The sequence below is a fragment of the Phyllobacterium sp. genome (assembly GCF_037994425.1).
Classification (GTDB): Bacteria; Pseudomonadota; Alphaproteobacteria; order Rhizobiales; family Rhizobiaceae; genus Phyllobacterium.
Genome location: NZ_JBBNAM010000040.1, coordinates 1 through 50,867 on the forward strand (window position 1 = coordinate 1; position 50,867 = coordinate 50,867).

The 50,867-nt window shown below is 57.2% G+C and carries 42 protein-coding genes and 1 pseudogene; 26 read left to right on the forward strand and 17 right to left on the reverse strand.

Annotation, left to right across the window (positions count from 1 at the left end):
* Positions 1-832 (reverse strand): DUF2950 family protein (locus AAAB35_RS02350; protein WP_340666631.1); only part of this gene is annotated, 832 nt, incomplete at its 3' end.
* 45 nt (positions 833-877) lie between these two features.
* Positions 878-2,308 carry a DUF3300 domain-containing protein gene (locus AAAB35_RS02355; protein WP_340666632.1) on the reverse strand — a complete coding sequence of 477 codons (1,431 nt, stop codon included), beginning with the start codon at positions 2,306-2,308 and terminating at the stop codon, positions 878-880.
* A 1,037-nt stretch (positions 2,309-3,345) separates the two neighbouring features.
* Between AAAB35_RS02355 and AAAB35_RS02360 the strand changes: the two genes are divergently transcribed.
* Both AAAB35_RS02360 and AAAB35_RS02365 read left to right on the forward strand, forming a co-directional pair.
* On the forward strand, positions 3,346-5,796 hold the full coding sequence (locus AAAB35_RS02360) for a phosphoketolase family protein (RefSeq protein ID WP_340666633.1): 2,451 nt from the start codon (positions 3,346-3,348) through the stop codon (positions 5,794-5,796).
* Positions 5,797-5,925: 129 nt separating this feature from the next.
* On the forward strand, positions 5,926-7,245 hold the full coding sequence (locus AAAB35_RS02365) for a glucoamylase family protein (protein ID WP_340666634.1): 1,320 nt from the start codon (positions 5,926-5,928) through the stop codon (positions 7,243-7,245).
* Between the two features lie 140 nt (positions 7,246-7,385).
* On the opposite strand, the gene AAAB35_RS02370 is transcribed toward AAAB35_RS02365, so the two are convergent.
* The 10 genes from AAAB35_RS02370 to AAAB35_RS02415 form a co-directional block, all read right to left on the reverse strand.
* A complete protein-coding gene (locus AAAB35_RS02370) occupies positions 7,386-8,339 on the reverse strand; it encodes an NAD(P)-dependent oxidoreductase (protein WP_340666635.1) in 954 nt (317 codons plus the stop codon).
* Positions 8,311-10,977 (reverse strand): molybdopterin-dependent oxidoreductase, encoded by a 2,667-nt coding sequence (locus AAAB35_RS02375; RefSeq protein ID WP_340666636.1) that lies wholly within the window; start codon positions 10,975-10,977, stop codon positions 8,311-8,313. The genes AAAB35_RS02370 and AAAB35_RS02375 overlap by 29 nt, the downstream gene beginning before the upstream one ends.
* A gap of 1 nt (position 10,978) precedes the next feature.
* The gene (nirD, locus tag AAAB35_RS02380; protein ID WP_340666637.1) at positions 10,979-11,311 is read right to left on the reverse strand and encodes a nitrite reductase small subunit NirD; all 333 of its coding nucleotides are present in this window, start codon (positions 11,309-11,311) and stop codon (positions 10,979-10,981) included.
* 4 nt (positions 11,312-11,315) lie between these two features.
* A complete protein-coding gene (nirB, locus tag AAAB35_RS02385) occupies positions 11,316-13,781 on the reverse strand; it encodes a nitrite reductase large subunit NirB (protein ID WP_340666638.1) in 2,466 nt (821 codons plus the stop codon).
* Position 13,782: 1 nt separating this feature from the next.
* Positions 13,783-14,580: an ABC transporter ATP-binding protein gene (locus AAAB35_RS02390; protein ID WP_340666639.1), complete on the reverse strand. Its 798-nt coding sequence runs from the start codon at positions 14,578-14,580 to the stop codon at positions 13,783-13,785.
* 10 nt (positions 14,581-14,590) lie between these two features.
* Entirely contained in the window at positions 14,591-15,484 is an 894-nt protein-coding gene (gene ntrB / locus AAAB35_RS02395) for a nitrate ABC transporter permease (protein WP_340666640.1), read from the reverse strand.
* Between the two features lie 10 nt (positions 15,485-15,494).
* Positions 15,495-16,793, reverse strand: coding sequence for a CmpA/NrtA family ABC transporter substrate-binding protein (locus AAAB35_RS02400; RefSeq protein ID WP_340666641.1), 1,299 nt, complete (start codon positions 16,791-16,793; stop codon positions 15,495-15,497).
* Positions 16,794-17,130: 337 nt separating this feature from the next.
* Positions 17,131-18,411, reverse strand: coding sequence for a CmpA/NrtA family ABC transporter substrate-binding protein (locus AAAB35_RS02405; RefSeq protein ID WP_340666642.1), 1,281 nt, complete (start codon positions 18,409-18,411; stop codon positions 17,131-17,133).
* Positions 18,412-18,421: 10 nt separating this feature from the next.
* A complete protein-coding gene (locus AAAB35_RS02410; protein WP_340666643.1) occupies positions 18,422-19,009 on the reverse strand; it encodes an ANTAR domain-containing response regulator in 588 nt (195 codons plus the stop codon).
* A gap of 509 nt (positions 19,010-19,518) precedes the next feature.
* On the reverse strand, positions 19,519-20,025 hold the full coding sequence (locus AAAB35_RS02415) for a MarR family transcriptional regulator (RefSeq protein WP_340666644.1): 507 nt from the start codon (positions 20,023-20,025) through the stop codon (positions 19,519-19,521).
* A gap of 150 nt (positions 20,026-20,175) precedes the next feature.
* On the opposite strand from AAAB35_RS02415, the gene AAAB35_RS02420 reads away from it, so the two are divergent.
* The 7 genes from AAAB35_RS02420 to AAAB35_RS02450 all read left to right on the forward strand — a co-directional run bounded on the left by AAAB35_RS02420 (position 20,176) and on the right by AAAB35_RS02450 (position 25,376).
* Positions 20,176-20,571, forward strand: coding sequence for an Ohr family peroxiredoxin (locus AAAB35_RS02420; protein WP_340666645.1), 396 nt, complete (start codon positions 20,176-20,178; stop codon positions 20,569-20,571).
* 133 nt (positions 20,572-20,704) lie between these two features.
* Entirely contained in the window at positions 20,705-21,787 is a 1,083-nt protein-coding gene (locus tag AAAB35_RS02425; RefSeq protein WP_340666646.1) for a DUF3095 family protein, read from the forward strand.
* A 368-nt stretch (positions 21,788-22,155) separates the two neighbouring features.
* Positions 22,156-22,641, forward strand: a complete 486-nt coding sequence (gene msrB / locus AAAB35_RS02430) for a peptide-methionine (R)-S-oxide reductase MsrB (protein WP_340666647.1) — start codon at positions 22,156-22,158, stop codon at positions 22,639-22,641.
* 460 nt (positions 22,642-23,101) lie between these two features.
* Complete coding sequence (mntR, locus tag AAAB35_RS02435) at positions 23,102-23,563, forward strand: manganese-binding transcriptional regulator MntR (protein WP_340666648.1); 462 nt, start codon at positions 23,102-23,104, stop codon at positions 23,561-23,563.
* 181 nt (positions 23,564-23,744) lie between these two features.
* On the forward strand, positions 23,745-24,431 hold the full coding sequence (locus AAAB35_RS02440; RefSeq protein WP_340666649.1) for an RNA polymerase sigma factor: 687 nt from the start codon (positions 23,745-23,747) through the stop codon (positions 24,429-24,431).
* 89 nt (positions 24,432-24,520) lie between these two features.
* Positions 24,521-25,045, forward strand: coding sequence for a DUF4142 domain-containing protein (locus AAAB35_RS02445; protein WP_340666650.1), 525 nt, complete (start codon positions 24,521-24,523; stop codon positions 25,043-25,045).
* 10 nt (positions 25,046-25,055) lie between these two features.
* The gene (locus AAAB35_RS02450) at positions 25,056-25,376 is read left to right on the forward strand and encodes a cupredoxin domain-containing protein (protein WP_340666651.1); all 321 of its coding nucleotides are present in this window, start codon (positions 25,056-25,058) and stop codon (positions 25,374-25,376) included.
* A 49-nt stretch (positions 25,377-25,425) separates the two neighbouring features.
* Here the strand turns inward: AAAB35_RS02450 and AAAB35_RS02455 are convergent, their stop codons facing one another.
* Positions 25,426-26,382 carry an AraC family transcriptional regulator gene (locus AAAB35_RS02455; RefSeq protein ID WP_340666652.1) on the reverse strand — a complete coding sequence of 319 codons (957 nt, stop codon included), beginning with the start codon at positions 26,380-26,382 and terminating at the stop codon, positions 25,426-25,428.
* A 94-nt stretch (positions 26,383-26,476) separates the two neighbouring features.
* Between AAAB35_RS02455 and AAAB35_RS02460 the strand changes: the two genes are divergently transcribed.
* Positions 26,477-27,307, forward strand: coding sequence for an SDR family oxidoreductase (locus AAAB35_RS02460; RefSeq protein ID WP_340666653.1), 831 nt, complete (start codon positions 26,477-26,479; stop codon positions 27,305-27,307).
* Between the two features lie 107 nt (positions 27,308-27,414).
* Here the strand turns inward: AAAB35_RS02460 and AAAB35_RS02465 are convergent, their stop codons facing one another.
* Together AAAB35_RS02465 and AAAB35_RS02470 are read right to left on the reverse strand one after the other, a co-directional pair.
* Positions 27,415-28,713, reverse strand: coding sequence for an adenylate/guanylate cyclase domain-containing protein (locus AAAB35_RS02465; RefSeq protein ID WP_340666654.1), 1,299 nt, complete (start codon positions 28,711-28,713; stop codon positions 27,415-27,417).
* Between the two features lie 477 nt (positions 28,714-29,190).
* Positions 29,191-29,664 carry a VOC family protein gene (locus tag AAAB35_RS02470; RefSeq protein ID WP_340666671.1) on the reverse strand — a complete coding sequence of 158 codons (474 nt, stop codon included), beginning with the start codon at positions 29,662-29,664 and terminating at the stop codon, positions 29,191-29,193.
* A gap of 474 nt (positions 29,665-30,138) precedes the next feature.
* On the opposite strand from AAAB35_RS02470, the gene AAAB35_RS02475 reads away from it, so the two are divergent.
* From AAAB35_RS02475 to AAAB35_RS02530, 12 genes and pseudogenes are all read left to right on the forward strand, one after another.
* Positions 30,139-30,489, forward strand: coding sequence for an SDR family oxidoreductase (locus AAAB35_RS02475; protein ID WP_340666655.1), 351 nt, complete (start codon positions 30,139-30,141; stop codon positions 30,487-30,489).
* Positions 30,490-30,692: 203 nt separating this feature from the next.
* Positions 30,693-32,609, forward strand: a complete 1,917-nt coding sequence (locus AAAB35_RS02480; RefSeq protein WP_340666656.1) for a sigma-54-dependent Fis family transcriptional regulator — start codon at positions 30,693-30,695, stop codon at positions 32,607-32,609.
* 313 nt (positions 32,610-32,922) lie between these two features.
* A pseudogene (locus tag AAAB35_RS02485) lies at positions 32,923-33,203 on the forward strand (transposase); the annotation flags it as partial.
* Positions 33,200-33,811 (forward strand): copper homeostasis periplasmic binding protein CopC, encoded by a 612-nt coding sequence (gene copC / locus AAAB35_RS02490; RefSeq protein WP_340666657.1) that lies wholly within the window; start codon positions 33,200-33,202, stop codon positions 33,809-33,811. The pseudogene AAAB35_RS02485 and the gene copC, both read left to right, overlap by 4 nt.
* Positions 33,808-34,092, forward strand: a complete 285-nt coding sequence (locus AAAB35_RS02495) for a hypothetical protein (protein ID WP_340666658.1) — start codon at positions 33,808-33,810, stop codon at positions 34,090-34,092. Before copC ends, AAAB35_RS02495 begins: the two co-directional genes overlap by 4 nt.
* Positions 34,074-34,586, forward strand: a complete 513-nt coding sequence (locus AAAB35_RS02500) for a CopD family protein (RefSeq protein WP_340666659.1) — start codon at positions 34,074-34,076, stop codon at positions 34,584-34,586. Before AAAB35_RS02495 ends, AAAB35_RS02500 begins: the two co-directional genes overlap by 19 nt.
* A gap of 154 nt (positions 34,587-34,740) precedes the next feature.
* Complete coding sequence (locus tag AAAB35_RS02505; protein WP_340666660.1) at positions 34,741-35,241, forward strand: DUF305 domain-containing protein; 501 nt, start codon at positions 34,741-34,743, stop codon at positions 35,239-35,241.
* A 56-nt stretch (positions 35,242-35,297) separates the two neighbouring features.
* Positions 35,298-36,713, forward strand: coding sequence for a YncE family protein (locus AAAB35_RS02510; RefSeq protein WP_340666672.1), 1,416 nt, complete (start codon positions 35,298-35,300; stop codon positions 36,711-36,713).
* A 54-nt stretch (positions 36,714-36,767) separates the two neighbouring features.
* Positions 36,768-37,295, forward strand: a complete 528-nt coding sequence (locus AAAB35_RS02515) for a sigma-70 family RNA polymerase sigma factor (protein ID WP_340666661.1) — start codon at positions 36,768-36,770, stop codon at positions 37,293-37,295.
* Positions 37,292-38,068, forward strand: a complete 777-nt coding sequence (locus tag AAAB35_RS02520) for an anti-sigma factor (RefSeq protein WP_340666662.1) — start codon at positions 37,292-37,294, stop codon at positions 38,066-38,068. Before AAAB35_RS02515 ends, AAAB35_RS02520 begins: the two co-directional genes overlap by 4 nt.
* Before the next feature lie 705 nt (positions 38,069-38,773).
* Positions 38,774-41,578 carry an AAA family ATPase gene (locus AAAB35_RS02525; RefSeq protein ID WP_340666663.1) on the forward strand — a complete coding sequence of 935 codons (2,805 nt, stop codon included), beginning with the start codon at positions 38,774-38,776 and terminating at the stop codon, positions 41,576-41,578.
* A 146-nt stretch (positions 41,579-41,724) separates the two neighbouring features.
* Positions 41,725-42,720 (forward strand): alpha/beta hydrolase, encoded by a 996-nt coding sequence (locus tag AAAB35_RS02530; protein WP_340666664.1) that lies wholly within the window; start codon positions 41,725-41,727, stop codon positions 42,718-42,720.
* Positions 42,721-43,015: 295 nt separating this feature from the next.
* On the opposite strand, the gene AAAB35_RS02535 is transcribed toward AAAB35_RS02530, so the two are convergent.
* A complete protein-coding gene (locus AAAB35_RS02535; protein WP_340666665.1) occupies positions 43,016-43,822 on the reverse strand; it encodes a GSU2403 family nucleotidyltransferase fold protein in 807 nt (268 codons plus the stop codon).
* Between the two features lie 867 nt (positions 43,823-44,689).
* Here AAAB35_RS02535 and AAAB35_RS02540 point away from each other — a divergent pair.
* Positions 44,690-45,766 carry a 2,3-butanediol dehydrogenase gene (locus AAAB35_RS02540; protein WP_340666666.1) on the forward strand — a complete coding sequence of 359 codons (1,077 nt, stop codon included), beginning with the start codon at positions 44,690-44,692 and terminating at the stop codon, positions 45,764-45,766.
* A gap of 74 nt (positions 45,767-45,840) precedes the next feature.
* The gene (locus AAAB35_RS02545; protein WP_340666667.1) at positions 45,841-47,643 is read left to right on the forward strand and encodes an NAD(P)/FAD-dependent oxidoreductase; all 1,803 of its coding nucleotides are present in this window, start codon (positions 45,841-45,843) and stop codon (positions 47,641-47,643) included.
* Positions 47,644-47,793: 150 nt separating this feature from the next.
* Here AAAB35_RS02545 and AAAB35_RS02550 read toward each other — a convergent pair whose 3' ends face one another.
* The gene (locus AAAB35_RS02550) at positions 47,794-48,852 is read right to left on the reverse strand and encodes a LacI family DNA-binding transcriptional regulator (RefSeq protein WP_340666668.1); all 1,059 of its coding nucleotides are present in this window, start codon (positions 48,850-48,852) and stop codon (positions 47,794-47,796) included.
* Between the two features lie 236 nt (positions 48,853-49,088).
* Between AAAB35_RS02550 and AAAB35_RS02555 the strand changes: the two genes are divergently transcribed.
* Together AAAB35_RS02555 and AAAB35_RS02560 are read left to right on the forward strand one after the other, a co-directional pair.
* On the forward strand, positions 49,089-50,078 hold the full coding sequence (locus AAAB35_RS02555) for an autoinducer 2 ABC transporter substrate-binding protein (protein ID WP_340666669.1): 990 nt from the start codon (positions 49,089-49,091) through the stop codon (positions 50,076-50,078).
* 71 nt (positions 50,079-50,149) lie between these two features.
* On the forward strand, positions 50,150-50,867 hold a 718-nt coding region (locus tag AAAB35_RS02560), incomplete at its 3' end, for an ATP-binding cassette domain-containing protein (protein WP_340666670.1).

The following is a 50,867-nucleotide window of genomic DNA, read 5'->3' on the forward strand; positions in this document are numbered from 1 at the left end:
CGTCATTGATGATGAACGTCTGTACACCCGTTACCCCATATTTCACCGGCCAGGCGATGAGAGCGAAGCCACCGGTCATGTTGCCGTTGACGATATAGCTCTGCTTTCCGCCGACGACATTTGCCCCCTGTCCGGTAAGGATCCGATAGCGATAGCCATAATAGCCGCTGCCTTTCTTGGCCTTTCCGAAAGCGGCGCTCTCGATCAATGCGGCAGCTGGGCTCGCCTCGCCGTCTGCTCCTGGCGCCCAGTAAAGGCCGTCCCTCTTGCCTTCACTGCTAATCAATTTTTGAGCAAACTCATAGACACCATCACCATCCCTGTCCTCCTGCGCAGATTCGTGCTGGGCGTTGGCGTAGTCATGCATGGTCTGGATCGTTGCAAGTTCGTTCTCGCCTACCCTGCGATTGATAATTTCCTGAAGACCAACCTCTGTATTGAAAGCCCATTTGCCGTCTTTGCCCTGCGTGATTGGGAACGGAAGGGGCCAGAGCCTATCGCCGATCTCGACAATCTGCATCCCTTTGAGCTCCTGGAGCGTGACCCGGCGCCCCGCGCCGTCGCGAATGAGACCATAGGCGACCATCGCTTCGTTACTGGCCTTGAGCTTGCTGGCGTTGAGACCGAGCAGGTTGGCAAGGCCATCGACATCATTGGCGGCAAGCACATCTTTCAAGCGTTGGACCGCCAGAGGCGGACTGTCGAAGGACGGTGGAACTCCCGCTGCAAACGCCGCCAGACCGTCGGCATCCTGCGCAATACAAGGAGACGCCACTGAGAGCGAGAGCGCCATTGCAAGGAATAGAGATGACAATTTCAGTTTCGAGTTCATCGGATCTCCCCTTCAATCTCATTCGTGCACATGACTGCCTGGTTCTTAACGACGACCGCCACCGCGACCGCCGCCACCGCCGCTACGGCCGCCACGGCCGCCGCCGGGCGATACCCGCGGGCCGCCGCCGTGACTGACCCTCGGTCCGCCGCGCTGGCCTCCGCCCATGCTTTGCCCGCCTCTATGGGAAGCAACGGCTTCACGGCGGCCCGATTGAACATTTCCAAGGGCGCTCGGCTGACGCCCCCTGTTATCAGGCCGCGCAGCCATCTGGGGCTTATTGGGCCTGTTACCGGCTTTTGCCGCTGGCCTGCTGGGGCGGTCCGCCGCTCTCGCAGGGCGGTCCGCCGCTCTCGCGGGGCGGTCAGCTGCTCTCGCGGGGCGGTCCACGTTCGCCCTGTTGCCGGCGTTGGCCGCCCTAGTTCTCGCATCGCCTTTCAGGCCTTCAGCGGTGCCCTTGCGTATATCAGCAGCACGCGTGGCCGCCGCGCTCCGCGCTCCCTGTCCGCGATTGCCTTGAGCGTCACCCAGCTTGTTCTTCAACTGGTTGCGGTTGTCAGACTGCAGATTTGACTTGATCGCCGATCGATCCAACTTCCCGAGCTGGTCCTTTCCAATACTCAGCTTGCTTCGATCGACATTCTTCCAGTCGACATCATTCAAATTTACCTTTCCGTTGAAGTTTCGGTTGTTCAGGCAGTTGTTGCAGTCGATATCAACGTCGCCACCCCAGTTGCCGCCCCATACGCCCCAATCGTCCCAGTTCACAACAGCTGCCCAGGCGGCGCCCGTAACCGCCGCGGCAAAGAACGTAGCTCCCGGGTAGTAGTAGCTGTCATAGGCGGTAGGATAGTAAGAAATCGGAGCGGCCTGATAGCTGGGTTCGTAAAGCATTTCGGGCGGATATTGCGGGATATAGACCTTCTGCGGATCCGTCGGGCGAATGATGATGTTATCGTTTTCGGTGACGACCGTGATCTTGTCGTCGGTTTTTACAATATCCTTCGCAACGGCTTCGTCACGAAGCTGCTGTATGGCGATAAGAACGTCCTTTTGCTGGTTGCCGATCGCGTCTGCAAGTGACTGGGTCCAGTCAAGATCTTCGCTCATCATCTTGACGATGTCCGGATAGTTCAGGAGCGAGATGACGCTTCCATCCCAGTCACTCTTAGGCTGGAGATCTGCATTCTTCTTCTTGGCTTCCAGGAAGCGCGCTGCCTCGACAATTTGCAGCGGGAACAGTGAGGCCGCCGAAATGGCGGCAACGAGCTCATCAGGATAAAGCGCGATACGCGCCACAAGGATTGCAAGCTCATCGTCCGATAACAGCGCCGGCGCAGGAGCGGCTTCCTGTGGAGTCGCGGCGGGTTTATCCGTTGGTAACGCTGTTTGGGAGTACGCCGATAGGCTCGCCTGCATCGAAATGATGGCCATGGCGGACAATCCGACCAACAATTTGAAAGATAATGCTTTCATCACGCTTCGACCTCCCTTGAGCGCCCTTGTGGATCGAGGATATCGTCCCAGCCAAAACTTATGAGACTGGGCGGGCAAACCGCCCGAACCTTAAAATCTTCGATTGGTATCGTATCACTTTTCTCCCTGCAAAGCGCTTCGATCAAAATCCGTCTATTCCGAGCATCGCGCCTTTTGCCATACGGTAACCGGTCACCCCTCCTGTGCCCACGTCAAGCAGATCACGCTACTATATTGCAGGAAATTGCAATAGGTGGATGTAACATACAAGAACATACGGGTTTGAACCCCGAGCCTTCGCGCCAGTAATATCATCAGATGAATAGCTGCGATTAACAAACTGCATGCCCTTTGCATGGCTGAAGGTAATGTTGGGGGCGGTGCCGATACCCCACCATTTGGCCCTCGACCGGCCCTCAGCGGCCCGATCATGACGCTCCTCTTGCGATAATCGCAAACATAAGCGCGCCATTCCCGATACGACGGTGACGACCCAGATTGCCGTTGTAGTCATGAGCGAGCAACGGCTTTTGGCGTTGATCTCGCGGGTCCCGGTTCGTCTTCCTTGATCGGCTCGATAGGGCACTCGGAGCCGAAGAATTTCACAAGGCCCTTCGCAAGCTTTCCAACTCGTCAATCATCTATATCAGCAACGGCATAACCTGCCTGGCTGAGAATCTGTACGATGCTAAATTGACATGTGAGCGGGATTGAAAATGGGCTTGGACAGGTCTCCCCGTCCCGACGCGACCCTCTGTCATGAGCTAAGCAAGTACTGCAGAGTTGCATTGTTTTGTTGAAGGGTACTTTGGCAATTGGCCGCGACGAGTTGGTTCAAATCGTGTATCGTACCTTCAGTTCGAGAACGCATGACAGGTTTGCGTGCATAGGCGAGACGGTGAAGAGGCCACGAACTCGCTGTAGGAATTTGGTTGCCAGACGAGATTCCGGAACGGTCAAACAAAAACACAAGCGCCGCCTAAAGAATGCGCATTTGATCCCCGCAGATTGCCTGGGCCTCGACAGGAGCCGTACCAATGGCAAGGAATGCTCAACGATCGCGCGACGCGAGTTCGGCAGGTGAGACCCCCCTTTCTGCCCAGGAATTGCAGTCGATGGATGCGTATTGGCGCGCCTCTAACTACCTGTCCGTGGGCCAGATCTATCTTCTCGACAATCCGCTGCTCAAAGAGCCATTAAAGCGCGAGCATATTAAACCGCGACTGCTCGGCCACTGGGGCACCTCGCCGGGTTTGAACATGCTCTATGTCCATCTCAATCGCGTTATCAAACGCGATGATCTCAATATGATCTACGTTATTGGACCCGGACATGGCGGCCCCTCCCTCGTTGCACACGCCTATCTCGAAGGGACCTACAGCGAGTTCTACCCCAACATCAGCCAGGATGTTGAAGGTATGAGTCGGCTGTTCAAGCAGTTCAGCTTTCCGGGCGGCATCCCCAGCCACGTTGCCCCGGAAACGCCTGGGAGCATGCACGAGGGCGGCGAATTGGGCTATGCACTCAGCCACGCTTACGGGGCAGCGTTCGATAACCCGGATCTGATTGTCGCATGCGTTGTGGGCGATGGTGAAGCCGAGACAGGTCCACTTGCGACCGGCTGGCATGGCAATAAATTCCTGAACCCGGCCCGCGACGGCTGCGTGTTGCCGATTCTGCACCTGAATGGTTACAAGATCGCCAATCCATGCTTCCTTGCACGCATTCCCGAGGACGAGTTGCAGAAGTTCTTCGAAGGAATGGGTTACACGCCCTATTTCGTTGAAGGCAACGATCCCGCGCTTGTGCACCAGCAACTGGCCGGCGTCCTGGACACGGCCGTTTCGGACATCAAGAGAATCTGGACAGATGCCCGCACCAAGGGCAATCTGAAACGTCCCGCCTGGCCGATGATTGTTTTGCGCACGCCAAAGGGATGGACCTGCCCCGCCGAGATAGATGGCAAAAAGTGCGAAGACTACTGGCGTGCGCACCAGGTCCCGATGGGCGACATGGACAAGCCCGAACACATCAGCATACTTCAGCAATGGATGAAGAGTTACCGGCCCGAGGAGCTCTTCGACAATGGCGGTCGATTCAAACCCGAATTGGCGGCGCTCGCCCCGTCCGGGCATCGCCGAATGAGCGACAACCCGCATGCAAACGGCGGTTTGCTGCTGCGCGATCTGAAAATGCCCGACTTTAGAGACTATGCCGTATCGGTGCCCAGCCCTGGAGCAACTGTGACCGAGTCGCCGCGGGTGATGGGCAAGTTTCTGCGGGATGTCATGAAGATGAACCTCGAGAGCAAGAACTTCCGCCTGTTCAGTCCCGATGAAAACAATTCAAATCGATGGCAGGATGTCCTGGAGGTCACCAATCGTTGCTACATGGCAGAGATTTATCCCGAGGATGATCACCTGTCACCAGATGGCCGGGTGATGGAAGTGCTCAGCGAGCATCAATGCCAAGGGTGGCTGGAAGGTTATCTGCTTACCGGCCGGCATGGCTTTTTCTCCTGCTACGAAGCATTCATCCACATCATCGATTCGATGTTCAACCAGCATGCCAAGTGGCTGAAGGTATGTAATCACATTCCCTGGCGGCGACCGATCGCCTCACTCAACTACTTTCTGAGCTCGCACGTCTGGCGGCAGGACCACAATGGTTTCAGCCACCAGGACCCGGGCTTCCTTGATCATGTGGCCAACAAGAAGGCTGACGTTATCCGGATCTACTTGCCGCCCGATGCCAATACACTTCTATCGGTAACAGATCACTGCTTGCGCAGCCGCAACTACGTCAACGTCGTCGTCGCCGGCAAACAACCTGCACCACAGTGGCTTACGATGGATCAAGCCATCAAGCACTGCAACGAGGGCGTCAGCATCTGGGAGTGGGCAAGCAACGACAAGGGTTCCGAACCAGACGTGGTGATGGCCTGTTGTGGCGACGTTCCCACGCTCGAGACCCTGGCAGCGGTAGAACTCATACGCGAGCACCTGCCCGAGTTGAAAGTCCGCGTCATCAATGTGGTCAATCTCATGAAGCTGCAGCCGCCGAAGGAACATCCGCATGGGCTGTCGGATCCCGACTTTGATGCCCTGTTTACCAAGGACAAGCCAATCATCTTTGCCTTCCACGGCTATCCATGGCTCATTCACCGCCTCACCTATCGCCGGACGAACCACGGTAACCTGCACGTGCGCGGCTACAAGGAAGAAGGGACGACGACAACGCCATTTGATATGGCAGTGCTCAACGAGATTGACCGCTTCCATCTGGTCGAGGACGTGATTGATCGTCTGCCGCAACTGGGCGCTCGCGCCGCCTATTTCAAACAGGCAATTCACGAGATGCTAGTCGAGCACCGACACTATATCGAGCGACACGGCGACGACATGCCCGAAATAAGCGGCTGGAAATGGGGTGCGAAGGGCGGCACGAAAATTTCGCCGCGAACCTCGACAGAAGGAGACAACACCTGAGCAGGGCGCAACCTGGCATGGATGTCCAAACTAGCGGATTCGACTGGCGATATCGACCCCGAGAGTGGGGTGGCCCTTCATCGACAATGAGCACATGCACAAAGTCCTTGTTATCATTGGTTAGCAACCATGATCGAAATGCCCTCTACTGACGACGATCTCGATCGCTTGCCGACGGACGATGATCTCGCCCGGCTGCAGTTTACGACCTTGCTCTACTACCTCCATTGTACGAATCCCGACAATGGCCTTGTTCGCGACAAGACGGAACCGAACGCACCGGCAAGCATCGCGGCCATCGGCATGGCGCTGGCGACCTTTCCCGTGGTAGTCGAGCGCGGGATCATAATCCGGGATTTTGCGGCAAAGATCACCAGCAAGCGACTGCGTTACCTCATGTCCTGCCCGCAAGGCCCGGAACCGGACGCATCCGGTTACAAAGGCTTCTTCTATCATTTTCTGGATATCGAGACAGGGCGCCGCGTGTGGCAGTGCGAATTGTCAACAATCGACTCGGCCTTCCTGTTTGCGGGAGCGCTGACTGTCGCGGCCTATTTTGATCGCGACAATCCAGAGGAAGCAGAAATCCGCCAGCTTGCGATGGCCCTTTACGAACGCGCGGACTGGAACTGGGCCAGGAATGGCGGTGCCACGCTGACGCATGGCTGGCGTCCGGAAAGCGGCTTTATCCCTTACCGCTGGCGTGGCTATGACGAAGGGCTTCTCCTCTATATCATCGGGCTTGGTTCTCCCACCCATCCGTTGCCCCCTGAGAGTTTTGCCGCCTACACTCAGTCATACGAATGGCGAAATATCTACGGCCGCGAACTGCTTTATTCGGGACCCCTGTTTACACATCAGCTGTCGCATATGTGGATTGATTTTCGCGCAATCCAGGACGAATTCATGCGTCGGCACGATAGCGACTATTTTGAAAACAGCCGTCACGCGACCTATGTGCAGCAACAATACGCGATCGACAATCCGCTGCAGTTTGCCGGCTATGGAGAGCATTGTTGGGGATTTACGGCGTGTGACGGGCCCGGTTGGGGTACGCGCACGATCGAGGGTATTGACCGCGCGTTCTTCGATTACAACGCCCGCGGCGCTCCCTTCGGACCGGATGATGGCACCGTCGCGCCGTGGGTTGTCGTGGCATCGCTGCCGTTTGCACCGGAGATCGTCGTTCCGACCGTGCGCAATTTTGGCCGCATGAATCTTGGTATGAAGCACCTTTACGGTTTTAAACCGTCATTCAATCCGACTTATGCCGTCAACGACAATGCGACGGGCTGGTGGGTAAGTCCCTACCACTTTGGCATCGACCAGGGGCCCGTGGTCCTGATGATCGAAAATTACCGCAGCGGCCTGCTCTGGGACATCATGCGGCGCTCGAAGCCGATCGTGACCGGGTTGCGACGCGCCGGGTTTTCAGGCGGATGGCTTTAGGCCGACCTCGAGGCGGAGCAAGGGGCTTGTTGTTGCGCGTCTTCACGCCAGGATCTGCTTCGCAGCCAATATGACCGGAGCGTAAACTGTGCTGGCTTTGCCCATTACCGGCACCAGCGCGTTTTGTACTTGCTTCATCGTCAAGGTTGTGCGGCGCCAGCGACGCGTCGCAAGACCACGATCTGACGACATTCAGGTTCCAGGCGGCTCATCACGTCAACTATGTGCCCGCCATCTTCGTCCAGACATCGTTTCAAAGCCTCGCGCCGGCCGAGTTCGATGATGGCAGGGGCGGTCCCGGCATCGAAGAAAATCGCATCGGCCGTTTGCATTGTCCGCACGGTTTTCAAGGTGAGGAGCTCGGGATCGTCGGATAGTAGCGTCATCTCGGTGACTGTGCGACCGGTCGCATGATCGCCTTCCGCGATTGTTCGCGCAAACGTCAGCAGGGTTTCGGTATCGGGAACGTCGTTCGATGAGAAAACCTGATCGGCAAACCCTTCCCAAAAGCGACGGCGTTCGGCGCCTGGCGCCAGCACCTTGCCAATTGCGCTCCGCACGGTCTTGGCGAGACTTGCCCAGCGCGCAAGAGATAATGGCAACAGCGTCTCAATCCGCCGCCGGATCACCTGGCCAAGGATCGGTGCCGCCCCATCGGTTGAAATGGCAACCACAACAGGCGAGCGATTAACGATGGCCCCGAACTGAAACTGGCAGAAATCGGGCCGGTCAATCACGTTGCATGGCACCCCGACACTCGCCGCAGCCACAAAAAACGCCCTTGCCTCTTCGTCAGTCTCCACATCGGCGACGGCAATGGCTGCGGCGTCGAAACCTGCCTCGCGCCAATCACGTGGATGATGGACAAGGGGCAGGGCAGCCAGGAGCGCAGACATTTCTTCGCTGATCTTTTGTGCGTATACATGCACCTCCGCACCTGCTGCGGCCAAAAGCTCGGCTTTCCATGTCGCGGCAGCGCTGCCGCCGGCAACCAGGGCGCGCTTTCCCTCAAGGTTGAAGAATACCGGCAATACGGCAAGGCTCCCGACACTCGGCGTGAATGGCCTACTCTGCTGCCTCGACAATATTTGCATCGATGATCCCTCTTAATTCGGCACGGCAGGACCCACAATTGGTACCAGCTTTCAGTGCCTGGCCAATCGCTTCGACGGTGCCGCATCCGCTACGTGCCGCCGCGGCGATTTCATTTTTTCCAACCGTGAAACAGGCACAAACGATCGCGCCCTTGTCAGGCATGTCCTTGCCGGGCCTGCCGGCCAACAACTGGAACCGTTGATGATCGTTGTCGAACGTTTCTTTTAGCTGTTCACTTGCCCAGCTGCGTGACACTGTCACCGGCTCGCGCGCGACAAAAAGAGCGCCAATCAGTGTGTTGTTTAAAAAGGCGGCAATGCGATGCTGCCCGCCCTGATGGTCGTGATAGGCAAGCAGCGGAATATCAGAACTTGCCTGGAAGAGCTTTCGGGCAAAATCGCTCCAGTCGCCAGGCTCAAGCGACGTGGCAAATTCTACTCTAAAACCGCCAAGGGTTCTTGCATGGGCCCAATAATCGCTTTGTATTTTTGGTTTTTGCCGCAGAACTGCAAAGCCATATGAGCTTGCATGAAAAGCGGCGATTGCGACCTTTGCCATCTTCAGCGCCGGCTGACCCGACAGCGGATCAACGTTGGAGGCGACCAGGCTGTCGACCCGCGCATTGCTGGCAAACAGGTCATTCCAGTGCATCGGCACGAAGATATTGCCTCGCACCTGCCGGTCGGTCAAAAGCGCCCGCAGAATGATCGTGCCGTGCTCGTTTCGGACCCTCACCAATCCCGCGTCATTGATCCCGTATTCCGCCGCATCAAGCGGATGAATTTCGGCAAATGGTTCAGCGAAATGCCCGGAAAGCCGTGCACTCCTGCCGGTGCGCGTCATCGTATGCCAATGATCGCGGACACGTCCCGTATTGAGCGTAAAAGGATAGCGTGGATCTGCTGCCTCGATCTTTATCGGCTCAACGGGCACGAGACGGGCGCGACGGTCCGGCGTAAAGAAATCTCCGTTGGCAAAAAAGCGCGCTTGTGATGGCGATTGTCCGGCCTTTCGCGGCCATTGAAATGGCTGAAGGGAATCGTAATGGGCGTCGGACAGGGCGGCATAATCGCTGATATCGAAATCCCGATCGCCTGTGTTCCTGTATCCCGACAGGGCGGCATGCTCGGCAAATATCTCGGCCGGGCTATCATAAGCGAAGCCTTGCTCAAATCCCATGCGCCGCGCAACCTCGCTGATGATCCACCAGTCTGGCCTTGCCTCCAAAGGCAAGGGAAGGAAGGACCGTTGCCTGCTGATCCTGCGTTCGGAATTGGTTACTGTTCCGCTCTTTTCGCCCCAACCCGCGGCCGGCAACAACACATGCGCATGGGCAGTCGTGTCTGTGTGCGCCTCGATGTCCGAGACGACAACGAAGGGGCAGGCCTTCAGTGCCTGAACAACCAGATCGGCTTGTGGCATTGAAACCACCGGATTGGTCCCCATGATCCACAATGCTTTTATCTTGCCACGGCGCACCGCCTTGAAAAGTTCGACCGCTTTCAACCCCTGCGTTGCCGCTATTGCAGGAGACGACCAGAAGTCCTGCGTCAGTCGTCGATGGTCTGGGTTTTCAAGATCCATGTGAGCGGCCAACATGTTGGCGAGGCCGCCAACTTCGCGGCCACCCATGGCATTGGGTTGGCCGGTCACCGAAAAAGGCCCCATTCCCGGTTTCCCGATCCGGCCTGTAGCCAAATGACAATTGATGATCGCGTTGACCTTATCTGTCCCCCCGGCGGATTGGTTGACGCCCTGGCTATAGACCGTCACGTAGCGTTCGGTCCGGGCAACGAGCTCGAAGAAATCGCGCAGCTCCCCGGGCAACACCCCCGTCCGCGCTGCAATACTGCGCAGATCATGCTTCTTGGCTATGGCAAGCGCCGCGTCAAACCCCTTGGTGTGACAATCGACATAGTCCCGGTCGATCGCGCCTTCTTTAAAGAGATAGCCGAAAAGACCAATGAACAGCGCTGTGTCGCCGTCGGGCCGTATCTTCAAATGCATGTCGGCGAGATCGGCAGTCATTGTTCTTCGCGGGTCGATCAGTATGATCCGCATGTCCGGCCGCTTCGCCTTGGCGGCGGCGATGCGCTGGTAGAGCACCGGGTGGCACCATGCGAGATTGGAGCCGGTCAGAATGACCAGATCGGCCGCCTCGAGGTCCTCATAGCAGCCAGGTACTGTATCGGAGCCGAAAGCGCGGCGATGGCCTGCCACCGAAGATGACATGCATAGCCTGGAGTTCGTGTCGATATTGGCCGACCCGATGAAGCCTTTCATTAATTTGTTAGCCACATAATAGTCTTCGGTCAGAAGCTGACCTGAGACATAGAAAGCAACGCTGTCTCGACCGTGCTCGGCTATGGCGGCTGAAAAGCGGTTCGCAACCAAGGCGAGCGCTCTGTCCCAGGAAACCGGCTTTCCCGCAATGTGCGGTTTCAAAAGCCGCCCTTCGAGGTCGATGGTTTCGCCAAGGGCGGAGCCCTTTGAGCAAAGACGCCCGAAATTGGCCGGATGCTCGGGGTCACCTGCAATGCTAATTGCTCCGTTCTCGTCGCTTGTGGCGAGAACACCGCACCCCACCCCGCAATAGGGACAGGTAGTCCGGACAGTCTCCTGGCGCTCACTCTCCATTTTATTCTGCTGCCATGGCCACGTGTTCGAGCCGGGCGAGAATGCGTTCGCCATCAAGCCTGATCTCGATTGTCTTGACGCTGCCTTCATCGGCACCGAGTGCCTTGCCCGTCTCAAGGCAGATCGCCCAGTTATGGAGCGGGCAGGTCACTGCAGCCCCATGGACGATGCCTTGACTCAACGGGCCGCCCTTGTGCGGGCAGTGATCGTCGATGGCGAAGACCTGGTCTTTCTGGGTGCGAAACACCGCAATCTTCCCTTGCGGCGTGACGACGCAACGGGCGCCGCGGCGCGGGATATCATTGATCGTTCCGATAAGGGTCCAGTCGCTCATCGCCTTACTCCGCTGCCTCTTGGTATCCGACGCTCGCCATGGGCCGGAATTCGTGCTTGTCGAGGCCTGACACGCGTTCGGACCAGGGATCGACCTGCGCAAATGTCTGGCTGAAGACAAATCGATCGAAATAGGCCTTGCGCTTCGTCGCATCGTTCATGATTTGCCGCCGGATCTCATCAACGCCGATACGCTTTGCCCATTTGTAGATGCGTTCAAGGTAGCGCGCCTGTTCGCGATACATTTGCGTCAGAGCAACGACGTGCTCCAGGGCTTCGTCTTCCGACTTGACCAAGCCAAGAACCTCCGTGCCCCTGATGTCGAGGCCGGCTGCGCCGGCAAAATGAATTTCGAAGCCGGAGTCGACGCAGATGATGCCGACGTCCTTGCAGGTGGCCTCGGCGCAGTTGCGCGGACAGCCGGATACGGCCATCTTCACCTTGGCAGGGGTCCAGGATCCCCACATGAATTTCTCGATGCGAATGCCGAGGCCCGTTGAATCCTGTGTTCCGAATCGACACCAGTCGGAACCGACGCAGGTTTTTACGGTACGCAGGCCCTTTGCGTAGGCTTGGCCGGAAACGAAACCGGCCCTGCCGAGATCGGCCCATACCGCCGGCAGGTCCTCTTTTTTGATGCCGAGCATGTCGATACGCTGGCCACCGGTCACCTTGACGGCCGGTATGTGGAACTTGTCCACCACGTCAGCGATGGCGCGCAATTCCTTCGAGGAGGTCATGCCTCCCCACATGCGTGGCACGACCGAGTAGGTGCCATCCTTCTGGATATTGGCATGAACGCGCTCATTGATGAAGCGTGACTGGTAGTCATCGGCATATTCGTCGGGCCAATCGGCAACGAGATAGTAATTGAGAGCCGGGCGGCATTTGGCACAGCCGCAGGACGTTTTCCATTCCAGTTCCTGCATGACAGCGGGGATCGATTTCAGCTTCTTTGCCTTGATCAGTCGGCGCACATCATCATGGCCTAGGTCCGTGCAACTGCACATGGGCGTGACGGCCGCCGGGTTATATGCATCGCCCAGTGTCAATGACAACAGTTGTTCGACAAGGCCGGTACAGGTGCCGCAGGACGCAGACGCCTTGGTGTTAGCACGAACGGCGTCAAGTGACGTCAGTCCCTTGCCTGTTATGGCGCCGGTAATCTTACCCTTGCATACGCCGTTGCAGCCGCAGATCTCAGCATCATCTGGCAAGGCTGCAACGGCCGCCATAGGGTCCAACGGGGCCCCTCCCTGATAGGACTGGCCGAAGATCAGCGTATCGCGCATCTGCGAAATATCGGTGCGCTTCTTCGTTAGATCGTGGAACCACGGGCCGTCGGATGTTTCGCCGTAAAGAACGGTACCGATGATACGGTCATCCTTCAGAACGAGGCGCTTGTAAACGCCCGCCGCCGCGTCACGCAAGACGATCTCCTGCCTGTCTTCACCCTCGGAAAGATCGCCGACGGAAAAGAGGTTAATGCCCGTGACCTTGAGCTTGGTCGGTGTATCGCTATGCACGAAGGCCGCATCTGCATTTCCTGCAAGCTGCGCGGCCACGACGCGCGCCATTTCATAGAGCGGCGCAACCAGGCCATAGCACTGGCCGCCAACTTCGGCACATTCGCCAATGGCGAAGATATCCGGGTCAGAGGTGTGCATGCCTGCGTCGGTGACGATCCCCCGGTTGACCGCGAGCCCTGCCTCCCTGGCAAGTGTACCGTTCGGACGGATACCCGCCGCCATGACCACGAGATCGGCGATGAGCGTTGTTCCGTCGGCCAGCACGACGCCCTCGACCTTCCTGGTACCGACGATCTCCTTCGTACTTGCCTTGGTCATGACGCGGATGCCGCGCTGTTCGACGGCTTGCTCCAGGAGGTAACCTGCAGCGGGATCAAGCTGTCGTTCCATCAAGGTGGGCATGATGTGCAAAACAGTGACATCCATGCCACGCGACTTCAGGCCGGCCGCCGCTTCAAGTCCGAGCAGACCACCTCCAATGACGATGGCCCGCGCACGCGATTGGGCGGCAAGCAGCATGGCGTTGACGTCATCCAGATCGCGGTACGTCAACACGCCCGGCAAGCCGTTACCAGGAACGGGAAGAACGAACGGAACCGAGCCGGTGGCGATCAGAAGCTTGTCATAGGGTACCGTCGTTCCCGCATCAGAAGTGACCGTCTTGCCTTCACGATCGATCCCGACGATCTTGTGGCCCTTGTAGAGGGTGATGCCATGTTTGATGTACCAGCCATCACCATGAATGATGATCTCCTCAAATTCCTTTTCACCGGACAGCACCGGCGAAAGCATGATGCGGTCGTAATTGACGCGCGGTTCGGCGTTGAAGATCGTGACGTCATATGCATCGGGCGCCAATTCGAATAGATGCTCCAGGGCCCGGCCCGGCGCCATTCCATTTCCGACAACGACCAGTTTCTGTTTCTTGGCAGTTTCACCCATCTTACGCAGCCTCCACGAGGCGATGGCGTTCATAAAGGAACTTCAAGACGGCGGACCGACAGCGATTGTAGGTGGGATCCGAGGCAAGCTCGATGCGCCGGCGTGGGCGTGCGAGCGCGACATCCAGTATCTCGCCGATCTTTGCCGAAGGACCGTTGGTCATCATGACGATCCGGTCTGAAAGAAGCACGGCCTCATCCACGTCATGCGTAATCATCAGTACCGTGTTGGCGAGTTCAGCGTGAATCTGCATGACCTGATCCTGCAGGTGCGCGCGCGTGAGCGCATCCAACGCGCCGAACGGCTCATCAAGAAGCAGGACTTTGGGTTCCATGGCCAGCGCCCGGGCAATGCCGACGCGCTGTTTCATACCGCCTGAAACTTCCGAGGGACGCTTGTCCTTGGCGTGGACCATTTGCACCAACTCGAGATTGCGCATGGTCCATTCGTGCCGCTCAGCCTTGTTTTTTGTTGGCGAGAACACCTTGTCGACCGCCAGGCGCACATTCTCGTAGACCGTCAGCCATGGGAGCAGCGAGTGGTTCTGGAAGACGACGGCTCGATCGGGACCGGGCGCATCAACGACGTTACCTTCAAGAAAGACAACGCCACGTGTCGCTTCGGTCAGACCCGCCACGATATTGAGCAGGGTCGATTTCCCACACCCAGAATGGCCGATGATGGAAATGAACTCGCCCTTGTGGGCGGTCAACGACACCTGGGCCAGGACCGGCGTAATGGCGCCGCCGCGGGAAAATACCATGTCGATCTGTTCAAGCGAGAGATAGGGTTTTGACATGACTGGCTCCTCAGGCGTTCGCGGTGTTGCGGGTGACGATTTTGGCAATAAAGGCTATGGCGCGGTCGAGCAGGTAGCCAACGATGCCGACGTAGACGAGCGCCAGGATGATGTCGCTGATGCGCGAGGAGTTCCAAGCGTCCCAGATGAAGAAGCCGATGCCGACACCGCCGATGAGCATTTCGGCTGCGACGATTGCAAGCCAGGACAATCCGATGCCTATGCGCAGCCCCGTGAAGATATAGGGTGCGGCGGCCGGGATCATGATCTTGGTGAAATACTCGAACTGATTTAGACGCAACACGCGTGCAACATTCTGGTAATCCTGCGGAATATTGCGAATGCCCACGGCCGTATTGATGATGATCGGCCAGATGGCCGTGATGAAGATCACGAAGATCGCCGACGGATTGCCATCCTTGAATGCCGCCAGAGACAGGGGCAGCCAGGCAAGGGGTGGAACCGTGCGCAGGACCTGGAATATCGGATCAAGGCCGCGCATAGCCCACTGGCTTTGCCCAACGAGTGTTCCAAGCGCAATGCCGGTAAGCGCTGCCAGGCCGTAGCCGAGCGCGACGCGCCTGAGGCTCGCGAGAATGTGCCAGAACAGCCCTTGATCGACGCCTTGCCCGACATAGAACGGATGGGCAATGAGTTCCCAGGTTTCAGAGACGACGCGCGACGGCGGGGGAACGCTCGCTGTTGGCGATGAGCAGATTATTTCCCAAAGCGCGAGGAGAAACAGAGCCGTGACCAGCGGTGGCAGGGCATGGCCGGCAAGCGACGAGAGCCATTTCGGGAACGCTCTGCGCGTTGCGGTCGATGGAGGCGTGGCCAAGGTTAAGACCTTTGCCTGTGTCCGGGGCCGGTGCTGCGTATTGATGCGGGCGGGGCTGACGGTCATGAAGATTCCTTTAGACAAAACGCTTGATGTCGAGGCTGGCGAGATAGGTCTGGGGACTGTCCGGATCGAAAACCTTGCCGTCAAAGAACGTCTCGGGGCCGCGCGATGTCGAGGCCGGAATGTCCGAGGCAGCCACTCCGAGCGCCTTTGCCGCATCGCGCCAGATATCCTCACGATTGACCTTGCTCACCAATGCCTTGACGTCGGTGTCGGGGGCAAACTTGCCCCAACGGATATTCTCGGTAAGGAACCAGGCTTCGTGGCTCTGGAATGGATAGGATGCGTTATCACGCCAGAACTTCATCAGGTGTGGACTGGCGGTATCCACGCGACCCAGGCCGTAGTCGTAGTCGCCCTTGAGGCGCCCGGCTATGTCGGTCGTGGGCACGTTGAACCAGGCCCGCTTGCCAACGATGGTTGCGAGTTCGTCCTTGTTGGCCATATCGTCAGCCCACTGCTGTGCCTCGAGCACGGCCATAAGAAGTGCTTTGGTTGCAAGGGGATTTTTCTCTACCCAATCGGCACGCAGCGCGAAGGATTTTTCCGGGTGATTAGCCCAAAGTTCGGCGGTGTTCAGCGCGGTATAGCCGATGCCCTGATTGACCAATTGGGCATTCCACGGTTCCCCCACGCAGAAGCAGTCCATCGTGCCGACTTTCATGTTGGCCACCATCTGCGGCGGCGGAACGACAATCGTCTCGAGATCCTTGTCGGGGTCTATACCACCGGCAGCGAGCCAATAGCGGATCCATAGATCGTGCGTGCCGCCGGGGAAGGTCATGGCCGCCTTGGCGGGCGCGCCTTCAGCCTTTTTCTTGGCAAAGGCTTCCTTCAGCACACCCGCATCGGTCCCAACCCTCAGATCCTTATAGGATGCAGCAACGGATATCCCTTGAGCGTCGAGATTGAGGCGCGCAAGGATGACCATGGGCAAGGGCTGGTTGTTCTGTGTCACCTTGCCGGTACTGATCAGGTAGGGCATGGGCGTGAGGATATGGGCGCCGTCGATACCGTTTCCTTGCGAACCCAGCACAAGATTGTCACGCGTGGTGCCCCATGAGGCTTGTTTGACCACTTCGACATCCGGCATGCCATATTTTGCAAACAGGCCCTTCTCCTTGGCGACGATCAGGGGTGCTGAATCGGTAAGGGCGATAAAACCCAATGTCGCTTTCGTCGTCTCTGGTCCGGCTGCCGCCGCGTAGGCGCCGCCCGGAAGGAGTGATCGTGCTGCGGCGAAGAGCGCGAGGGAACCCCCGGCTTTCAGAAGCTTTCGTCTTTGCATGCCAGTCGACAGAATATCTTTCATTGCTTTCCCCTGCGTCGCGCCGGCCGCAGCCGTGCAGAAACAAAAAAACGCCGCTGGACAGAGAGCATTGCCGGTAATCGGCCAATGAACTCATCCAAGCGACGTCGATGTCTTTGAAAGCACCCGATGGCGGTGCTCGCGGTTCCGTCGTCGTTGACGGAACGCTTTTGCAATGCAACGAGCGTGCCAACTCGTCGATAAATTTTATAGACTACTGTAATTTATGCATAATTCTCGAAATACGCACTCTGCAGCTCAGTCCTGCCGGACAAGACATTTGTGCAAATCGCAGCCATCGTATGCTGAATTTTTGTGCAATGCACAAAGATGGAGCAGACTAAATTTCTTCGATTTTGCCCGCATCGGACGCGTCAGACCGAATGTCGAACTGCGCAAGATAGGTCGGGATTTTCACAGCATCGAATATGGCACCATCAATGAAACCGTCGTCGGAGCCACCCTCGATCCGCATGTCAACCTTGGGTAACGATGGGCTTCCCGCCAAGGCATTGCGGTAGAGGTCCGGTCGATATGCCAAGCGCACCTTTTCGGCGTTGGCGCGCGAATAGGGCACCTGGCCCCAGCGAACCATCTGGCTGAAAATCCACTGCGCCTGGCTGGTCCAGGGGAAGTTCGCAGCATCGTCATGAAACGAGAAATAGCCCGGCACGGTTCTTTCGGTTCCATCTGGATCGATGACGAACTTCCCAAGAAGAACGCTGTGAACGATTTCGGCGGGCGCATCCAGATAGCGCTGTTCGGCAAGAACTTCCGCCAGGACACGCCGATTGTCATGGATATCGCACCAGGCAGCGGCGCGATCGAGCGCGATAATCAGGCGAGCCAGGGTTTCCGGGTGCTGCTCAGCCCATTGCGGGCGCATGCCCATCACCTTTTCCGGACTGGACGGCCAAATGTCTTCCTTGACAGCAACAATGCGGCCAACGCCTCGCGATACGGCAACCATGTTCCACGGAGCGCCGACGCAGAAACCATCAATTGCGCCCGCCGACAGGGCGTCCGACGTCATCGGCGGCGGGACGACCACAAGTTTGACATCGCGGTCCGGGTGGATTCCCCCTGCGGCAAGCCAGTAGCGCAATTCGTAATTATGCGACGAGAAAGGATAGGTCATGCCGAGGACCGGCAGCGCTTCACCCCGTTGCCGCATCTCGTCAATGACCAGCTTCAACGCCCGCGCATTTGTCAATGCGTTCTCGTTACCGGTGAGAGCGGCGCTAGACTGCATCCGCCGGAAGAGTTGCACGGAAAGGGTAATGGCATTACCGCCTCGACCGAGGGAAAATGGCGTGATGGCCGGGGAGGGGTTTGATCCAAGCCCGAGCATCGAGGCAACGGTCATCGGTGCCAACATGTGGGCAACATCGAACTGTCGAAAGGCCAAACGGTCGCGGATATTGGCCCACGAGACATCCTTGACGAGGTCGAGTTGAATCCCTTCGCGTGCTGCAAAGCCGAATTCGGCCGCAGCAATCAACACGGACGCATCGACAAGCGGAATGAAGCCAGCGCGTACCACGCGAGCACTCCCGCGGCCAGTGGCAGCCGGCGCGGCAAGGCCGCTGCCATCAGCTTGATCGGTCCCAAGGAAACTCATCGCATTGCTCCTAACTTCCGAGAATGGCGGCAGCCATGACAATACTTTGCGCAATGTCAGCCAGCTTTTTCTTTTCGTTCATCGCCGTTTGGCGCAGCAGCCCATAGGCCTCGTCTTCGGACAATTTGCGCGATTTCATCAAAATACCCTTGGCGCGCTCGATGATTTTACGCTCCTCGAGTGCGCTCCTAGCATCGGCAAGCTCCTGTTGGAGCCGGCTGAAGGCCTTGAACCTGCTGACGGCCATATCCAGAATTGGCTTCACCCGCTCCTTCTTCAAACCATCAACGACATAGGCAGAAACGCCAGCTTCAACGGCGGCTTCGATCGACGAGGTATCAGAACTGTCGACGAACATAGCAATTGGTTTGCGCACGGATCGCGTCAGCTGAAACAGGTGCTCCAGCATGTCGCGGTTCGGCGTCTCGATATCGATGACAATGACATCCGGACGGATAAGTTCGATCTGCCGTGCCAAACCGACAATATCGTTGAGAACGACAACCTGATCGTGACCTGCCTCGCGCAAGCCTTCCTCGATGATTGAGGCGCGTATACGGTTCTCGTCAAAAATAATGATGGACAGCGCAGTCTGCATGCCAAATTTTTACGCATGCCCCTATATTGTGCAATGCTTCATTCCGCCACACTGCCGGACAGTGAGCGCGATTGGGCAGGTGACCCAACACGAAGTTGAGGGGCCGGATGGCCGGGCACGCCATTTGCCGCCGCGGCACCGACCTCGTGGCGCCGCTTGGCGCCGAAGCACACGGGGCCATTGCTCGCGCCTTTTGTTGCGTTGCGTTGGTAGACGCGTGCGCCAGACCGTTGGTACGACGAGGCGGAACTTTCTTGACGATATATGTGGCGAGCTCCGACGCTTTGCAGGCGCCAACGTCCTTCGCCCGCGTGGTTGGCTGCGGGAACGAACAACGGGCCTCACCCGGCTTGAGGGTCACAGGTGCCTTCAGGCCGATATTCAAGTGAGTTTTCGAGGACATAGGCGACCGCGTCAGCCGGCGCGGGAACATAGTGCAGTTTTCGCCGCCAACTTTCGCTTTGCCGGCGCCAAGGGTCAGGCGCGCGCCGGTGACAGGGCGGGTACGATCATGGTTTTTCCGATCCGGCGTGCGCAGCGTGCAGGAGATTATCGCGCAGCCTCGTCACCGACTTTTGCACCACTGGGAAATCCTCGCCGAGCCCGGTGGCATCCATTAGTGATGCGCCAGGTACCGCTTCAAGAAGACTGTGTCCATTGGGCAGCAGGCTCACGCGCACCTGCCGTTCGTCGGCAGGATCGCGGCGACGTTGCAGATAACCTGCTGCCTCAAGCTTCTTGAGAATGGGCGTTAGCGTGTTGGATTCGAGGAACAGCTTTTCACCGAGCGCACCAACGGTTACCTCACTCTCTTCAGCGAGCGCAACCAGGGTGATGTACTGGGTATATGTCAGGCCAAGCTTGTCCAAAATTGGCTTATACGCGCGACCAAAGGCCAGGTTCGCCGAGTAAACTGCGAAGCACAGGAAATTTGCAAGCTTCCGGCCCTCTATGGGGGCCGAGACTGGAGAGCGCGTGGGTAAATCCGGGCTCGTTGCTGTTTGGGAAACAGGCATGGCACCTCCGATGAAGTAATCCTTGTTCCTCCCATATAAATCGTATGCGATTAAATCGCAAGGGTATTGACAAGGCGACTCGCCCAATGTATTTGCATCGCGTCCGAGCTAATCGGATACGATCTAAATTGGAAACGAAAGGGTTTCACCATGACTGAGAAGCTCCTGTTCACAGGCAAGACGCACAACAAGGGCGGGCGCGACGGCAGCGCGCGCAGCAGCGACGGCAAGCTCGATATCAAGCTTTCGCAGCCGCATCCTGCCGCCGAAAACCTTTTTGGCGCCGCCTGGTCCGCCTGCTACATGGGCGCGATCGAGGCTGCCGCCGCCCAAAGAAACGTTAAACTTCCGGCTGGCTCTGGAGTTGATGCCGAGATCGATCTGAACGTCGATGACGGCTCCTACTTCCTGCGGGCACGCCTTAACGTCAGCGTGCCAGGTATCGACCGCGCACTTGCCCGGGAACTGCTCGAGGCGGCGCATGGCATCTGCCCGTACTCCAAGGCGGTGCACGGCAACATTGATGTTGCGACCAATCTCATCTGAAACCGAAGCGGCTTGGCCTGCTCGCAAGCGGGCGGGCCAGACGCCCTTTGCACGAGCAACGCTGAAGATCCGCGCACCACGCAAAGGCATAAAGCCAGACGTGCCGGTTAGCCGCCGATCAGGAGAACACGCGATGGTCATCAATAGCCTCATGCACCCGCGCAAAGCCTATACTGAGTTCTCGCGCGTACTCGACCCAGCCATCTATGAGCCCTTGCCTGACGATTGGCTCATCGGGATAACGGACGTCGTTGATTCAACGTCTGCGATCACGTCGGGACGCTATGAAGACGTCAACTTTGCAGGTGCGACCATTATTGCCGCGCTCGGCAACGCCCTTGGTTCATTCGATTTCCCGTTTGTGTTTCGGGGAGATGGGGCCGCATTGGCATTGCCGCCCCACAGCGTGATGACGGCAACGTCGGTGATGCGAAAGGTGGCCAGCTTTGCAAGGAGTGACCTTGAACTCGATCTGCGAATTGGCCTGTTGTCTGTCGGCGAAATACGCGCCAAGGGGCGCGACGTGAAAATTGCCCGCTATGCAGCCTCGGAAAATGCGACCTATGCAATGTTTGCTGGGGGAGGCGTCAAATGGGCGGAGCAGCAGATCAAGAACGGGCGCTATCTGGTAAAGCACGGCAAAGATACTGCGAAGCCGGACTTGACTGGACTTACGTGCGAATGGGCGCCCTTTCCCAGTCGGCGGGGCGAGATTTTATCGCTGCTTGTAGAGCCCTATGAATCTACGCGGCCCGAAGTCTTCGCCACGCTGGCCAGACGCGTGCTTGCCGTTTTTAATCCTGAACCGCGCCAGTCTCATCCGGTTCCCACTAGGATCGCGAGCCCTAAAGACAGCCAGAAATATATCGATGCGAAAATGTGGTCGGAGATTGCCTCCAATTCGGATTTTTGCAAATACGATGACGGTTTGCGCCTGACACTCGACTGCACACCGCGACAAATCCAAGATGTTGAAGCCATCCTTGTTGCAGCAAAGGCACGTGGAGAGATCAACTTCGGATTGCATCGACAGTCCCATGCACTCATGACCTGTCTGGTGCCTTCTGGCAGTCCGGATTCGCATTTGCATTTTCTGGACGGAATGGGCGGCGGCTATGCCAAGGCCGCCGAGATGCTGGAGGCAGGTGAGCTTCCAAAAGTGTCAGCGCCAGATAGAATGAGCGCAGCGCTGGAACGGCCAATCTTGGCCTCTTGAGGACATACTCCGCGGCATGGCAACAGATGTTATCGGGCGTATTTGCCCGTTCACATAGCCGGAAACGATCATTAGAGCGTAAGGCACGCCGCTTCCTCCTGTTGTAAGCATCATGGCGTGTAATTTTACGTGGCCACATCCAAAGAGCACACGAGATGCTACCGGCGCAATCGTATCGCACTTGAGAACAGCCGGCGCTGATCACTACGGAACTCTGAACAGGGTCGCCGTCGCTGCGCTGAAGCCAGGCGAGCGGGCGATGCCAATGGTGACGCCGTCCGGCAATAAATGCAGGCCAATAGGCCAATATCGGCATGACAAGTGATGCATCTGTTGGCACGCATGCTGCATCGACAAGGAGTTATACGATGCCTATCATATTGGAGATGCGTTTCGATTTAACCCCTCCCACGCGGGAACAGATGCGGGCGCTGGTGGCATACCTCAGCGCGGATGAGCGGCAATTACTGCTCGAACATGGCGAAGAGGCTCCGTTCTGCGGTATTTTCCTTTATGAGAAACGGGTAGGGCTCTATACGTGCCGCTTGTGCGGGTTGCCGCTGTTCAAAGCGGTCGCAAAGTTTGAAAGCGGTACCGGCTGGCCGAGCTTCACCGCGCCGTTCGCTCAAGATCATCTGCGGCGTATTCGAGATACCCGCTATGGTATGGTCAGGAAGGAGATCATTTGCTCTCGCTGCGGTGCGCATCAAGGTCATGTCTTTCCGGACGGGCCGCCGCCGACCGGGGAGCGCTTTTGCATCAATTCGGGTTCACTGGAATTCACACCCATCGGGGAACGGCTTCCCGACAAACTCCGCCGCGGCGCCCCCGAAGGTGAACCGATCAATAGCTGATATGTCGGATAAATTTGTCCAGCGATCGCGCAGTTCGCCTTGTCCTACTGCAATAACCAGCCGATCACCCATAGCGTAACCATGCCTGACACGATCCAAATGAACACTGCGCCTTTGAAAAGTTGTTTTTGACCGCTCACTTTTTGACCGCTCACCATGATTAAGCCCCTGGCTGTGAATTGGCTGGTTGTGAAATCCAATGGCACTGAACGATGACCCGGACTCGCTGTGGTGGGGTATTCCCTATCTTTCCAACGAAGCCACCCCTGGCTCCTTGGCAACCCGCTTTTCATTAGCACTTTAAATGAAGTAGAGCACTGTGCTGATAATATAGCAAGGGCTATGCTCGCGCTGTAGCGGCCCATCCAAGTGGTGTAGAAGTTTTCGGGCGCGATGGAACAATAGCAATGGCTATGTTATACAAGTGGCTCGTTCAAAACGTTCGCAAAGTGAAGTTCTAATGCGTGCAGAGGACAAGGCCTTCAGCGATTCCGAAAGTTTGCTCGTTGATGCCAGCACACATATGGAAAGCTTCCGGCGTACCCGTAATAACCGTCGGACAGAGCTGGTTGAGGATTACGTCGAACTTATCGCCGATCTTATCGAAGATGGGGGGGAGGCCCGGCAAGTCGATATAGCGCTTCGCCTTGGCGTCGCCCAACCAACGGTCGCAAAAATGCTAAAGCGGCTAGCTGTGGACGGCTATATCCAGCAGCGGCGATATCGCGGCATTTTCCTGACGGATATTGGCAAACAGCTCGCCGAACAGAGCCGCGAGCGCCATCAGATTGTTGAATCGTTTCTATGCGCGATCGGCATCGGTATCGAGACGGCAAGGATTGATGCCGAGGGCATCGAACACCATGTCAGTCCGGAGACCCTGGAGGCTTTCAGGCGTTTCGTTACGGAAAAGGCGAAGTGAGATCAATGTGGACGAAATCCCGAACGGTTCGTGACAAGGCAAATTCGGTCGTCCCATCCGCCCGCCTCGCATAAGAGCCGCAGCGCCGCCGATCCCAATACCGGCTCTCGCATTGCGAATAACCGCCAAATGTGGAAACCTTTTTGCGCGAGCGGCATCTAAAAGGCCGAGGAGGTTACTGATGCCCGCAATTTCAACAAAGGAATGTACGCTACCGGCTCGGGTGGGCGACCTTCAGCTCGTCCGACATGCCCTAACCCGTGACGGCGATGCCTTCCGCGCAATTATGCGAGCACACAACCGCCAGCTTTACCGGATTGCCCGGGGCATCGTGCGAAATGATGCCGAAGCTGAAGATATCGTCCAGGAAGCCTACGTAAGGGCCTTTGCGCATCTGGATAGCTTTCGCGGCGACTCGTCACTCGCCACCTGGCTTTCCCGCATTGTGATCAACGAAGCGCTTGGCCGGTTGCGCAAGCAGCGACGAACGACTGCTGTTGCGGCGCGATGTGTTGAGGACACCAAGGTCATTCAGTTTCCACTGAGGGCAACCGACGATCCGGAGCGGACGATGGCACAGCGACAGTTACTGCAGCTCGTTGAAAAGGCAACAGATAAACTGCCCAACACCTACCGGATCGTCTTCGTCGCCCGGGTGATCGAGGGTCTGAGCATCGACGAAACGGCTAGGCTCCTTGATATTCGTCCGCAAACGGTGAAGACGCGGCTTCATCGGGCCAGGCGCCTCGTGCGCAAGCAATTGGACGAGGAGATCGGACCGGTGATGCTTGATGCGTTTCCGTTTGCTGGACAGCGGTGCGAAAGGCTGACGGCTGCAGTCATAAAGCGGCTCGGCTTTCCAGAATAATTCTTAAGGAACCGTTTCCACTCACGGACATCCAATAATTGCCCATTGAAATAGATGCTCGCCATTCGGCAGGGCAAAGGAGGATATCCATGCTTTCTCGCAAAACAGCTACGGTTGCAGCATTCATTCTGTTTGGTGGCGCGCCTTTGGCGCAAGGAGCTGACAAGCCAACCGATCCCCAGATCGCGCATATCGCCTATACGGCGGGCACGATCGACATCGAAGCAGCACAGCAGGCAATCAAGAAATCGAAGAACAAGAATGTCGTCGGCTTTGCCAATGATATGGTTCGCGACCATGAAGCCGTGAACAAGCAGGCACTTGATCTGGTCAAGAAGCTGAAAGTCACGCCCGAAGACAATGATACCAGCCGTAGCCTGACCAAGGCGGCCGCCGCCAAACGAGACAAACTTGCCAAACTTAGTGGCGCAGCGTTTGACAAGGCCTATGTCGACAATGAGGTCGCTTACCACAAGCAGGTGAATGGTGCACTCAAAACACTCCTCATCCCTTCTGCAACCAATGCCGACCTTAAGAGCCTGCTTGAGACGGGTCTGAAAATATTCCAGGGCCATGAACAGCATGCCGAGCACGTCGCCTCGGAACTTAAATGAGGATTAAGTTATGGTGTACGCCCGGCTTCCGTGGATCGGTTTTGTTGTTGCGCTTAGCATGACCGGCGCAACTGCAAAGGCTGAAACCATTCAGGTCACGATCGACAAGCTGGTTTTCTCCCCGAGAATCCTCAACGCAAAGGTTGGCGACACGATCGAATGGATCAACAAGGACATTCTGGACCACACCGCTACGGTAAAAGGGGGCTGGGATGTTCTGATACCGGCGGGTAAATCCGCCAGCCTGATTTTGGACGGGGACCAATCGGTGGAATACTACTGCCGATTTCACCCGAACATGAGGGGCAGGGTAACGGTGACGACGCCTTGAAGTCGGTCGTCACCCGCAAAGTCCGCTGCTGGTAAGAAGCGCGGAATGACTACGCTTCTGTGCCAGATCTATTGCGACTAATTAAGGCGCGAGGAGCTCTCGGCTGGGCCTGATGGGAGCGCGCGAACATGCCCGGTGAGCAACCGACGCGTCGGCGAAACGCAGTACTGAAGGCACTGGCCGATTCATAGCCGATCTCGTCGGCAAGTCGGTCAAGTGACCTTGCGCCTCTGCTCAGGGCATCCTGGGCCAACGCCATGCGCCATCGGGATAAATATTCGATGGGCGCACAGCCGAGAGTCTGAGTGAACCGCGCCGCGAAGGCCGAGCGCGACATGCGGGCAAGTCCTGCAAGCTCGGCCACTGTCCATCCGGCGCGAACATCGGAATGTAACGCCCGCAGCACCCCTGCCAGGACCGGGTCGCGCATACCGCGGAGCAATCCCGCCGGCAACATGCCCTCGCCAAAGCTGCGCCAGCGCAGGGACTCCACAAGCATGACTTCCAAAAGCCGCTGCAAGATGATTTCCCTACCCGGATGATCGGACGCACACTCCTCCATGATCAGGTCGATGATGCGAGCAAGCCGACCAGCACCGCCCTCTGATGCACGAATGTGCACTACTCCGGGCAGGAGCGTGACCAAAAGCGGCGCGTTGACCATTTCGATGCGAAAGCTGCCCCCGAGCATCCTGAAATCAGGCTCACCCTCCTGTTCGCCGTGGCGAACGGGAGTGTCGGTTGGTTCGCCATGAACACATTCGGCATCGGGCTGACTAAGAAGTGCGAACGCCGGAGTGGACGGCAGTAGCACGAAATCGCCGCGATCAAGGCGCAGGGGTTCGTTGCCGTCGATCGATAGGCAGCATCGCCCTTCAAGCACGATTGCAAACCCCGGCAGGCCGTAAGCACCATAGCGCACGCCCCACTTGCCGCGCCCAGTGATTGGTTTTGACACCGCGGCGGAGGGGCGGAGCAATGCGATGAGGTCGGTGAAGGGATCCATTTTTGGACGATCCATAATGAATATGCGACAGCTGATTATAGTTTCTCCTAAACACGGTGTCTATCCTGGAGGCGAAGTTGAAAAGGAGACCCCAATGAACAAGACTATCGTCATCACTGGAACCTCGTCGGGCTATGGCAAGGCAATAGCCACATTCTTTCTTGATCGTGGCTGGAATGTCGTCGCCACGATGCGTCGACCCGATCCGACCGTATTCGCAACGACATCCGAGCGGCTGAAACTGCTGCCGCTCGATGTCACAGACGCCGACAGCATCGGCAGGGCGATTGTTGCCAGCGTTGCGACCTTTGGAGCCGTCGACGTACTGGTAAACAATGCCGGACTTGGCTTGGCTTCAGCCGTTGAAGCCACCCCGTACACGAGGGTGCGCGAAATATTCGAGACCAATACATTTGGCGTGTTTTCAACCTGCCGTGCCGTCATTCCGCAAATGCGCGAGCAAGGTCATGGGATCATCATCAACGTAACGTCAAGTGCTGGCATTGCCCCCATGCCACTCGTTGCTGTCTATACGGCGAGCAAATGCGCAGTCGAGGGCTTCACAGAATCACTGTCATATGAGTTGGACCAGTTCGCAATCAAGGCCAGGCTTGTTGAACCGGGCTATGCCCCGACGACGAACTTTGTTGCCAACACCGGGGCGCGCATGCAGGGACTGATCCCGGCGGACTATGCGTCGTTTGCTCAGGCATATTTCGAAAGGATGACCAGCTATCCGACGCCATATTGCACGGAAATGGAAGTCGCTGAGACGGTCTTTGCAGCGGCGACCGAGGAGGGGAAAAGGATCCGCTATCTGGCTGGACCTGACACCAAACTCGTGGCCGACTTGCGCTGGACAACCTCGGAAGACCACTATCTTGAGAAGATGCGCGAGATGTTCAGTCCCGGCGTCGCATCCTGAGCGTTAGACGATCGTGCCATCAATGGGAGGGGCTGGCGCGAACGTTTCGGTTACGAGTCTGGAGTGGCACGGTCTCCGGCGCGGGCGCACTCGTCGCGATCAGCACGTCATGAAAGCGATGGCGGCTTTTCCTTAAGATGCGCACTTAGCAGGAAATAGACAGGCATTCGACCCTTGCCCTTTACCTCGATCTCACCTCTCGTCTCAAATGCGTATGTATCAACGAGGAGCTTATAGACGTCCTCGGTAACTTGAATCCGGCCCGGCACACCATAGGCCTCCATTCGCGCCGCGGTGTTTACGGTGTCACCCCAAACGTCATAAAACAGTTTACGCTTGCCAAGCACTCCAGCGACTGCCGGACCGGTGTGAATTCCTATCCTGACGGAGATCTCTTCTCCCATCTCCAGGCTCAGTATTCGTACTGCCGCCAACATATCGAGCGCCATGTCTGCGGCGGTTGAGACCTGTCTGATTTGAGCCTCTGGAAGGCCGCCGGCGACCATATATGCGTCTCCGATGGTCTTTATTTTCTCCAGACCATGTTTTTCAGCAAGCGTATCAAAGGCTGAAAAAATTCGATTGAGGAAGGCGACCAGATCTTCTGGCGCGAGCAGGTTTGCCCTCGGCGTAAAGTTCACGATGTCCGCAAAGACCAGTGTCACTTGGTCGTATTTTTCCGCAATGGTGGCTTGCGGATCGCGCTTCAGCCGCGCCGCAATCTTGGTGGGCATGATACTGCCCAGAAGTGCTTCCGAGCGGGCATATTCAGATTCGAGCGCAGTCTCGGCCTGGTCGGCCATATGCATGGCTAAATAGACAAACCCGGCACTTATGAACGTACTTCCGAACACTGCGACGCTCTTGATGGTCGCGGCAAGGAATGGGGAGACGGGAGCGGTTTCAATGAAGCGTGGTACCGAGTACTCGATAACCAAAAACATGCCGAGCATGAAACAAACGAGCGATGCTGCCGCGAAGATGCGTTGTGTCCCGAAGAAAACGATCAGTCCACTCGCTGCGAGCAGCCAGAAATGAATTCCGGCCGCCGAACCAACAATCAACGAGAAGAGCAGAAACGCAAATGCAGCATGGATACCGATGTAGGTGGCGGCGGCAATCTCACTTAAGCGGTGGAGGAAGGGCGGCACCAGGAAGAATGGGACGTTCAACAGGACCGCGACAGCCAACAATTTCAAGTCCGCCAATGTATAAAACGCCGCAAAGAAAAAATATGCGGCAATCAAGACGCTGTTGAGGATGTTCACCTGTCTCAAGCGCCTTCGGGATGCTTCCGGATAACGCTCGGTGCCAAAATCGCGCACCCTCCTCGCGACTGTCATCAATCGTCGAGGGCTGGCCGGTATCATGCGGCGGCGACGATGTTGTAGAAGCTCCCCCATCATATTGAGTTATCCTCAAGCGAGTGAGGTCGATATTATGCCTCCCCAAGGGTGAACCGCAAGACGGCCTAAGACCGCCTCAAGGCAGTCCTGTTCGCTCGAAATTCAACACTACCGAGAGATACTTGCTTGAGAAATTTCCCTGGCGTTAGTGACAAGCGTTTTCCGTCGTAAAGCTGGAACGCGCGCGAACCTGTTTCTTATCTCGCCATCCCTGCGAGACCGCTTATCCGCCGTCCTCGGTTCTTGCGCAGACATTGAGGAACGCCGTCGTCAACTTTGCCAATAAAGCCAAAGTCTTGTTCCGCTCGCTTCGCCGACCGGATCGACGATATGGATTTGCCGGAGATTAACCATAAACGCCTCGCAAAGAGGAGGCCTGCCGCCCTGGTGAAGCTTGGCCCCGGGTCCTCCCGCTCTTGCGGCACGAAGGATGCTCAAACTCCAGGCCCTTCAACGGATAATCGTCCCCTGGGAAGTTCAGCCACTTGCGGCGGCTTCCAGACCGGCGATATCAAATTTCGTCATCTTGAGCATGGCCTCTGCTACGCGCTTGGCCTTTGCCTGGTTTGGGTCGCTCATCAGTTCACCGAGGCGCTTGGGGGTAATCTGCCAGGACAGGCCCCATCGATCCCGCAGCCAGCCGCACTGCTCTGTCGAGCCACCCTCTTTCAACGCGTCCCACAAGCGGTCAATCTCGCCTTGCGTCTCGCACTCGATAATAATTGAGAAGCTGTGGTTGAAGGGGTCGAGCGGTCCTGCCTCGATAGCCATGTAGCGCTGGTCGCCAAGGGTAAAACCGGCAAGTTTTACGCTGCCGGCCGGCCCGCTTGGATTGTCTGCCGGGAGGGTCGAGACCCAGTCAACCGACGAGCCGGGAATCAGCGACGTGTAGAAACGAACCGCAGGTTCCATGTCTTTCTCGAACCAGAGATGTTGCGTGATCTTCATTATCTATTCCTCCATCAGTGCCCGAACAGCCTCCAATCCAAGGACGAAGCTGAACTTGCCCTCCCGACAGGGCAACGCAAAAATAAGGAGTTCCAACCGCGGTCGGACTTGCTCCTATTCCTTGTGCGGCGGGACCTTGACCGCCCAGTCGGGCTCGGCGCCAAACGGATGGTCCAAAAAGAACACCCAGGTACCATCGGGGAGGCGGCGGTGCACCTCCATGCCGTGATGATACACCTCAGCCGGTTGGCCGTCATTTTGACGCCTCTAATGAGCCACTGCGAGCGCGTCATCGCTAAATCACCGGCGACCGTCGTGTGATGGGTGAGACGGTTGAACGATTTGGGCGGATCGACATCCTCATCAACAATGCGGGCATTCTCAAACTTGGTCGCATCGACGAGTACCCGCTTCATGATTTCGAGCAGATGGCGTTGATCAATGTCCGGGCCATCTTCGTTGCCGTGAAGGCCGCAATTGGTCATATGGGCGAGGGGGAGGATCATAACGACCGGGAGCGTTACGGCCGATCGTGCCGGCTTCCCCGGATCATCGGTCTACAGCATGACAAAAGCTGCCGTGGCGAGGTTAACGCGGGGCACGGCCCGCGACCTCGGACCCGGTGGTATTACCGTCAACGTGGTCCAGCCCGGTCCGACCGAAACCGACATCAACGACGATGCCGCAATGCGTGATGCCATTCGTCCATTGATGGCAATCGGCCGCATGGGCGGACGCGGAGGTGGCCGGTCTGGTGGCCTATCTGGCACGCAAGGACTCGGGTATCATCAATGGATCGGCGCTAACCATCGCGGCTATTTCGCCTAGCCGCTGGCAAGGTGTGACGCTGATATCGTTCTTATTCGCCGCGGCACATTTGGCGTTTCCGCGCCACGCGAAAACTGGTCATCGATCTTGGACCGCGCAGCGCCACCTTCGAGAGGCTCTTATTTACAATCGTCCCAACTCGTGCAGACTGCCTTGCCTGAAGAACGGAGGCGGTCTGCTGGGAGGCGTATCGCGCAAAACTCATGTCTTTGCATTCGGAACACATTCGCGAGATCGAAGCGGTTAGCCTCGGAGGCAACAGCAACCGGGACGAGACCGTTGTGCAATCATGGCTGCGTTGTATCACCCAGCACAAGCTTGATCCGGCGCAAAGTTGCGAAGCCTATATCGTTCCGGATACCCAGTTGCGCGCGCATCGCCAACAGTCAGAGCAGCTCATCGCAATCGCGCGCTCGGGGCTGGAGAACCTTTTCCGTCATGTCGCTGGCCAGAATTATGTCCTGCTGCTCTCCGATCGGGAAGGTGTAACAGTCGAGTTTCTGGGCGATCCGCTGTTTGACAACAATTTGCGCAAGGCCGGTCTCTACCTCGGCTCCGAGTGGTCGGAAGAACGCGCAGGAACTTGTGCGGTTGGTTCGTGCATCGAGACAGGTGAGGCCCTGACGATCCACCAGACCGATCACTTTGATAACGCCCATACACCACTTACGTGCACGGCCGCGCCGATTTACGATGCGCAAGGTGAATTGTCGGCAGTGTTGGATATATCACTTTTGCGCTCACCGCAGATCAAGACGAGCCAGAATCTCGCGCTCCATCTTGTGACGGCGACCGCGCGACGGATCGAGCTCGCCAATCTTATGGCGCAAACGCGCAACGAATGGGTTTTGCGCTTTTCCCGCTCTCCGGAATTTTTGGATGTCGATCCGGAAGCCGCCGTTTCGATCGACGGCAGTGGGCGCGTTATCGGAATGACGCATGACGGAGCAAAGATATTGGCGCGGGCGTCCGGTCTCGATTGGCGCCGGCCTGAAAGGTTAATAGGCCAACCTGTTTCGCGCTTCTTCGATATGGACGTTAACGATTTAGGCAATCTCACACGCATGCGCCCCTCGGAGGACAGATTGGTTTTTGCCCGAGACGGCAATGTTCTATTCGCGCATGCGATAGAGCCACATTACAGCTATCGCAGTCCGCTGGCAGTACCTGACAAGATTCCGGCCTCGCTGCGACGCCTCAGTGGCGGTGGTGATCCCCAACTCGCAGCACTTCAGGCAAAGGCCGCTAAGCTGGCCGATAAATCGATCCCCATCCTCATCCAGGGTGAAACCGGGACGGGAAAGGAATATCTCGCCCGCGCGATCCATGAGAGCAGCGGCGCAACCGGTCGTTTTATCGCAGTCAACTGCGCCGCCATGCCCGAACAGCTCATCGAAAGCGAACTTTTCGGTTACGGGCCCGGTTCATTTACCGGCGCGCTAGCGAAGGGCCGCAAGGGTCTCATCGAGGAGGCGGATGATGGAACGCTTTTCCTCGACGAGATCGGTGATATGCCGCTGGGACTACAGAGCCGCCTGCTGCGGGTGTTAGCCGAGCGTGAAGTGTTACCGCTTGGAGCTTCAAGGCCAAAGCCCGTGAATATTCGTGTCCTGTCGGCTTCGCATCGCAACTTGGCAGAGCTCGTGACGCAAGGAAGGTTCCGTGAGGACCTGTTTTACAGGCTCAATGCCGCGACCCTGTCGCTGCCCGCTTTACGGGACAGAGGCGATTTCGACTGGTTGCTCGATGAGATTCTCAAGAAGTTTAAGTCAACTGACGGGATCAGCCCTGACCTGAGTGGGCAAGCAAGGATGCTGCTCAAGCAGCACAATTGGCCCGGCAACATCCGCGAGCTCTACAACGTCCTTGATGTTGCTTCTGCACTTTGCGAAGCAACGACAATTGAGCCCGTAGACCTACCCGACCATCTTTATCATTCGGCGTCCAAGTCGTCTTCGATCCACGCGGCGGCGACACGTGGCGAGGACTCGTCAGCACGCCTTTCAGAGGCCCTTGCGTTGTCGGGTGGGAACATTTCGGCTGCAGCACGCCTGCTCGGCGTAGATCGATCGACGGTTCACAGACAGTTACGACGGCTACGCCAAAAGTCTGCAAATTAATCGTTGGTGCTTGAAGCCGACTAACAAATAACGCTGTTCAGCTGGATTGCTCGCCGATGCCTGCGATTTTAACAAATGTGATCATTTGAGGCGGGAGGACTGACGGCAGTATCATATTCAATTCCGATCAGCCTGTGGCGGAACTCAATTGGGGCCAAGCCCCTGCATGACACGAACCTTGTTCGCAGTCGTAGCGGATAGACTAGTCCAAATGTCAGCGATCGTGTCGGCCGCGTCGATTAGATCACCGCCTAAGCCTAAGTTGTACTGGTCCATCTCATCGAGGATGCGGTCGAAGGTCTGAGCACCTTACTCCTCCTGGGTCGAGGAAACCATCGAGCAGATGCTGACCTTCTTCCAACTGCCGCGCCAGCATCACAAGCATCTCAAGAGCACCAACATGCTGGGGCGCCTCAACGAGGAGATCCGACGCAGAACCTATGTTGTGCGCATCTTTCCCAATACTGAGAGCTGCTACGCCTGGTGCGGGCACCCGCCGTCGAAACCCACGAAAACTGGATGGAGGTCAATCGCCACATCAATATGGATGACTTGCGCACGCACAAGAAACTCACACTTCGTCAAGCCGCATGACCAGTCTCACGACCCGCCCAGTTTTGCAGAATTTGACGCACACAACCCTTTTTCCGCAGAGCCGAAGCCGACACCTAACAAACAAAAGTGCCGATTTATTCCAACGCCGCCCGCGACGATTTTCAGACGCTGAGCAATCGTTCCTCTGTCAAAACTTTCAGGCGTCTTGCGGAATAATCGGCTTCTCCGGTTGTCCACAGAACCGATTAACAATCCGTATTGAAAGGATATTGCAGGATGAAACGCGTTTCGACACTCTTCATACTCGGCGGACTTGGCTTCATTCTGTCTGCCGGCCCGGGCTGGCACACGCGCAGCTGAAGGAGACGACACCCGCTGACCAGAACACTTTATCGTCTTCTCCCACAACTTTGTCGCTGGGTTTCACGGAGGGACTGAATCTCGCTTTCTCGGGCGTCGATGTCGTGAATACTTCAGGTACCGATGTGCCACACGACAAACCGACCCTTGCCGAGGGCGACGACACCACTTTGCGTATTGCGCTTTCATCGCCTCTTGCTCCGGACGTTTATACCGTCAAATGGCATGTCCTCTCGGTCGATGGACACGAGAGCGAGGGAAGCTACAGCCTCACAGTAAAACGGTGATTGACCCGCATTCGGCCTGGGTTATCAGCCGCGGTCTCATCGATGTCACCCTTATGGTGACCTGGGGCTGTTTCGGTTACTTATCGTGGGCAGTCCCCGCACCGCTTTCGACGGCAATCACGCGGCGCCTCGCCAGCCTGTCGATGTGGTGCGCGGCCATCCTTTGTCTGGCGGTGCTGATCGCCCTGCCGGCACAGGTCGCGAGCATTGGCGATGGCTGGTGCGATATTGGCGGGCCGGGAATACTGGAGTACTGGCGGGATTGGCAGGTTTGTCGCTGAGCGGCCTTGCCCTTGCCGGGCACGCGAATATGAACGACGGCGCCTTGCGGCTCCTGCAGGCGGCAATGGATATTGTGCATGTCCTTTCCGCAGGTGCGTGGATCGGTGGGCTCGTTGCCTTCGTTTTTCTAATGCAGGTGACCGGAAATCCTCAGTTGCGTCCACTGGCAAACTTGGCGCTAGGGCGATTTTCGACATTGGGTCATATCGTTGTCGCCGCGGTCTTTCTAAGCGGCATCGTCAAGACTGCGCTGATCGTCGGACACTTTCCGACCGATCTGCACTCGCCGTACCAGGTGAAGCTGCTGGTCAAAATCGTGCTCGTCATCGTGATGACATTGGCGGCGATCACAAACCGCTATGTTTTTGTACCCCTTTTGCAAAAAGGAACCGGCCGCGCGGCAAGGGCGCTCAAGGCGCTATTTTCGAAATCGCTACAGGGGGGTGTAGCACTCGGACTTGTGGCGATTTTCGGGACCGAAGATCCAGCCTGACGGAAGATGTTGCCCGGACACGTCGTCACGGGCCGCACTTCTCTTTGATGACCTCGTAGGGTGCCAACGCGAGAAAGTTCTCACGACCTGGAATAATCTTCCAAGTACGATGTCTACCCTCCTGAACTTGCCCAAGAAGCATCAGGAGACCAACATGACCTCTTTTTATCGTAGCTCCCGCATTTTCATTGCCCCGTGGGTCCTGGCCTTGCTTTCGGTTTCGGCCTTTGCTCACGATTCCGCCTCGCATCAGCACGCTGCTGTTGCTGTGAGCGATGAGACGCCCTTTCTCAACGAAAACGATGCCGCCATGACGAAGATGATGAACGACATGGCCGTCAAGCCGACCGGCGACGTCAATCGCGATTTCGTCGAGATGATGATCCCGCATCATCAGGGTGCGATCGACATGGCGATTGCTTATCTGCGTTACGGCAACAACGATCAGCTCAAGCGCCTCGCACAGGAAATCATCGTTGAGCAGCAACAGGAAATCGTAGCCATGCGGATGGCGCTTGGCGATCCTCTGCCGACATCTGCAGCGGTGCCTACCCAAATCGAGCAGCAAGCCATCACACCAATCCATTCGAGCTCTGACGAGGACATATCATCGGAGGCCCCGGCCACACAGATGATGATGAGACCAGCCAATTGAAAAGGACCGACCACGTGAAACGTACCCATATACCTTTAGCCCTTCTCGCCTGCACCATGCTTGCACCAGTAACAAGCTTTGCCGGTCAGGCACCGGGGCTCGCCTCCGATCCGGATATTCCGATCAGCCACGAGGACCGAATCTACGCCGCCGAACAGTTCTCCAACACCGTTTCGGTTTCCGACCCCGTCGACAACAAGCTCCTGGGTGTCATCAAGCTGGGCGATCCGCAGCCAGGCAACCTGAGCCCGCTCTACAAGGGCCAAGTCCTCGTCCATGGCATGGGTTTCTCACCCGAACACAAGACGCTCGCCGTCGTCTCAATCGGCTCGAACTCCGTAACCTTCATCGATACGGCGACCAATGCGGTCAAGCACACGACCTATGTCGGCCGTTCTCCGCATGAGGCGTTCTTTACGCCGGATGGTAAGGAAGTCTGGGTCACGGTACGGGGCGAAGACTATATTTCTGTCATCGACGCCAATAGCTTCGAGGAAAAGACCCGCATCAAGGTCGCTCCCGGCCCCGGCATGCAGATATTCTCGCCGGACGGCAAATACGGCTACATCTGCTCGTCCTTCAATCCTGATGTCGCCGTCGTAACCGTTGCCGACCATCAGATCGTCGGCCATGTGAAACAGGAAAGCCCCTTCTGCCCGAACATTGCAGCTTCGCCTGATGGCAAGCAGGTCTGGTTTACGCTGAAGGACGTCGGCAAGACGCAGGTCTTCAATGCCCAGGCGCCCTTCGACCTCATCAAGACGCTCGATACCGGCCCGATCACCAACCACGTCAATTTGGTCATCAACAAGAACGGCAGGTTCGCCTATGTAACGGTCGGCGGATTGAACGAAGTGAAAGTGTTCCGCACGGATACGTTCGAACAGGTCGCGACGATTCCGGTCGGTAACCTTCCGCACGGGATCTGGCCGTCGGGTGACGGCACACGCGTCTACGTCGGTCTCGAGAACGCTGACGAGTTCGCCGTGATCAACACGCTGACCAACAAGGTCATCGCCAACATCCCGATTGGCCAGGCACCGCAGGCCGTGGCCTATGTGCCGAACGCGGTTCCCCAAGGCGACGGCACGCAGAACCTGGTGCCACTCGGCGTTGCAGGTCGGGCCGCTCATCTGAACCTGGTTGCGAAGGGAAAGAGAGAACACGGCAAGGCGCCGACCAGCGTAGCGCTGTTTGATCAGGGTTTGTCGCAGGTTCTTCAGGCCGCGGTCAGTGACCTTGAGCCGAAGAAGCCTTATGTCCTGGCTCTGTCCGACAAGCCGGATGGGAGTGGCGTGTTGCAGGGGCTGTCGAACTTCATGACGAATCCTGCTGGCTCGGCTATTGTCAATGCGGTCGGCCCGATCCGGCAGATCGTCGAAGCGAAGCACAAAGACGAGAAACGCTATCTCGTGGTTGCAACCTCGACCGACGGCAAGCCTGGTGAAATCGTTCAGGTCCAGTCAAAATGACGATCGTGGCCCGCCCTCAAAGGTGGGCCGCCTCGCCGACGACTAAGGTGACTTATGGATGATCTGCTATCTCAAATCGAACCGATGATCCCGTCGTTGCGCCGCTACGCCCGCGGTTTGCTTCACGACTCTGTTGGCGCGGATGATCTGGTGCAGGACTGCCTGGAGCGGGTGATCGCCCACTGGCATCTTCGCCGCAACGAGGATGCACGGACATGGGTGTTCACGATCTTGCATAATCTTGCGATCAATCGTCTACGGCAGATCACACGACGCGGTCAGCATGTCGCTTTTGAGGATCTCAATGAAGACGTCCTGGCACGCCGGGCGACACAGGAGGATGGCCTCGTGAGGGGCGAGATAATGAAGTCGCTGAACCAACTGCCCGATGACCAACGCAGCGTACTGCTGCTGGTCTCCGTTGAGGACCTTTCCTATGCACAGGTCGCGGAGGTGCTGGCGATCCCGATTGGGACGGTCATGTCCCGGCTGTCGCGAGGACGGGAACGTCTCCGACAGATCTTGGAGAATCCCACCGCTTCTGACATGAAGCCAGGGTCGCATTTGCGGAGAGTGAAATGACCGACAAGCCCGTTACCGAGGATGACCTTCACGCCTATATCGATGGTGTGCTCGATGATACACGCAGAGCCGAAGTGTCGGCCTATCTGAAAAAATACCCCGAAATTGCCAGTCGTTTTGCGTCCTATTCCGTCCAGCGCGGTATGCTGCATTCCACACTTGATCCAGTCGCCGAAGAGCCGGTTCCGACAAGGCTCAACCTTACGCACATGATTGCTCCACGCCGGCAAAACCGCGTGTCGTATTGGAGAGCTGCCGCTGCAGCAGCCGTGCTGCTATTTGCGGGCGGTTCGGGCGGCTGGTACATGCACTATATTGTTTCTCTGCCGAGAGAAGGTGTGACGGCGCTTGCAAGCGAGGCGTCGCAAAGCTTTGCCACTTACGCCTCGGACCCAGTCAGGCCAGTGGAACTGCGTGCCGACAATATGCTGCAGCTGGTGGATTGGGCTACGGACCGAATGGGGCGCAAGCCAGTGCTGCCCGACTTGTCGAAATCCGGTTATCGACTCATGGGAGGGCGGGTTATTTCGACACCGCATGGTGCCGGCCTGATGTTGATGTATGACAACGACCGTGGCACTCGCCTTGTTATGTTGACCAGACCGATGATCGTCGATCAGAACAAAACGATGACGCCGCATTCGGAGGGCAAGGTAGATGGCTGGGCATGGGCGTCGGATGGAATGGGATACAGCCTCGTCGGATCGTTGCCGTCTCATGAATTGCACCCACTTGCCAATGATATCCGAAGGCAGGTGCTGGGACAAGCTTGACGCAAGCATAGGCGTCGCCGCAATAACCCAGCCGGCAAGGTTGCGGATTCACCCTTAGTGGGAACTCGCCCGTTGTGGGACTGCCCCATTACACATGGATTTGGCGCAAAGTGACACTCTGACTGACAGCGAAGGAAGGACGCACAATCCCTGCGACGAACTCAAGCAATCGATTGAAGAGCAGACGAACTGCGGGGGTTTCGATTTCCGCGCTTTGCTATTGTGGAATAATATTCCATGATCAGCCGCCAACGAGTAGTGATCGCAGCCATTTCTGCCGCGCTCGCGTCCGTGCTTCTAGAATGCGATCGAATAAGGCGCTACCGAACTTTTATCAATAATCTCAATATGGTGCGAGCGACGGTGATCGAACCCGTTACCTTGCGGTGAGGGATCCTAAGTCCGCCGGCCAATATGGGATGGCGTTTGGGTTAATTGAGAGCCCGGTTGCAACAAGCTGCCGTAGCACGAGTGAAGATTCGAAGAGCTACGGAGAGAAGACGGCGGCGTTCACATGCCTTGGCTGGTGTTCGCGAACGCCTTCGTAAATGCAGCTTTACGGATCAGTCTGTGGCTGGCAGATTGATATGAAGTGGTGTCGTCCCACAATCCACTGACCCACAATATCAAATTTTGCGTCACTAGGTTCGCATGCGTTTAACGCTGTCAAGTTCGAAATGGTGCAGCGTCACCAATGGCTAAGCGATGACCAAGCGGGCGAAAAAGAAATACTTGCCGCGGCGGAAACAGCCGACAGATGCCGCCCACTCAGCGTTCCATGTCTTGCAAGGCCGAGAGCAAGACATTGCCTTGATCGATCATCTCATCGACCGGATCGATCAAGGTGGATCGACCCTCGTCATCAGTGGCGAGCCCGGGATCGGGAAATCTGCGCTCCTCGAAGTAGCCAAGCACCGAGCCAGCGCACGTGATGTGTCGGTATTGAGTATGACCGGCGTCCTGGCCGAAGTTCATTTGCCGTTCGCAGCGCTTGAGCAGGCACTCCGACCGATGATGAAGCGGGCTGTAGGCTTGGTCCCTCGCCAGCGGTCTGCCTTGCTGGCCGCTTTCGGCATGCACGATGACATGGGAGCGCCCGACATCTTTCTGGTTGCACTTGCAACTCTGTCTCTTCTGACCGAGAGCGCAACACGCAAGCCTATCCTGCTTGTTGCCGACGATGCGCAATGGCTCGACGAGGCAACCTATGACGTTCTTGCCTTTATCTCGCGCAGATTGAGTTCGGACCCCGTCGTTCTATTGGTGGCCATGCGCGATGGCTTCAACCGTTCATTTGGTGACGCCTCCACCCTGTGGCTCCGACTTTCAGGACTTGACGACGCCGATGCTGAGCGCCTGCTGGACGCCCAAGCACCGGGTCTTTCGACTGATCTGCGCGGCCGCTTCCTGAAAGAGGCTTCCGGTAATCCCCTGGCCCTTTTAGAGCTGCCTCGCGGCGGGCGGTCAGCGGGCGCTCAAGATAGCACGTGGCTTCCGCTGACGAAGCGCTTGGAGCGTGCCTTCTCAGCCCGTTTGTCCGATCTTCCGGCGACGGCCCGAACTCTGCTGTTCGTGGCAGCGGAAAACGACGGGACGTCGCTTCACGAAACCCTGAGTGCCGGCGAAGCGGTGTTGGGCGAGCGAGTGGGGGTCAATGACTTGGCGCCAGCGACAGCCGTCAAGCTGATTGAGATTGACGAAACAGAGGTGCGGTTTCGACACCCGCTCGTTCGTTCAGCGATGCATCAGGCGGCCGATCTGGCAACGCGCCAAATGATCCACGCTGCGCTCGCGGCGACCGTTAGTGACCAACTCGACCGTCACTTATGGCATCGTGCGGCGGCGACGATTGGACCCGATGACGAGCTCGCGGGCGAATATGATCGCATGGCGGCCCGGGCACTGCGGCGAGGGGCGGTGGCAATGGCGATCGAGGTTCTCGAAAAAGCGGCAAGACTGAGCAGCACGGCAAGAGGCAAAAGCGACCGGCTCCTGCGTGCCGCCGAACTTGCCGCGGACCTGGGGCAGCCAGAACTACTGAAGCGTTTGCTGCGCCAAGCCGACGTGGACGAAACTGATCATCTCGCATTGGCGCGGATCGGTTGGTGCCGTGAAATCGGCCAGCCTCCAATGGTCAATGATCCGGCAAAAATCCCCACGTTGGTGCGCTTGGCCGCGCAGGCCAACGCTGCCGGCGCCAAGGATCTGGCAAGCAACTTGCTCTGGCGCGCAGCTCAACGCTGCTGGTGGAGCAATGCGGACGGGGGCATTCGCGAAAGCATCCTTGCCGCGGCAAAGAGCCTCGAGTTGTCGGAGACGGATCCGCGCTTGATCGCAATATCCGCCTATGCTGAGCCACTTCAACTCGGGGGCGACGTATTCAGTAAGCTCCAGCGGCTTAGCGGAGCCAACGGTGGCGATCCTGCGGTTGCGCGTATCCTCGGTAGCACGGCCAACGTCATTGGCGCCTTCGACCTCGGCGTAAGCTTCCTGGCTGGGTCCGCTGCAGCACTGCGTGATCAAGGCAGGCTCAGTGATCTCGCGCGCGTGCTTTTTGCTCAGGCGTGGGCCGAAATGGAGGTGGGCGATTGGAAGGGAGCAATGAGTGAGGCCGAAGAATCCGTTCGCTTTGCCGAAGAGACCGGCACGACGCTTTGGATTGCCGCGGCCACGATCGTGAAAGCGAAGCTTGCCGGGATGATGGGCAATCTGGAGCAATCACAAGCGTATGCGGCTGAGGCAGAACGCCTCATTCTGGCCGTTGGCGCCAGCTTCTTGCTTGCAATGCTGCAGATCGCGCGAGGCATATCGGCGATCGGCGCAGGCCGGCATTGGGAAGCCTACGAGCATCTGCTGCGCCTTTTTACGCCTGCCGATCCGGCTTTCAATTCCGGTCTTCAATTCTTCGGGCTTGCGGATTTCATAGAAGCCGCCTTTTTCTCCGGACACGCCGATGCGGCCCATGGCGTGATCGCAGAGATGGAGCGGGTCTCGGCTCCGGTGCCGGTGCCATGGGTCGAGACGATGCTCTATTACGGCAAGGCGTTGCTCGCCGCGCCTGCGGACGCTGAACAGTTCTTCTTGCAAGGACTTGGACCGGCCGCGAAGAACTGGCCGTTTTTGCGAGGACGTCTTCTCTTGGCTTACGGCGGATGGCTGCGTCGCCAACGCAGATCCGCCGATGCAAGGGCTCCGCTGCGTGAGGCCCGAGACATCTTCGATGCGCTCGGCGCTTCGCCATGGAGTGACCGCGCGCGCGAGGAATTGCGTGCTTCGGGCGAAACCAGCCGCCGGCGAACGGAGTACGCGTGGGAGATGCTTACCCCACAGGAACTTCGTATTGCGCAACTCGCTGTCGAAGGCCTTTCAAATAAGGAAATCGGCACCAGGCTCTATCTGTCTCACAGAACGGTCGGTTACCACCTGCATAGGGTCTTTTCGAAAACCGGCATCACGTCGCGGTCGGGGCTGCGCCCCATTCTTGCCGACACTACCCATCCTGCAAGCTGACTACCCGTCTGTCATCGGACTGGTCATTTGACAGAAGCGGCTACCCTCGTTGGGGGCTACCCATGCTGCTGCGTGCAACCTTCTCGGAGAAAATGACCGTGAAATTCTTGTCCTCACTCGCAACCCTCAGCCTTGGAGCAATTCTCATGACTCAGCCTGTTCATGCAGCCACAGACGCCGCGACCGATCCTCGGATCGATCCTCAGGTCCGCTCGTTCCTAGCCAAGATCAACAAGGACCCAAGCCCGTTCTGGGAACTGCCCCAGCCAAAGCCCCAAGAGATTCTGACCGGCCTTCAGAACATGACCTCCGTCGACATGTCGGGCGTGAGCACGACCGAGCGGACCATCAGTCAGGATGGTCAAACCGTGAAGATTTATATCATGAAGCCCGAGCGAGGTGCCGGTAAGCCCGGTGTGTTGCTGTTCATTCACGGCGGCGTTTGGATAGTAGGCAACTTCCAAAACCATCAGCGTCTTCTGCGGGATCTGGTGGTAGGCTCCGGCCAGGTCGGCGTGTTCGTCGAGTATACCTCCCTGCCCGAGGCGCGCTTCCCCACGCAGCTCGATCAGTCCTATGCCGCACTGAAATGGGCTACTGCTCACGCTGAAGAGTTCGGCGCGGACGGCAGCCGGATCGCCGTGGTCGGCAATTCTGTCGGTGGCAACATGGCCGCAGCCCTGACGCTTATGGCCAAGGACCGCGGTGGCCCCAAGATCAGCCTCCAGGCGCTCCTCATTCCGGCGACCGATGCAACCGTCGATACCGGCTCTTATCGCGAGTATGGAAACGACCGCTTCCTGGCACGCGCATTCATGAAGTATGGCTGGGATCTCTACGCTCCCGACGCCAAGACCCGCGACAACCCATATGTGTCGCCGTTGCGCGCCAGCCTCGACCAACTCAAGGGCTTGCCGCCGGCGCTCGTCATTACCGCTGAGAACGATCCGCTGCGCGACGAGGGCGAGGCTTACGCAAGGAAACTGAAGGAAGCGGGTGTGACCGTGACCGCAGCTCGCTATAACGGCACGATTCATGACTTTGTACTATTGAACGCAATCCGCAACGTACCTTCCACCGAGGCAGCTATCGACCAGATCAATGAGAGTCTGCGCCAGTATCTTGAGCCAGCAACGCACTAGCTGACATGTTGGCGCGGCGGTGCCTATGCCGCCGCGTCGAGGATCTCGAATCGATGGGGTGTCTCCATCGTCATAGGCTGTGTTTGGGCATGCAAAAGTTCAACGCCGATTGACAGTCGAGACGGCGTTGAGATTATTCCTCGCTCCAACATTACTTAAAGCTGCTGGTCAAAAGCATTGCGCCGGCGATGATAACTCAGGTGGCAGATGCGGGCAGAAATGTGCGTTATAATTTTTTTGCAGAAAGTAATAATAACCCCAACAGGGGAAAGCCTGTTCTGCTCGCTAATTTAAATCAAACCTCGACCTCGGCAACAAGGGAGCGTCCGTCTGCACAGTCGAGAGAAGCTGTATGTGCTTTCATGCGGCCACGGTTTCGCCCGCATCTTGTCGCGCCTTGAGCGGTTGGCTTTAAAGCCGAAGAATGAAGTTTTAGGCTGTCTCGCCCAGCGCCAGCCTTACATCCTGAGGCAGCCAGGCCGGCGGTGGCTTTCACTCGCCAAGACATGCCACGCTCACAAAGCTCGTTCCAGAAATCTTTGAGATCGTCTGGGCGCTGAATGGCCAAAATGCTTATGAGCGCATGCGCCTGATCCAAATCTTTCCGGGATTTTTCTGCGCTCTGCTGATCATCCTGGCGACGCATCTGAGATACGATCAGCTTATGCAGCGCGTATCGTGTAGGGTCGGGCACGCGGATCGGAATGCCTGCGCCATGCAAAGCTACGTTGGTTGTTTCCTGATACAAAAGAAAGTCGAGATAGCGTAAGAATTGAGCGTCGCTCCGTAAAGCTGGCAATGACCCTATTTTTGTCCGGTCGGGACCGCGCATCGGGCTTAGGAAGTCGACAGAGAAGCGTTCATCGCCTCCAACGCGCAACGCATATCGCAGCGTTTTGCGTCCGTCCATTGAGTAAGGAACGGCTGAAAAACGTGAATCGACGGACTTGAGCACTGATTCGAGGTCGACTTCAATCTTATCCTCGGCCGCAATGGCGATCGATTGAAAATTGAGCGATATCGAGATCACCGGTCCGGCTGAAACTTGCTGGCAAATGATAGCCGAGCAGGCCAGAATAGGTTTGGAACGCAACCGAGCCAATGACGGTGGCCCGAAGACGAAACACACCTGCCTCGGCCATCGCGGCCATTATGTCGCCGGACATCCTGTCGGGAACAGGCAGCCGTGCGGCGCGAAGCGCGCGCACCATATCACGTCTTTGACGCAGATTTTCGACGTGATCTCTCAGCTCCTGAAGATGTGCGCGCGTCTGATCATTGTCCGGACCAATGTATTTGGCCGAGGGACGATTGCCGTCAGGCGCTGTTGGAGGCTGCCAATACCAATACAACCTGCCCCTCGCCTCGCACGTGTACGCGGAGCCTCCCTGTGAGGTCAATGCGGAGATATTTCCTGTCCACGCGCGATGCACAAGGTCAGCGAAGATGGTCTGGATCGCAATCGGGAGTTCTTCGATTGTCAGCACAGGTACCCGCGTTATAGGCAAATTACGTTGATTGCCTACAACACGCCCATTACCAATTTCGCTAATATGGCAATAACATTAACCCGGGCTTTTCATATGTGGGAGGTCGGCGAAGCACCCGGCACCGACTGCCCAATCAGCGTCGTCGTTAACACTCCGCTTCCACTTACCAGACCAACCTAGCTTTCGTTCAAGGACTGGAGCCGCCTTTTGCGTTCCAATAGTCGGCATACTCGAGCTCCGAACCGTTGCAACTGTTGCGCGATGTGGCGCCCCAACTGTTTGGGTGCCACACAATGCGCGCCGCTGTTGCGGAACTTCTAAATACTATACCCAACAAAAACAACAACATAATGTCCAACCGTCGCTTTGGCATGGTTCTTGCTCTTCCATCCCTGGCAAGTGAATCGGCGGACTTCCGTCTAAAGACCGCTAAACAAATCGAACAGGCTCGTCTTTCTACGTCGGGCAGGGAGGAACGAATGAAAGCACTGCGTTTCCACGCGGCGAAGGATTTGCGTCTGGAAAATATCGACAAGCCCGCTACGAACCCACCCAAGGGACAGGTCCTCATCCGCAACACGTTCGTCGGCATTTGCGGAACGGACCTCCACGAATATGTGTCTGGCCCAATCTTTATTCCAGTTGAACCACATCCCTTCACCGGGGCCACCGGCCCCCAGGTGCTTGGCCACGAGTTTGGCGGTATCGTCGAGGCGGTAGGCGAGGGCGTAACGTCAGTTAGCCAAGGCGACCGTGTCTCCGTGCAACCTCTCATCATGCCCCGTTCCGGTGATTACTTCGCTGATCGCGGTCTGTTTCACCTCAGCACCGACCTGGCCCTCGCAGGACTAAGCTGGCAATCGGGAGGAATGGCAGAATACGCGGTGCTTAACGAATACAATGTTCAGAAAATCCCCGACGAAATGACCGACGAGGAAGCTGCCCTCGTCGAGCCCACCGCGGTTGCGGTCTATGCCTGTGACCGTGGCGGCGTAACCGCAGGAAGCAGTGTCTTGGTAACGGGAGCCGGACCCATCGGTGTGTTGACGTTGCTGGCAGCCCGCGCTGCGGGTGCAGCTCAGCTCTTTCTCTCAGACGTCAATGACACTCGGCTAGAACTCGCAACAACCATCTTGCCCGACGTCATTACAATGAACCCGTTGCGTGAAACGGTGGGAGACGTGGTACGATCCCGGACGGAGGGCAGTGTCGGCTGCGATGTCGCGATCGAATGTGTTGGCAACGAACATGCCTTGAAAGCCTGCGTAGATGCCGTGCGCAAACAAGGGGTTGTCGTCCAGACGGGACTTCACCCGCACGAAAACCCGCTCGACTGGTTCCAGGTCACCTTCAAGGACATAGACGTACGCGGTTCATGGGCTTATCCGACCCATTATTGGCCGCGTGTAATCCGCTTGATCAGTTCTGGTCTCCTGCCGGCCGACAAGGTCATTACCAAGCGTATCACCCTTGATGATGCGATTTTTGAAGGTTTTGACGTCCTGCTTGATCCTGGAGGCAGGCATCTGAAAATTCTGATCGACTTAACCGCCTGAGCGGAACATTGCGGGTAGAGGAGCCCGCACCCGCCGACAAATAGACATGCAACAAGCAGATGGAGGAGATTTTCATGCTTGACGACAGCCCCCACCAGAAAATCGAGACCGTGCTTGGCAAACTCGAAAGAGCATTCGCCAACAACGATATCGATGCAGCCGTTAACCTGTTCCAGGAAGATTGCTACTGGCGCGATCTAGTAACATTTACCTGGAATATCAAGACGTTGGAAGGGCACGACCAGATACGGGCCATGTTGACGAACCAGCTCGCACACATCAGGCCAAGTAGCTTGCGCCAGGATTTGAACGAGGTCGCAACCGAAGACGATGGGATCGTTCAGGGCTGGATCGAATTCGAGACCGATGTTGCGAGGGGATATGGTCATATCCGCCTGAAGAACGGCCACATTTGGTCGCTGTTGACGACAATGACCGAGCTTAAAGGCCACGAAGAATCCAGGGGATTTTTGCGCCCCCTCGGTGCGCAGCATGGGAGTGAACCCAACCGCAAGAGCTGGAAGGAAAAGCTCGAAACGGAGGCCGCGGAGCTTGGCTACTCAATCCAGCCCTATTGCGTCATCGTCGGGGGAGGGCAGGGTGGTATTGCGCTTGGCGCTCGCCTGCGCCAGCTGGGCGTGCCGACGATCATCATTGAGAAGAATGAACGGCCCGGCGACAGTTGGCGTAATCGATACAAGTCATTGTGCCTGCATGATCCGGTCTGGTACGACCACCTTCCCTATATTCCGTTTCCGGACAATTGGCCGGTCTTTGCGCCGAAGGATAAGATCGGCGATTGGCTCGAAATGTACACCAAGGTCATGGAACTCAATTACTGGAGTTCAACTGTCTGCAAATCTGCCAAATATGACGAAGCGGAAGCCGAGTGGACGGTTATTGTCGAGCGCGCCGGAAGGGAAGTGATCCTGCGACCCAAACAGCTCGTGCTGGCAACAGGCATGTCTGGTAAGGCCAACTGGCCGTCGTTCAAGGGCATGGACGTGTTCAAGGGCGAGCAACAGCATTCTTCCCAGCATCCTGGACCGGAAGCCTATGCGGGAAAGAAAGTCGTCGTCGTCGGCTCCAATAATTCGGCCCATGATATCTGTGCGGCGTTGTGGGAAGCGGGGGCTGACGTGACGATGCTCCAACGCTCCTCGACCCATATCGTCAAATCAGACTCACTCATGGATATCGGCCTCGGTGATCTCTATTCCGAACGTGCCGTCGCAAGCGGCATGACCACACGCAAGGCCGATCTCATCTTCGCGTCGCTGCCCTATCGGATCATGCATGAGTTCCAGATACCCATTTACAATAAGATCCGCGAGAAGGACGCGGACTTCTATGCCCGCCTGGAGAAAGCTGGATTCATGCTGGATTTCGGCGATGATGACTCCGGACTGTTCATGAAGTACCTGCGCCGGGGTTCAGGCTACTATATTGATGTAGGGGCTTGTGACCTCGTTGCTGACGGAAAAATCAAGCTCATCAGCGGTGCAAATATTCGCGAACTTAATGAAAATGGGATCATTCTGGAAGACGGGCGGGAACTGGAGGCTGATCTGATCGTCTATGCAACGGGTTATGGGTCAATGAATGGCTGGGCGGCGGACCTGATCTCGAAGGATGTCGCCGATAAAGTCGGCAAATGCTGGGGCCTCGGGTCCGGCACAACCAAAGACCCTGGACCGTGGGAAGGTGAGCAACGCAACATGTGGAAACCAACCCAGCAAGAGGCGCTTTGGTTCCACGGTGGCAACTTGCATCAGTCCCGTCACTATTCGCAATACCTTTCCCTCCAGCTGAAGGCCCGGATGGAAGGTATCGAGACGCCAGTTTTTGGTCTGCAGGACGTACATCACCTTTCGTAAAAAGACTGAAATGACTGACACGCACCCCCGAAGGCGCGTGTCAGTTTGCTTCTCGATAGGGCGGAACCCAGACTTTTGGGTCGCGTTCAGCATCCGCCAGGAATCTGAATCATCCGGCACCGCGCGAAGCGGGCCGATGCAGAGAATAAATCATGCGATATCCCTGATCGCGTCGAGCGGCCCCGTCAGGGCAGTACGCGGCGGTATGAGCTCGGGCTGGACGAGATAAGTACGGATGGATGGATGGGTCTCCGACATAATCTCAAACGCCTTCGTGATCATGCCGTCGACATCCTGACGGATCATGATGACAGGAAATTGCAGAAATGAGCCGAAAGGGTCGTAGTCGTAGCAGCCGACGACGAGATCCTGAAACGTCTCGTTCGGATGGTGCGCCATGAAGCGCAAAAGCCCCTCGAAGTTGATCGAAGAGTTGACGAAGAGGGCGCGTGGCAATTTGCCGGCCCTTTCGTAGAACCGCTCGAACGCAACCTGCGCCGTACTTGGTGAATAGCCAGTCCGTATGATGCATTCATCGCAATCACTCCCAGTCAATTCGCGTTTTATCGCACGAAAGCCGCGAATACGCTCGCGGCTGGCGTGATCGTCGCGACCGCCAAAGAGATAAATCTCGTCCGAAGGCGGATAATTTCCCTCGCCGAAGTAGCGGATGATTGCTTCAGTAAGCATGCGCCCACCCTGGTAATTGTCGCTGATGACGGAGGGCGCCCTCGTGCCTGGAAGATCAATATTGACAATCTTGAGAGGTGAACCTGCACAGACCGCACCGATACCATCAGGGTCGGTCGCACCCGCTACGATCAGTTCATCAACCGAATAGGCAAGGAGCGCCTCGACGGTCTTGCGTTCCTCCTCAGGATCGCGGCAGGCGCTGACAACGACCGGGCACTGACCCCGGCTGCGCACATGCGCCTCGAATGTCTGCGCCATGGACGAAAAATAGCGATTGTCATGGACGGGCAAGAGAAGGCCGACCAAACCTGATCGCGACCTGCGCAGGCCCCGCGCCTGGAGGTTGGCGGTATACTGATGTTCTTCGGCAAGATCGCTGATGAGCTTGGCAGTGCTCTCCTTGATCCGCCTCTTGCGCCAGGTGCCGTTGAGCACCGCACTCACGGTTGACGGCGAGGTTCCCGAAAGGACGGAAAGGTCATAGATCGTCGCCTTCTTTTTCGAATGATGTTCCATCGATTTCTCCTCCCGCATTGTTAGTGCGAAACGCCGCTTGACGAAAGCCACGTTCTGGCGGATATTTATTGCACCATCGATTGTGCTATTTTGCAACATCGATGGTGCAGCGGGTGTCGCGTTGAGGAGGCGAGATCGCACAGGCGGAAATTTTCAACGCCGGTCGATAACTGCAGATGCCCACCCGCCAGTTGAGTGATAAGCTCCTGCGGGGAGCAAAATGGAGGAGGATTAGCATGCGAAAATTTCTGATCGCCACCGTTGCGGCGTCACTGTCCATCGCCGCTTCTTTTGCAGCACTTGCCGCTGATAGCGGCAAAGTGGGTGTCGTCGTCAAGATCGGCGGTATTCCGTGGTTTAATGCCATGGACGCAGGCATCAAGGAACAGGGCAAGAAGCTTGGCATTGATGCATTCATGGTCGGGCCGACGAGCGCCGATCCGGCGCTGCAGGTACGGGCCATTGAGGATTTGATTGCGCAAGGCGTGAAGGTCATCGGCGTCGTCCCAAATGACGCTAAGGTGCTCGAGCCCGTCCTTTCCAAGGCAAAGGAGAAGGGCATCATCGTCATCACGCATGAATCGCCAAATCAGAAAGGCGCCGACTGGGACTTCGAGCTTGCGTCCTCCACTGGTTTTGGCGAAGCGCACGCAAAGCTCCTTGCCGAAAAGATGGGCGGGAAGGGTGAATATGCCGTCTTCGTCGGTTCGCTTACGGTGCCGTTGCACAATGCATGGGCGGATGCGGCCAATGCCTATCTGAAGAAGAATTATCCGGATATGAAGCTCGTTGGTGAGCGCTACGGCGTTGCCGAGGACGTCGACAAAAGTCGTTCAACCGCGCTCGACCTCATTTCGGCACATCCGGACCTCAAGGGCTTCCTTGCTTTTGGCAGCCAGGGACCGATCGGTGCAGGGCGGGCCATTGAGGAGCGGCGCAAGACGGGCCAGATCTTCGTGCTCGGACCCTTCTCGCCTGGCCAAGGCCAGAAGCTGATCAAGTCCGATGCGATTTCCGGAGGGTTCATGTGGAATCCGAAGCAGGCAGGCGAAGTCTTCGTCACCTTGGCTGACAAGCTCATGAAGGGCGAAGAAATCAAGGATGGGGAGACCATTGAGGGTCTCGGCGTCATCCATCCGGATTTCACCAATCACAACATCATCGTCGATGAACTGGTGCCGATCAATAAGGAAACGGTTGGCGATCTGGCCAAGATGGGTCTTTGAACCGTTAGCGGAACCTTCTGCTGCCGGGCGCGGGCTGTCCGGCCCGGCAGCACTTTGAAGACGAGCACACGATGGCTGATACACTCAACAGGGAGCCTGGCGTGACGCCGCTCCTTTCGCTGCGCAACATCAACATGACCTTCGGCGGCATCAAGGCGCTCAAGAATGTGAGCTTTGACGTGCTACCAGGTGAGGTCCACTGTCTCGCCGGCGAGAACGGCTCTGGAAAGAGCACCTTGATCAAGATCATCACCGGCGTCTACCGACCCGAATCCGGCGCGGTCATCGAGTATGACGGCCAGACCTATGCGCATATGTCGCCGGTGACCGCTCAGGCCGGCGGAATCCAGGTGATCTGGCAGGATCTTGCGCTGTTTCCGGAAATGACCGTCGCCGAGAACATTGCCTTTCACACCGTCGTCGGCGGACGCCCGCGCCTCGTCAACTACAAAAGGATGCGCGACATCGCGATAAGGGCACTACAGCGCCTCGGCGTGACACTCGATGTCGATACCCCGCTGAAGGAATACTCGATCGCACAGCGGCAGATCGTGGCGATTGCCCGCGCGCTCATTGGCGAGGCCAAGGTTGTCTTCATGGACGAACCGACGGCGTCGCTAACGCAATCGGAAACCGATCATCTGATCAAGATCGTCCGCTCCCTTTCGGACTCGGGCGTTGCGGTGGTTTTCGTCAGCCATCGCCTCGCCGAAGTCCTTGAGATTTCCAATCGCATTACGGTGCTTCGCGACGGCGCGCTCGTGGGCGTCTATCCCGTCGAAGGCATGA

Excerpts from the sequence above, each read along its gene's own strand:
- AAAB35_RS02355 (WP_340666632.1), bottom strand. The coding sequence starts at position 2,308 with ATGAAAGCATTATCTTTCAAATTGTTGGTCGGATTGTCCGCCATGGCC.
- AAAB35_RS02360 (WP_340666633.1), top strand. The coding sequence starts at position 3,346 with ATGGCAAGGAATGCTCAACGATCGCGCGACGCGAGTTCGGCAGGTGAG.
- AAAB35_RS02365 (WP_340666634.1), top strand. The coding sequence starts at position 5,926 with ATGATCGAAATGCCCTCTACTGACGACGATCTCGATCGCTTGCCGACG.
- AAAB35_RS02370 (WP_340666635.1), bottom strand. The coding sequence starts at position 8,339 with ATGCAAATATTGTCGAGGCAGCAGAGTAGGCCATTCACGCCGAGTGTC.
- AAAB35_RS02375 (WP_340666636.1), bottom strand. The coding sequence starts at position 10,977 with ATGGAGAGTGAGCGCCAGGAGACTGTCCGGACTACCTGTCCCTATTGC.
- nirD (WP_340666637.1), bottom strand. The coding sequence starts at position 11,311 with ATGAGCGACTGGACCCTTATCGGAACGATCAATGATATCCCGCGCCGC.
- nirB (WP_340666638.1), bottom strand. The coding sequence starts at position 13,781 with ATGGGTGAAACTGCCAAGAAACAGAAACTGGTCGTTGTCGGAAATGGA.
- AAAB35_RS02390 (WP_340666639.1), bottom strand. The coding sequence starts at position 14,580 with ATGTCAAAACCCTATCTCTCGCTTGAACAGATCGACATGGTATTTTCC.
- ntrB (WP_340666640.1), bottom strand. The coding sequence starts at position 15,484 with ATGACCGTCAGCCCCGCCCGCATCAATACGCAGCACCGGCCCCGGACA.
- AAAB35_RS02400 (WP_340666641.1), bottom strand. The coding sequence starts at position 16,793 with ATGAAAGATATTCTGTCGACTGGCATGCAAAGACGAAAGCTTCTGAAA.
- AAAB35_RS02405 (WP_340666642.1), bottom strand. The coding sequence starts at position 18,411 with ATGAGTTTCCTTGGGACCGATCAAGCTGATGGCAGCGGCCTTGCCGCG.
- AAAB35_RS02410 (WP_340666643.1), bottom strand. The coding sequence starts at position 19,009 with ATGCAGACTGCGCTGTCCATCATTATTTTTGACGAGAACCGTATACGC.
- AAAB35_RS02415 (WP_340666644.1), bottom strand. The coding sequence starts at position 20,025 with ATGCCTGTTTCCCAAACAGCAACGAGCCCGGATTTACCCACGCGCTCT.
- AAAB35_RS02420 (WP_340666645.1), top strand. The coding sequence starts at position 20,176 with ATGACTGAGAAGCTCCTGTTCACAGGCAAGACGCACAACAAGGGCGGG.
- AAAB35_RS02425 (WP_340666646.1), top strand. The coding sequence starts at position 20,705 with ATGGTCATCAATAGCCTCATGCACCCGCGCAAAGCCTATACTGAGTTC.
- msrB (WP_340666647.1), top strand. The coding sequence starts at position 22,156 with ATGCCTATCATATTGGAGATGCGTTTCGATTTAACCCCTCCCACGCGG.
- mntR (WP_340666648.1), top strand. The coding sequence starts at position 23,102 with ATGCGTGCAGAGGACAAGGCCTTCAGCGATTCCGAAAGTTTGCTCGTT.
- AAAB35_RS02440 (WP_340666649.1), top strand. The coding sequence starts at position 23,745 with ATGCCCGCAATTTCAACAAAGGAATGTACGCTACCGGCTCGGGTGGGC.
- AAAB35_RS02445 (WP_340666650.1), top strand. The coding sequence starts at position 24,521 with ATGCTTTCTCGCAAAACAGCTACGGTTGCAGCATTCATTCTGTTTGGT.
- AAAB35_RS02450 (WP_340666651.1), top strand. The coding sequence starts at position 25,056 with ATGGTGTACGCCCGGCTTCCGTGGATCGGTTTTGTTGTTGCGCTTAGC.
- AAAB35_RS02455 (WP_340666652.1), bottom strand. The coding sequence starts at position 26,382 with ATGGATCCCTTCACCGACCTCATCGCATTGCTCCGCCCCTCCGCCGCG.
- AAAB35_RS02460 (WP_340666653.1), top strand. The coding sequence starts at position 26,477 with ATGAACAAGACTATCGTCATCACTGGAACCTCGTCGGGCTATGGCAAG.
- AAAB35_RS02465 (WP_340666654.1), bottom strand. The coding sequence starts at position 28,713 with ATGATGGGGGAGCTTCTACAACATCGTCGCCGCCGCATGATACCGGCC.
- AAAB35_RS02480 (WP_340666656.1), top strand. The coding sequence starts at position 30,693 with ATGTCTTTGCATTCGGAACACATTCGCGAGATCGAAGCGGTTAGCCTC.
- copC (WP_340666657.1), top strand. The coding sequence starts at position 33,200 with ATGACCAGTCTCACGACCCGCCCAGTTTTGCAGAATTTGACGCACACA.
- AAAB35_RS02505 (WP_340666660.1), top strand. The coding sequence starts at position 34,741 with ATGACCTCTTTTTATCGTAGCTCCCGCATTTTCATTGCCCCGTGGGTC.
- AAAB35_RS02510 (WP_340666672.1), top strand. The coding sequence starts at position 35,298 with ATGCTTGCACCAGTAACAAGCTTTGCCGGTCAGGCACCGGGGCTCGCC.
- AAAB35_RS02515 (WP_340666661.1), top strand. The coding sequence starts at position 36,768 with ATGGATGATCTGCTATCTCAAATCGAACCGATGATCCCGTCGTTGCGC.
- AAAB35_RS02520 (WP_340666662.1), top strand. The coding sequence starts at position 37,292 with ATGACCGACAAGCCCGTTACCGAGGATGACCTTCACGCCTATATCGAT.
- AAAB35_RS02525 (WP_340666663.1), top strand. The coding sequence starts at position 38,774 with ATGACCAAGCGGGCGAAAAAGAAATACTTGCCGCGGCGGAAACAGCCG.
- AAAB35_RS02530 (WP_340666664.1), top strand. The coding sequence starts at position 41,725 with ATGACTCAGCCTGTTCATGCAGCCACAGACGCCGCGACCGATCCTCGG.
- AAAB35_RS02540 (WP_340666666.1), top strand. The coding sequence starts at position 44,690 with ATGAAAGCACTGCGTTTCCACGCGGCGAAGGATTTGCGTCTGGAAAAT.
- AAAB35_RS02545 (WP_340666667.1), top strand. The coding sequence starts at position 45,841 with ATGCTTGACGACAGCCCCCACCAGAAAATCGAGACCGTGCTTGGCAAA.
- AAAB35_RS02550 (WP_340666668.1), bottom strand. The coding sequence starts at position 48,852 with ATGGAACATCATTCGAAAAAGAAGGCGACGATCTATGACCTTTCCGTC.
- AAAB35_RS02555 (WP_340666669.1), top strand. The coding sequence starts at position 49,089 with ATGCGAAAATTTCTGATCGCCACCGTTGCGGCGTCACTGTCCATCGCC.